At 45.0% G+C, this 47,341-nt stretch carries 40 protein-coding genes, 2 tRNA genes, 2 pseudogenes and 1 riboswitch; of the genes and pseudogenes, 36 read left to right on the forward strand and 8 right to left on the reverse strand.

The genetic code is table 11. From position 1 onward, the window contains the following. Position 1 precedes the first annotated feature (1 nt). Positions 2 to 74: transfer RNA gene (locus AB5Z12_RS13785), tRNA-Gly, on the forward strand. A 40-nt stretch (positions 75 to 114) separates the two neighbouring features. Here the strand turns inward: AB5Z12_RS13785 and AB5Z12_RS13790 are convergent. The 3 genes and pseudogenes from AB5Z12_RS13790 to AB5Z12_RS13800 form a co-directional block, all read right to left on the reverse strand. After that, a complete protein-coding gene (locus AB5Z12_RS13790; protein ID WP_368368678.1) occupies positions 115 to 333 on the reverse strand; it encodes a DUF378 domain-containing protein in 219 nt (72 codons plus the stop codon). A 224-nt stretch (positions 334 to 557) separates the two neighbouring features. Then, positions 558 to 1,667 (reverse strand): DUF5067 domain-containing protein, encoded by a 1,110-nt coding sequence (locus AB5Z12_RS13795; protein WP_226855531.1) that lies wholly within the window; start codon positions 1,665 to 1,667, stop codon positions 558 to 560. Continuing rightward, positions 1,649 to 1,807 (reverse strand): annotated as a pseudogene (locus tag AB5Z12_RS13800) (DUF6783 domain-containing protein). The gene AB5Z12_RS13795 and the pseudogene AB5Z12_RS13800 overlap by 19 nt, the downstream one beginning before the upstream one ends. Between AB5Z12_RS13800 and AB5Z12_RS13805 the strand changes: the two are divergent. The 12 genes from AB5Z12_RS13805 to AB5Z12_RS13860 all read left to right on the forward strand — a co-directional run bounded on the left by AB5Z12_RS13805 (position 1,757) and on the right by AB5Z12_RS13860 (position 15,508). Further along, positions 1,757 to 1,879, forward strand: coding sequence for a DUF6783 domain-containing protein (locus AB5Z12_RS13805; protein WP_308768502.1), 123 nt, complete (start codon positions 1,757 to 1,759; stop codon positions 1,877 to 1,879). The pseudogene AB5Z12_RS13800 and the gene AB5Z12_RS13805 overlap by 51 nt on opposite strands. Positions 1,880 to 2,213: 334 nt before the next feature. After that, positions 2,214 to 3,143 (forward strand): alpha/beta fold hydrolase, encoded by a 930-nt coding sequence (locus tag AB5Z12_RS13810; RefSeq protein WP_368368679.1) that lies wholly within the window; start codon positions 2,214 to 2,216, stop codon positions 3,141 to 3,143. 76 nt (positions 3,144 to 3,219) lie between these two features. Continuing rightward, positions 3,220 to 3,369, forward strand: coding sequence for a hypothetical protein (locus AB5Z12_RS13815; protein ID WP_173716424.1), 150 nt, complete (start codon positions 3,220 to 3,222; stop codon positions 3,367 to 3,369). Between the two features lie 380 nt (positions 3,370 to 3,749). After that, complete coding sequence (locus tag AB5Z12_RS13820; protein ID WP_118579219.1) at positions 3,750 to 4,694, forward strand: ABC transporter permease; 945 nt, start codon at positions 3,750 to 3,752, stop codon at positions 4,692 to 4,694. A gap of 2 nt (positions 4,695 to 4,696) precedes the next feature. After that, positions 4,697 to 6,055 (forward strand): ABC transporter permease, encoded by a 1,359-nt coding sequence (locus tag AB5Z12_RS13825; RefSeq protein WP_148462792.1) that lies wholly within the window; start codon positions 4,697 to 4,699, stop codon positions 6,053 to 6,055. Between the two features lie 15 nt (positions 6,056 to 6,070). Next, positions 6,071 to 7,078 carry an ABC transporter ATP-binding protein gene (locus AB5Z12_RS13830; RefSeq protein ID WP_118579216.1) on the forward strand — a complete coding sequence of 336 codons (1,008 nt, stop codon included), beginning with the start codon at positions 6,071 to 6,073 and terminating at the stop codon, positions 7,076 to 7,078. After that, positions 7,079 to 8,089 (forward strand): ABC transporter ATP-binding protein, encoded by a 1,011-nt coding sequence (locus AB5Z12_RS13835; protein ID WP_368368680.1) that lies wholly within the window; start codon positions 7,079 to 7,081, stop codon positions 8,087 to 8,089. A 103-nt stretch (positions 8,090 to 8,192) separates the two neighbouring features. Continuing rightward, the gene (locus AB5Z12_RS13840; protein ID WP_313720658.1) at positions 8,193 to 9,848 is read left to right on the forward strand and encodes a peptide ABC transporter substrate-binding protein; all 1,656 of its coding nucleotides are present in this window, start codon (positions 8,193 to 8,195) and stop codon (positions 9,846 to 9,848) included. Positions 9,849 to 10,058: 210 nt separating this feature from the next. Then, a complete protein-coding gene (gene malQ, locus AB5Z12_RS13845; RefSeq protein ID WP_368368681.1) occupies positions 10,059 to 11,585 on the forward strand; it encodes a 4-alpha-glucanotransferase in 1,527 nt (508 codons plus the stop codon). Between the two features lies 1 nt (position 11,586). After that, positions 11,587 to 13,320 carry an ABC transporter ATP-binding protein gene (locus tag AB5Z12_RS13850; protein WP_195699920.1) on the forward strand — a complete coding sequence of 578 codons (1,734 nt, stop codon included), beginning with the start codon at positions 11,587 to 11,589 and terminating at the stop codon, positions 13,318 to 13,320. Further along, positions 13,320 to 15,062 carry an ABC transporter ATP-binding protein gene (locus tag AB5Z12_RS13855; protein ID WP_187566229.1) on the forward strand — a complete coding sequence of 581 codons (1,743 nt, stop codon included), beginning with the start codon at positions 13,320 to 13,322 and terminating at the stop codon, positions 15,060 to 15,062. The genes AB5Z12_RS13850 and AB5Z12_RS13855 overlap by 1 nt, the downstream gene beginning before the upstream one ends. Positions 15,063 to 15,073: 11 nt before the next feature. Continuing rightward, positions 15,074 to 15,508 carry a hypothetical protein gene (locus tag AB5Z12_RS13860; protein WP_368368682.1) on the forward strand — a complete coding sequence of 145 codons (435 nt, stop codon included), beginning with the start codon at positions 15,074 to 15,076 and terminating at the stop codon, positions 15,506 to 15,508. A 238-nt stretch (positions 15,509 to 15,746) separates the two neighbouring features. On the opposite strand, the gene AB5Z12_RS13865 is transcribed toward AB5Z12_RS13860, so the two are convergent. Next, positions 15,747 to 16,262, reverse strand: coding sequence for a VanZ family protein (locus AB5Z12_RS13865; RefSeq protein ID WP_118579198.1), 516 nt, complete (start codon positions 16,260 to 16,262; stop codon positions 15,747 to 15,749). A 251-nt stretch (positions 16,263 to 16,513) separates the two neighbouring features. Between AB5Z12_RS13865 and thyA the strand changes: the two genes are divergently transcribed. After that, on the forward strand, positions 16,514 to 17,362 hold the full coding sequence (gene thyA, locus AB5Z12_RS13870) for a thymidylate synthase (RefSeq protein ID WP_368368683.1): 849 nt from the start codon (positions 16,514 to 16,516) through the stop codon (positions 17,360 to 17,362). Here thyA and AB5Z12_RS13875 read toward each other — a convergent pair. Next, on the reverse strand, positions 17,337 to 17,480 hold the full coding sequence (locus AB5Z12_RS13875) for a DUF6783 domain-containing protein (RefSeq protein WP_306797087.1): 144 nt from the start codon (positions 17,478 to 17,480) through the stop codon (positions 17,337 to 17,339). The genes thyA and AB5Z12_RS13875 overlap by 26 nt on opposite strands. On the opposite strand from AB5Z12_RS13875, the gene AB5Z12_RS13880 reads away from it, so the two are divergent. Beyond that, entirely contained in the window at positions 17,445 to 17,561 is a 117-nt protein-coding gene (locus AB5Z12_RS13880) for a DUF6783 domain-containing protein (RefSeq protein ID WP_368368686.1), read from the forward strand. The genes AB5Z12_RS13875 and AB5Z12_RS13880 overlap by 36 nt on opposite strands. Continuing rightward, on the forward strand, positions 17,539 to 18,030 hold the full coding sequence (locus AB5Z12_RS13885; protein ID WP_173718256.1) for a dihydrofolate reductase: 492 nt from the start codon (positions 17,539 to 17,541) through the stop codon (positions 18,028 to 18,030). The genes AB5Z12_RS13880 and AB5Z12_RS13885 overlap by 23 nt, the downstream gene beginning before the upstream one ends. Positions 18,031 to 18,288: 258 nt before the next feature. Here AB5Z12_RS13885 and AB5Z12_RS13890 read toward each other — a convergent pair whose 3' ends face one another. Then, complete coding sequence (locus AB5Z12_RS13890) at positions 18,289 to 19,314, reverse strand: branched-chain amino acid aminotransferase (RefSeq protein ID WP_148462786.1); 1,026 nt, start codon at positions 19,312 to 19,314, stop codon at positions 18,289 to 18,291. Positions 19,315 to 19,557: 243 nt separating this feature from the next. Between AB5Z12_RS13890 and AB5Z12_RS13895 the strand changes: the two genes are divergently transcribed. The 7 genes from AB5Z12_RS13895 to AB5Z12_RS13925 all read left to right on the forward strand — a co-directional run bounded on the left by AB5Z12_RS13895 (position 19,558) and on the right by AB5Z12_RS13925 (position 32,509). Then, positions 19,558 to 21,024, forward strand: a complete 1,467-nt coding sequence (locus AB5Z12_RS13895; RefSeq protein WP_368368684.1) for a 5-bromo-4-chloroindolyl phosphate hydrolysis family protein — start codon at positions 19,558 to 19,560, stop codon at positions 21,022 to 21,024. Positions 21,025 to 21,156: 132 nt separating this feature from the next. Next, a complete protein-coding gene (locus AB5Z12_RS13900) occupies positions 21,157 to 22,308 on the forward strand; it encodes a toxic anion resistance protein (protein ID WP_173773358.1) in 1,152 nt (383 codons plus the stop codon). A 215-nt stretch (positions 22,309 to 22,523) separates the two neighbouring features. Then, entirely contained in the window at positions 22,524 to 23,594 is a 1,071-nt protein-coding gene (gene ispG, locus AB5Z12_RS13905; RefSeq protein WP_270414249.1) for a flavodoxin-dependent (E)-4-hydroxy-3-methylbut-2-enyl-diphosphate synthase, read from the forward strand. A 21-nt stretch (positions 23,595 to 23,615) separates the two neighbouring features. Continuing rightward, the gene (locus AB5Z12_RS13910; RefSeq protein WP_368368685.1) at positions 23,616 to 28,127 is read left to right on the forward strand and encodes a PolC-type DNA polymerase III; all 4,512 of its coding nucleotides are present in this window, start codon (positions 23,616 to 23,618) and stop codon (positions 28,125 to 28,127) included. A gap of 21 nt (positions 28,128 to 28,148) precedes the next feature. After that, complete coding sequence (locus AB5Z12_RS13915) at positions 28,149 to 30,125, forward strand: fructose-1,6-bisphosphatase (RefSeq protein ID WP_334285856.1); 1,977 nt, start codon at positions 28,149 to 28,151, stop codon at positions 30,123 to 30,125. A gap of 15 nt (positions 30,126 to 30,140) precedes the next feature. Continuing rightward, positions 30,141 to 31,556, forward strand: a complete 1,416-nt coding sequence (locus AB5Z12_RS13920) for an amidophosphoribosyltransferase (RefSeq protein WP_148462780.1) — start codon at positions 30,141 to 30,143, stop codon at positions 31,554 to 31,556. Between the two features lie 17 nt (positions 31,557 to 31,573). Next, entirely contained in the window at positions 31,574 to 32,509 is a 936-nt protein-coding gene (locus AB5Z12_RS13925; protein ID WP_342980225.1) for a YARHG domain-containing protein, read from the forward strand. Positions 32,510 to 32,631: 122 nt separating this feature from the next. Here AB5Z12_RS13925 and AB5Z12_RS13930 read toward each other — a convergent pair whose 3' ends face one another. Then, on the reverse strand, positions 32,632 to 32,844 hold the full coding sequence (locus AB5Z12_RS13930; RefSeq protein WP_118579180.1) for a helix-turn-helix domain-containing protein: 213 nt from the start codon (positions 32,842 to 32,844) through the stop codon (positions 32,632 to 32,634). Between the two features lie 204 nt (positions 32,845 to 33,048). On the opposite strand from AB5Z12_RS13930, the gene AB5Z12_RS13935 reads away from it, so the two are divergent. From AB5Z12_RS13935 to AB5Z12_RS13995, 13 genes and pseudogenes are all read left to right on the forward strand, one after another. Next, on the forward strand, positions 33,049 to 34,644 hold the full coding sequence (locus AB5Z12_RS13935; protein WP_306467761.1) for a YifB family Mg chelatase-like AAA ATPase: 1,596 nt from the start codon (positions 33,049 to 33,051) through the stop codon (positions 34,642 to 34,644). A gap of 42 nt (positions 34,645 to 34,686) precedes the next feature. Next, positions 34,687 to 35,571, forward strand: a complete 885-nt coding sequence (gene dprA, locus AB5Z12_RS13940) for a DNA-processing protein DprA (RefSeq protein ID WP_118579174.1) — start codon at positions 34,687 to 34,689, stop codon at positions 35,569 to 35,571. Positions 35,572 to 35,613: 42 nt separating this feature from the next. Continuing rightward, complete coding sequence (topA, locus tag AB5Z12_RS13945) at positions 35,614 to 37,692, forward strand: type I DNA topoisomerase (protein WP_173716433.1); 2,079 nt, start codon at positions 35,614 to 35,616, stop codon at positions 37,690 to 37,692. A gap of 250 nt (positions 37,693 to 37,942) precedes the next feature. Next, on the forward strand, positions 37,943 to 38,053 hold the full coding sequence (locus tag AB5Z12_RS13950; protein WP_368366096.1) for a DUF6783 domain-containing protein: 111 nt from the start codon (positions 37,943 to 37,945) through the stop codon (positions 38,051 to 38,053). Further along, complete coding sequence (gene codY / locus AB5Z12_RS13955) at positions 38,034 to 38,819, forward strand: GTP-sensing pleiotropic transcriptional regulator CodY (RefSeq protein ID WP_173716434.1); 786 nt, start codon at positions 38,034 to 38,036, stop codon at positions 38,817 to 38,819. Before AB5Z12_RS13950 ends, codY begins: the two co-directional genes overlap by 20 nt. 70 nt (positions 38,820 to 38,889) lie before the next feature. Further along, positions 38,890 to 38,967: pseudogene (locus AB5Z12_RS13960) on the forward strand (DUF6783 domain-containing protein); the annotation flags it as partial. A 276-nt stretch (positions 38,968 to 39,243) separates the two neighbouring features. Then, complete coding sequence (gene groES / locus AB5Z12_RS13965; protein ID WP_118579169.1) at positions 39,244 to 39,528, forward strand: co-chaperone GroES; 285 nt, start codon at positions 39,244 to 39,246, stop codon at positions 39,526 to 39,528. A 44-nt stretch (positions 39,529 to 39,572) separates the two neighbouring features. Continuing rightward, positions 39,573 to 41,195 (forward strand): chaperonin GroEL, encoded by a 1,623-nt coding sequence (groL, locus tag AB5Z12_RS13970; protein ID WP_118579166.1) that lies wholly within the window; start codon positions 39,573 to 39,575, stop codon positions 41,193 to 41,195. 244 nt (positions 41,196 to 41,439) lie between these two features. After that, a complete protein-coding gene (locus tag AB5Z12_RS13975; RefSeq protein WP_173716435.1) occupies positions 41,440 to 41,946 on the forward strand; it encodes a DUF6106 family protein in 507 nt (168 codons plus the stop codon). Positions 41,947 to 42,027: 81 nt separating this feature from the next. Then, entirely contained in the window at positions 42,028 to 43,485 is a 1,458-nt protein-coding gene (guaB, locus tag AB5Z12_RS13980; protein WP_118579160.1) for an IMP dehydrogenase, read from the forward strand. Then, positions 43,485 to 44,258, forward strand: coding sequence for an N-acetylmuramoyl-L-alanine amidase family protein (locus AB5Z12_RS13985; RefSeq protein WP_173718260.1), 774 nt, complete (start codon positions 43,485 to 43,487; stop codon positions 44,256 to 44,258). The genes guaB and AB5Z12_RS13985 overlap by 1 nt, the downstream gene beginning before the upstream one ends. A 280-nt stretch (positions 44,259 to 44,538) precedes the next feature. Further along, a riboswitch (ZMP/ZTP riboswitch) is annotated at positions 44,539 to 44,621 on the forward strand. A 122-nt stretch (positions 44,622 to 44,743) separates the two neighbouring features. Next, positions 44,744 to 45,457 (forward strand): IMP cyclohydrolase, encoded by a 714-nt coding sequence (locus tag AB5Z12_RS13990; RefSeq protein ID WP_173718261.1) that lies wholly within the window; start codon positions 44,744 to 44,746, stop codon positions 45,455 to 45,457. Positions 45,458 to 45,563: 106 nt separating this feature from the next. After that, positions 45,564 to 46,748, forward strand: coding sequence for a phosphoribosylaminoimidazolecarboxamide formyltransferase (locus AB5Z12_RS13995; protein ID WP_173718262.1), 1,185 nt, complete (start codon positions 45,564 to 45,566; stop codon positions 46,746 to 46,748). Between the two features lie 349 nt (positions 46,749 to 47,097). Here AB5Z12_RS13995 and AB5Z12_RS14000 read toward each other — a convergent pair. Beyond that, positions 47,098 to 47,170, reverse strand: a tRNA-Gly gene (locus AB5Z12_RS14000). Positions 47,171 to 47,341: the final 171 nt, after the last annotated feature.

A 47,341-nucleotide genomic window follows, 5' to 3' on the forward strand; every position in this document is an offset into this window, starting at 1 on the left:
TGCGATAGTGGCGTAGTTGGTAACGCGCGACCTTGCCAAGGTCGAGACCGCGGGTTCGAGCCCCGTCTATCGCTCTTTAAAAGCCAGGAATTAAGTTTCCTGGCTTTTTTTAACTTATGACGCATTATTTTCATTGGAGCAGAGCGTTCCATAGAAACTGAGCAGATACAGACCCGAAAGTCCGACCAGTGCGTAGATGATTCTGGAAATCCAGCTCATACTGCCAAAGATGAGAGCTACCAGGTTAAAGTTGAAGAACCCGATCAGTCCCCAGTTGATAGCGCCGATTATTGTAAGAGTCAGACAGAAACAATTTAAAAATTTATTTTCCATAAGTCACCATCCTTTCGTAACTATAGTGTTTCTTTTTATCGTGGAAATTATACGAAAAAGCCTGTATAAAATGTGGTAAAAGATGGAATTTTAGCAGCAAAAAACAGGGGGACTGTCTGAAACTGCAAAGAGAGACATAAAAATACGCGAAAGCCTTAAACGGAACTTTCGCGTATAAAAGATTTCATTGTGATTCCCATATGGTGATGTGCTGGTTGCTTCTTTTACTGGAGATTTAATGTCTGTGCTGCTGTAATTCCAGTATCCAGACCAAATGCGTCTGAAGCATGCAAGGTAACCGGGCTCATATCATTAAGGGAAAAAGCCTGACATACATTTACTGTTTCTCCTGGCTGGATTTCTTTCATAAATGCATCAACAGCCTCATCACTGTTTGCCGGAATAGCTGCTTCAAGAGCCGCATCATTCTGATAAGCGGTAAGATTTACATCTACCATAGCACTGGAAGAACTTTCTCCGTTATTTGTGTAGTCATAGTAGACGAGAAGGCAGGGCTCACCGCCAAAGTCTGTGGAAACTACATTTCTGGTATAGTGGATAGAGAAACGCTGGTTGGAAAGATCAATGGTTCCATCAGATGTGGCAGGCGTCTGGACCACAGAATCAGCTGGACCATCGGTTCCCTCTGCTGTGGAGTCGGAATCCGCCAGAGCCTGGCTGATCTCATCCTCTACACTTTTGAAATTGGCGGACATGATCTTTACTGTTTCATCATCAAGAGCTGTAACCTTCCATTGGCCGTTTACTTTGATCATAGGATAAACAATGTCTGTTTCACTGAATTTGTCTTCCAGGCTGGAGGCTTTTTCCATTAAAATAGAAGCAAGCTTGTCCTGGGTTTCCTGTTCCGTAAGACTCTCGCCGGAAAAGGCGCTGGAAACAATCTGACGAAGGAATTCGGTTACAGTTTCACGGTAGATATCAGATCCGTCTACATAGCGGATCCGCGCAGTGACTTCAGCAGTGCCGTCTTGAAAACTGAAACGTGTCTTTGTGATCTTCCAGGTCATTTTGGCATTGATGGATTTGAAGAAGCTTTCGTAGGTGGCGTTTCGCACATCTGCATTGTCAAGAGCGGAAAGATCGGCGCTCTGGAGCATACTTTCCATTGTGTCGAAATCAAGGCTCTGGATGCCGGTAAGATATTTATCCAATTCTTTGGCTGGCTGGCTGCGTTCGTAGAAATAGTAGCCAATGGTTGCGCCGGCGACAAGGATAAGAATAAGCAGAAGCAGAATGCGTCCGGCCTTTCCTTTTCTTTTTTTCTTCGGAACAGGGTGTTCATCTGGCATATTTAGTTGTTTTTCTTCCATGTTTCCTCCTTGTTAGGTTTAGAGCCTGTTTGAAAGATCATTCCCGCAATCTGCACGCCCCACTTTGCGGTATATTTTGCCCTCTTTCAGTGGTTGTAGCCCGCTACGCCTCCCTCAATCGGATAAAATCTCCCACAAATCGTGACGCATATATTGCAGAAATCCTTTTTCAAACATGCTCTGGCGATGTTTATGCTATTATAATTTCATAAACTGACCGTCTGTAAAAATTTAACATATAAATCCGTGTGACATCTTTTTTATTATAGTATACTCTTGGGAGAGTGTCAAAGTATTTACCGAGTGTTACTGTTCACTCCGTTCACAGTAACGCGCTTCGCAATGCACAGAAAAACGAACCTTCTTGTGACAAGCACAAGAAGTAGCGTTTGCTGCGCAAACTTAATTCTCGGGTTTTCTGTGAACTTTGTTCACAAAAAACACCTCGCGGAACGTTACTAGTCAGGTCGCGAACAGTAACCAGTAACTTTACGGATACCGGGTATTTATGTTAAGATAATAAAAAAGAAGAAAGGCGGAAAAACTATGGGTGCAAAGTATGAAGCTTATATAGAATCAGAGGCGGATGGACTTGATATTTCCGTTCTGGCAGTGGTTCCGGATGAGACACCGTACAAAGGAATCCTGCAGCTTGTTCATGGGATGAGCGAATACAAGGAGCGCTATCTTCCCTTTATGGAATACATGGCTAAAAAAGGCTATGTATGCGTGCTCCACGATCACCGTGGCCATGGGAAAAGTGTGCGGGCGCTGGATGACCTGGGATATATGTATGGCGGCGGCGCGGATGCGATCCTCAAGGACATTGAGGTGGTGAACCGGGAAATGCACCAGCAGCTTCCGGATCTGCCATTGATCTTATTCGGGCATAGTATGGGTTCGCTGGCCGTGCGCGCTTTTGCAAGAGATCATGATGACTGCATGGACATGCTGATCGTTTGTGGTTCTCCAAGCAAAAATGGGGCAAGATCTCTTGGAGAAGCAATTGCCCATATGGAAAGTGCTGTGTTTGGACCAGCCCACAAGAGTAAAGTTATCGAAACCCTTTCCTTTGCCGGAAATGTGATGCGCTTCCGCAAGGACAAAAACTGTACTTCCTGGATCTGTGCCAATAAGGCAGCAGCTCAGGAATACTCCGATTCTGAACTTTGTGGCTTTACGTTTACAGATGATGGCTATCTGGCACTTTTTGAGCTGATGAAGCGTGCTTACGACGTAAAGCACTGGCACTGCACCAGACCGAAAATGCCCGTGCTTTTTGTCAGTGGTTCTGATGATCCCTGTATGATCAACGTGCGTCATTTTGCAAAAGCAGTGCAGGATATGCGGCGCGCCGGTTATGTAGACGTGAAAGGCAAGCTGTATCCGGGAATGCGCCACGAAATTCTGAATGAGACAGACCGGAAGCGGGTTTATCATGACATTGCCTTCTATATAAAGAAAAAGGGTTTTTGAGAAAACATGTCCATTATGCATAATATGCTCTATTTTGCACATACTCACAGAAATACAGTGTGAAATGGAGAACTATATGAGAAAAAAAGGCTGGATTCTGCTGCTGGTTCTTCTGGGTGTGGCTTTTCTTATGAGCTGCGGCAAAGATACGGAGCCGGATGAAGCAAAAGGGGAACTGGTAAGAATTGAGAGAGAAGGATGCCAAGCTGGTATCCTTCTTTTTTGAATTGGAAAATAGATTGGTCCTGTACAGATTACAGGAATGATTTTTAAAACAGGCTCAAAAGTTTTTTTTAAACATGCTGTAGAGTTATGATAAACAATCTGCGCTTGTGAAACAAACAAATGTCTTTGTATAAAATACACAAAAAATATACCATAATAGCACTGAAAAATAGTACAAGCTTAAAAAATTGCACCGTTACCGTTCTAAAGTTTAAAATGTTACTTGAATAAAGCGAATTGAAATGCTATAATTTTTTTCATATATTATAAAAATGAACTCTGGTCAGAAATCAGTCTGATATGGGTGTGGCGTTTTTGACGGCATCGCTCATAAAGGAAACCGAAATAAATGTTTTCGACCGGAAAAAATAAGGAGGAAAAATGGGAAAGTATTTTGCAAAAAGACTTGGAATGGCGATTCTGACTATCTTTCTGGTAGCCTGTCTTACCTTCCTGCTGATGAATGCTGTACCTGGAAGCCCATGGCTCAGTGAAAAAACACCTTCTGAGACCACACTGGCTGCGCTGAATGCCAAATATGGACTGGATAAGCCGGTCTATGTACAGTTGTTTATGTATCTGAAAAATATTCTTCACGGTGACTTCGGTGTATCACTTAAGATGCAGAAGAACCGTGCAGTTCTTGACATTATCGTGGATATGTTCCCGGTATCTGCCAAGGTAGGTGCACTTGCACTTGCATGGGCGATTCTGGTGGGTGTACCTCTTGGCTGTCTTGCCGCATTTAAGAGAGGCAAGCTGACAGACAGCATTCTTCGTGTGATCTGTACACTTGGAATCTCCATGCCAAGCTTCGTTGTGGCATCTGTTCTTCTGGTAACCCTGACTGGAAACAATGCACTGAATCTGTTTCCGTCTATTTTTGATCCGTCGCAGGGATGGCGCGCCTATGTACTGCCATGCTTTGCCCTGGGCTTTTACCCAATGTGCTATACAGCACGTCAGACACGTTCTGCCATGCTGGATTCCTTAAGCCAGGAGTACATTAAGACAGCCCGCGCCAAAGGTCTGAAGAACAAAAAGATTATTTTCAAGCATGCTCTTAGAAATGCACTGATTCCGGTTATTACATACTTAGGACCGCAGGTGGCCTTTACTCTTTGTGGTGGTTTTGTTGTAGAGAGTGTATTCTCAATTCCAGGACTTGGACGTTACTTCGTACAGTCCATCCAGAACCGTGATTATCCGGTTATTATGGGAACTACCATTTTCCTGGCAGCATTTATTATTCTGATGAACCTGGTTGTAGACCTCCTTTATAAGGTTGCTGACCCGAGAATCAGCCTTGCGAAAGGAGGAGAATAATCGTGGCAGAAGATAAGAAGATTAAGAAATGTCCGGTGAGTCTTCAGCCGGATATTGAGAACCTCCTTCAGGATTTAAGTCCGGATGATTTTGCATCTGCGTCCCGACAGGAGAAGGATGATTTTATTCAGGACCGCCAGAGTGTTTCCTACTGGAAAGATGCCTGGAGAAGATTAAAGAAAAATGTGGTGGCTATGGTTGCACTTGGTGTGATCGTATTCCTGTTTTTATTTGCCTTTGTGGGCCCGCTTCTGATCCCATATGGTTATGACGAGTTTAACAAAGGTGCTGAGAACCTTTATCCCTATCACTACACACTGGAGGACACCCAGCGTGTGAACGACGAGATCGCTTCCAGAACCCAGTCCGATGTAGTGGATGTAGATGAAATGATCGCCCAGGCGAAAGCAGAAGCTGAGAAGAAGGGCGAGAAATTTACAAAGAAAGATGAAGCAGTTATCCGTGCAAAAGCAAAAGTAGCTGCAAAACCTTCAGAAGACTCTTCTGAGGAGCAGAGTGTAGATGAGGATTCCGTCCGCAAGGAGCTTGGAATCAAGAAACATATTTTCGGTTATTCCCAGGCAGAGCTTGAGCGCAAGGCAAATGGGGAAAAAGTATTCCCACATGTATTTGGTACTGACATGTATGGCCGTGATATTCTGGTCCGTGTTATGTATGGTGCCCGTGTTTCCATGTCTGTCGGCGTATTCGCAGCTATCCTGGTACTGGTGATCGGCGCCCTTTATGGTGCTATTTCCGGTTACTGTGGCGGCAAGGTGGACGCAGTGATGCAGCGTATTGTTGAACTTATTTATGCAGTTCCGGAGATGCTGGTTGTCCTTTTGATCGCAACTGCACTGAAACCAATCCTTACTGACTATGTGAATTCATCAGGAACCAGTCCTATGAAATCCTTTGTCAATGTACTTGGACCGAACCTGATCTCCATGTTTATTGCATTTGGTCTGTTATACTGGGTTACCATGAGTCGTATTATCCGTGGCCAGGTACTTCAGCTGAAACAGCAGGAATATGTAACCGCAGCAAGAGCACTTGGTGCATCTGGCGGCAGAATCATCCGCCGTCATCTGCTTCCAAACTGTATCGGACAGATCGTTGTTACTACCTGCCTGCAGATACCGTCTGCAATTTTCCTGGAATCCTTCTTATCCTACCTTGGAGTTGGTGTTTCTGCACCTCTTCCAAGCCTTGGATCCATGGCAACAGACGCACTTAGCGGTATGTACACTTATACTTACAGACTGATCGTACCTTCCGTGATCCTGAGCATTATGATCCTTGCATTCAACCTGTTTGGCGATGGACTTCGCGATGCTCTTGATCCGAAGCTGAAGAAATAAGAGAGGAGGAGAACAATGTCTGAACAGAAAAATAAATTGCTGGAAGTAAAAGACCTGAAAGTCTCCTTCTTTACCCCGGCCGGCGAGGTAAAAGCCGTTGGCGGTATCTCCTATGACCTTGATTATGGCGAAGTTATGGGAGTTGTTGGAGAATCTGGTTCTGGAAAGAGCCAGGAGGCATATTCTATTATGGGGCTTCTTCAGTCCCCAGGTAAAGTTATCGGAGGCTCCATTACCTTCGAGGGAAAGGATGTCCTTTCTTTTTCCAAGGAAGAGATGACTGCGTTCCGCGGAAACAAAGTAGCTATGATTTTCCAGAATCCCATGACCTGTCTGAATCCGGTTTACACCATCGGAAATCAGCTTGTGGAAGCTCTTCGTGCCCATGATAAGAAAATCAGCAAAGAAGAAGCCCAGAAACGTGCCATGGAAATGATGGAACTGGTTGGAATCAATAATGTGGAGAAGCGTATGAAGCAGTATCCACACGAGTTTTCCGGCGGTATGCGACAGCGTGTCATGATCGCTATGGGACTGATCTGCCATCCGCAGCTTCTGATCGCAGATGAGCCGACCACAGCCCTTGATGTTACCATTCAGGCACAGATCCTTGACTTGATGAAGGATCTTCAGAAAAAGACCGGAATGGGAATCATTTTCATCACACACAACCTTGGTGTTGTGGCAGATATCTGTGACAAGGTATCCGTTATGTATGCAGGTAAAATTGTGGAGCAGGGACCTGTAGATGACATTTTCTACGAGCCTGCACATCCATATACAAAGGGTCTTCTTCGTTCCATGCCCCGTGTTGATGCCGAGAGCTATGAAAGACTGATCCCAATCGAGGGAACCCCGGTTGATATGCTGAATCCGCCGGAAGGATGTCCGTTTGCTCCACGTTGTGAGCATTGCATGAAGATCTGTCTGAAGAAAATGCCTCCTTACGTGGAAGTGGGCGAGAAACATCGTTCCGCCTGCTGGCTTCGGGTTCAGGAGCTTATGAACAAGGAGGAGAAATAAATGGCAGAAGAAAAGAAGCTTCTTGAAATTGAGAATTTACGAAAATATTTTCCGGTAAATGGCATAAAAGGTCCGGGGGTACAGGCTGTACAGGATGTTTCCCTTTATATCAAAAAAGGTGAAACACTCGGTCTTGTAGGAGAGTCCGGATGTGGAAAGACCACACTGGGAAGAACGATTCTTCGCCTTTATGAGCCAACCGGAGGAAAGATTATTTATGATGGCGAAACCATTTACGACAATCCTCTGGCTAAAGACGGCAAACCTCTTGGAAAAGCCAAAGCTGCCAAAATGCTTCCCTACAGAAGAAAAATGCAGATCATTTTCCAGGATCCGTCCGCTTCCCTGGATCCTCGAATGACAGTTGGTGAGATCATTGGAGAGGCCATTGATATCCACAAGCTTGCAGCGAGTAAGAAAGACCGCGCTGACATGATCAAAGAGCTGCTGGCGCAGGTTGGATTAAATACAGAGCATGCAAACCGTTATCCACATGAGTTTTCCGGCGGTCAGCAGCAGCGTGTTGGTATTGCCCGCGCCCTTGCAGTAAAACCGGAGTTCATCGTCTGTGACGAGCCGATTTCCGCATTGGATGTTTCTATCCAGTCACAGGTGGTAAACATGCTGGAGGACATGCAGGAGCAGATGGGTCTGACTTATCTGTTCATTGCCCATGATCTTTCCGTTGTCCGTCATATTTCCAACAGAATCGGTGTTATGTATCTTGGCTCTCTTGTTGAGTTGGGCGAGAGCTATGAGCTGAACAGACATCCGATCCATCCATATACACAGACCCTGCTTTCCGCAGTTCCGGTTCCGGATCCAAAGCTGAGCCGGACAAGAAAGCGTATTATTCTGGAAGGAGACGTGCCAAGTCCTATGAATCCGCCAAGCGGATGCCGTTTCCACACCAGATGTCCATATGCCACTGAAAAGTGCAGCCAGGTAACTCCTGTGTTCAGAGAGCATGAGCCGGGCCACTGGGCAGCCTGCCATTTGCTGGACAAATAAAGGAAGTTTAGGTATTTCGTTCTTCTTCACGGAAGAGCTGATGAATACAAGCGTCGATTCTCATCTCTCATGCGGCGCAAAAAAGCATAAAGGAGGAAATGTAATGAGAAGAAAATTTATGTCTATGGCACTGACTGCAGCTATGGTATTAAGCATGGCAGCAACTCCTGTATTCGCCGAGGATACAGCATCTGACGAAGGATTCAACCTGAATCTTTGTATCGCATCTGAACCACAGACAATTGACCCTGCACTGAACTCCGCAGTTGATGGAGCTATCATGTGCAACCATATGTTCGAAGGTCTGGCTAAATGGGTAAATGATGGTGAAGGAAATGCTGTCACAGCTCCTGGACAGGCTGAGTCCTGGGAAAAGACCGAGAACGAAGATGGCACAGTTACTTACACTGTTAAACTTCGTGACGGCATCAAATGGTCTGATGGACAGGCGGTAACAGCTGGTGACTTCGTTTATGCATGGCAGCGTCTAGCAAATCCTGAGACAGCAGCAGATTACTGCTACATGATCGACATGGTAAAAGGATATGACGCAGTTGCTGACGGAAGTGCGGATCCAAGCACTCTTGGAATTACAGCAGTTGATGATCAGACTCTTCAGATCGATCTTACCTATGACTGCCCGTATTTCGAAGAAATCATGGCATTCCCGGCAACCTTCCCGGTTCGTCAGGATATGGTAGAGAGCAGTGACAACTGGACATTTGATCCAAGCACATACATTGGCAATGGACCATACAAAATGACAGAGTGGTCTCACAATGCTTACATCTCCATGGAGAAAAACGAGAACTACTATGACTATGAGAATCTTGGACCGGATACTATCAAGTTTACACTTCTTGATGACAACAACGCAATGCTCAAAGGTTACAACAACGGAGAGCTTGATTTCATCGAGAACCTTCCTGTAGACGAGATCCCGACCTACCTTGCTTCTGGCGAGCTTGAGATCGGTGACTATCTTGGAACTTACTATGTATGCTTCAACACAGAGGACGAAGTTTTCTCTGACCCTAACATCCGTAAAGCGTTCTCACTTGTAATCGACCGTAACTACATCGTAGAGAACGTTTCCCAGGCTGGTGAGGTTCCGGCTGACGGATATGTACCGAACGGTGTAAATGATGCAGCTGGTGCTGGTAGTGATGACTTCCGTACAGTAGGCGGTTCTTACTACAGCATTTCCGATGAGGATTATGAGGCTAACTGCGAAGAGGCCCGTCAGCTTCTTGCAGACGCTGGTTATCCGAACGGCGAAGGCTTCCCGACTGTAGAGTATCTGTACAACACAGCTGATAACCACAAGAAGATCGGTGAGGCTCTTCAGAACATGTGGCAGACAGAGCTTGGTGTAACTGTTAACTTGAACAACCAGGATTGGAACGTATTCCTTCAGAACAGAAAAGATGGTAACTTCCAGATCGCCCGTAACGGCTGGATCGCAGACTACAACGATCCTTGCTCATTCCTGGATATGTGGTACACAGACGGCGGTAACAACGACGCTCAGTACTCTAACCCAGACTATGATGCAGCTATCGATGCAGCAAAAGCTACTTCTGATCCGGAAGAGCGTATGAAAGCATTCCACGAAGCTGAGGATATCCTCATTGGACAGGACAGCGTACTTGCTCCAATCTACTTCTATACACAGCCATATATGCTCAATCCAGACATTGACGGCATGTACTACACACCACTTGGATACTTCTTCTTCGGTTATACAAGTAAGAAATAATCAAGTCAAAAGAATATAAGTCTTTTGGTATTACTTAAATGTGATGCAGAAGAAAATGACAGGCATTCGGAATTTTTCCGGGTGCCTGTTTTTTTGAGCAGCAACGAAAGCAGGATAAAATTTGCGAAGCTGTTTTATTCTGTTGACCGATTATGCATGATAGCGGTATAATAAGCAGATAATGGTTATTGAACCAGACAGGAGGAACATATGATGAGAGCCAGCGGTATTTTATTGCCTATATCCAGTATCCCTTCCAACTATGGAATCGGATGTTTTTCTAAAGAAGCTTACGCTTTTGTAGATCAGCTTGCAGAAGCGGGTCAGAAATACTGGCAGATCCTGCCACTTGGACCTACCGGATACGGGGATTCCCCTTACCAGTCTTTTTCCACATTTGCAGGAAATCCTTATTTCATTGATTTGGAGGAATTGATCCAGAGAGACCTTCTCACAGCAGCAGAATGTGCAGAATGTGACTGGGGCGGCAGCAAAAGCTATGTGGACTATGAGAAGGTTTATCTTTCCAGATTTTCCCTTCTTCGGAAGGCTTACAGACGTTTTTACCAGATGGATGGGAAAGAAAAGGAGCTTCAGCTGATCCGTGAGGAGATGGAAGCCTTTGAGAAAGAGCAGGGCTTCTGGCTTGCAGATTATTGTCTTTATATGGCAATAAAGGACAGCCTGGAGGGAATTTCCTGGAATCAGTGGCCGGAGGACTTAAAGACACGTAAGCCGGAGGCGCTTGCTAAGGCAAGAGAGGAGCTGAAGGAGGATATCAGCTTCTATGCCTTTCAGCAGTTCTGGTTCTACCGCCAGTGGAACCGGCTGAAGAAATATGCAAATGACAGAGGTATTAAGATCATCGGTGATCTTCCTATTTATGTGGCTTTTGATGGCGCAGATGCATGGGCGAACCCGGATCTGTTCCAGTTTGATGAGGAGGCTACACCGGCAGCAGTGGCAGGATGTCCTCCAGACGCTTTTTCCGCAACTGGTCAGCTGTGGGGAAATCCACTTTATAATTGGGAATATCATAAGAAAACAGGTTATAACTGGTGGATCCTTCGTATGACTCACTGTATGAAGCTGTACGACAAGGTCCGGATCGATCATTTCCGCGGTTTTGACGAGTACTGGTCAGTTCCCTATGGAGATGAGACCGCTGAGAATGGAAAGTGGGAAAAAGGTCCTGGAATAGAACTGTTCAAGGTCCTGGAGGAGAAAATTAAGGATCTGGATGTGATCGCAGAGGATCTGGGATTCCTTACAGACAGCGTCAGGGAGCTTCTGGCAGAATCCGGATATCCGGGTATGAAGGTGCTTCAGTTTGCCTTTGATGAAAGCGGCGAGAGCGTATATCTTCCTTTCCGATATGACAAAAACTGCATTGTATACACTGGAACCCACGACAATGAGACTACGAAGGGCTGGCTTGGGAACCTTACCCAGTCAAACAGAGCCTACGTGAACCAGTACACAGCCTGTGAGGAGAAGGACACAGATGAATGTGTATGGGGGCTTATCCGGGCGGCACAGTCCTCAGTAGCAGAAGTGTGCGTAGTACCTTTGCAGGATTATCTCTGTCTTGGAAATGAAGCGAGAATGAATACGCCTTCTACTTTGGGAGACAACTGGAAATGGCGTCTTACAAGAGGTCAGCTTACGGATGAGATCATTCACAGAATTAACGCCATGACCAGATTATACGGACGAATCCAGGAGAATAAGAAGTAAGATGAAGAGACTGATCAGATTTTTGAAGGGCTATGAGAAAGAAAGTTTTCTGGCTCCTTTGTTCAAAATGCTGGAGGCCACCTTTGAGCTGATCGTGCCTCTGGTTGTTGCCAGAATCATGGATATCGGCATTAAGAATCAGGACAATGTCTATATCTGGCACCAGTGTGTGATCATGGTACTGCTTGGAGTGATCGGCCTTGCATGTTCTCTGACTGCACAGTATTTTTCTGCAAAGGCAGCCATGGGATTCAGCACTGCCCTTCGCAAGGAGCTTTTTTCCCATATCAGCAGACTTTCTTACAGAGAACTGGATATGCTTGGAACTCCTACCCTTGTGACAAGGATCACCAATGATGTGAATCAGGCACAGACTGGTGTGAACATGGTGCTGCGTCTGTTCCTTCGTTCCCCTTTTATTGTTGTGGGTGCAGTGATCATGTCCTTTACCATTGATGTGAAGATTGGCCTGATCTTCCTGATTGCGGTTCCGGTGATCTCCATTGTAATTTACGGAATTATGCGCACAACAGTGCCAATTTACAAAAAGGCTCAGTCATTCCTGGACAGGATTTCCCTGATCACCAGAGAGAATCATGTGGGTGCCAGAGTAGTAAGGGCTTTTGGAAGACAGCAGGAAGAATATAAAGAATTTTCAGAAGTAAACGACGATTACACCAAGGTGCAGGTAAGAGCGGGAAAAATTTCCGCACTTCTGAATCCTGCCACTACGGTTATCATGAACTTTGCCATTATCGGAATCCTCTGGTATGGAAGCAAGGAAGTGTCTGTGGGTATTCTTACACAGGGGGAAGTGGTTGCCCTTGTAAACTATATGAACCAGATCCTGATCGCACTGATCGCTCTTGCAAACCTGATCGTGGCAGTGACAAAGGCTATGGCTTCCGGTGTGCGTCTGAATGAGGTGCTGGATACACAGCCGTCTCTCACGGATCAGGGCAATAGTGTTCAGAAAGAAAATGCAGGCGCTGCAAGAGTTGTCTTTGAAGATGTGAGCTTTACCTATGCAGGCAGCAAGGAGCCGGCGCTTTCCCATATTTCCTTTACGGCAAAACCAGGTGAGACCATCGGCATCATTGGTGGTACCGGATGTGGTAAATCCACTCTGGTCAATCTGATCCCACGCTTCTATGACGTAACTTCCGGTAATGTGGTAATTGATGGAAATAATGTAAAAGAATATCCATTTTCACAGCTTCGTAAAAAGGTGGGGATGGTACCACAACAGGCAGTTCTGTTTAAGGGAACCATCCGTGACAATATGAAATGGGGCAAAGAGGACGCTTCCGAAGAAGAAATCCAACGGGCTCTTTCCATTGCGCAGGCAAGTGGTTTTGTAAAAAGTAAGCCGGAGGGCTTAAATACCATGGTAAGTCAGGGCGGCGCCAATCTTTCCGGCGGACAGCGCCAGCGTCTTACCATAGCAAGAGCACTGGTGGGAGATCCGGAGATCCTGATCATGGATGACAGTGCTTCTGCCCTTGACTTTGCCACAGATGCGGCTCTTCGTCATGCCATTCATGAGCAGACAAAGGGAATGACTGTGTTTATCGTTTCCCAGAGAGCAACCTCCATCAAGCAGGCAGATAAGATCCTGGTTCTGGATGATGGTGAGCTGGCTGGTGTGGGAACACACAAAGAGCTTATGGAATCCTGTGAGGTCTACAGAGAAATCTGCCTGTCACAGCTTTCCGAACAGGAGGTGAACCGCTGATGGGAAGGAATAAAGAGACTATGAAGAGGGTACTGAAATTTATCAGCCCTTACAAAGCAAAAATTATCATTATGCTTCTGACAGCGCTTGTCACTGTTGGATTTACCCTGTATACACCCATTCTGATTGGTAATGGTGTAGATAATATCGTAGGTCCGGGAAATGTAAATACAGCCGGACTTTTGAAGGTACTTGGAGCTCTGGCTGTGATCGTTGTGGGAAATGCAGTTTCCCAGTGGGTGATGAACCTTCTTACCAATCAGGTTACCTACAGCGTGGTGCAGGATGTGCGAAGCCAGGCGTTTGCCCATCTTCAGGAGGTGCCGGTATCTTATATAGATGCCAATCAGCCAGGAGATATTTTAAGCCGTATTGTTTCTGATGTCAGTCAGTTTTCAGATGGTCTCCTTATGGGCTTTACCCAGCTGTTTACCGGTGTGCTGACCATCTTTGGAACCATTGGATTTATGCTTTCCATCAGTGTGAAGATCACAGTGATCGTTATTTTGCTCACTCCGATTTCCCTGTTCGTGGCAAGCTTTATCGCAGGCAGAACCTTCCGCATGTTTCAGGAGCAGTCCGAGAAGAGAGCGGAGATGACTTCTATTGTGGAAGAGCTTGTTGGAAATCAGAAGATCGTGCAGGCTTTTTCCTATGAGGAGAGAGCTAATGAAAGGTTTGGAAAAGTAAATGAAGAGCTTCGCGTCTGCGGAATCAAAGCGATTTTCTTTTCCTCTATTACAAACCCGTCCACACGCTTTGTAAATGGTCTTGTTTACACAGCAGTTGGAATTTTTGGTGCATTTACAGTAATTAAGGGCGGTATGACTGTGGGACAGCTGACCAGCTTCCTGAACTATGCAAATCAGTATACCAAGCCGTTTAATGAGATTTCCGGCGTTATCACAGAGCTGGAGAATGCGCTGGCATGTGCAAAACGTCTCTTTGACTTTATTGATACACCGGCACAGGAGCCAGATGCGCCAGATGCTTGGGAGCTGGAGAAAGCAGACGGCCGTGTAAGCGTGGAGAGTGTTTCCTTTTCTTACAGAAAAGAAGTTCCGCTTCTTACTGATATTTCCATTGACGTAAAACCTGGACAGAGGATCGCCATCGTCGGACCTACCGGATGCGGTAAGACCACTATGATCAACCTTCTTATGAGATTCTATGATGTAGATAAGGGACAGATTAAGGTAAGCGGTTATCCGGTAAGAGAGCTGACAAGAGACAGCCTGAGACGAAACTTTGGTATGGTGCTTCAGGAGACCTGGCTGAAGGCAGGAACCATCCGCGAGAACATTGCCTATGGAAAGCCGGATGCGACTTTGGAAGAGGTTATGGAGGCAGCTAAGCATGCACATGCCCACAGTTTTATCAAGCGTATGCCAAACGGCTATGATACCGTGATTTCAGAGGGAGGCGGAAATATTTCCCAGGGACAGAAGCAGCTTCTTTGCATTGCAAGGGTTATGCTGATGCACCCGGCTATGTTGATCCTGGATGAGGCCACTTCTTCCATTGATACCCGTACTGAGGTGAAGGTGCAGAAGGCTTTTGCAGAGTTGATGGAAGGAAGAACCAGCTTTATTGTAGCACATCGTCTTTCCACTATTCAGGAGGCAGATCTGATCCTGGTCATGAAGGACGGAAATATTATCGAGCAGGGCAGACATGAGGAATTGCTGGCGAAGAAGGGCTTTTATGCGAACTTGTATGAGAGTCAGTTTGCTATTTCATAAGGGGGATGAATATGGAAAATAAGAATCTGGAAGAGACTGATGTAAATGAGAAGCAGGAAGTCGGAAATGGGAAGTCTGCTATGCCTATGAGAACCTGCCTGGTTATGATTCTGGCAGGGGTTTATGTGGCTTATCTGGGTGTTTCACTTTGCCAGAATGTAATAAATGGTGCTGAAGGCAGCAGTCCTGGCTTTATGGTTGCGGGAGTGATTTTTATTGTGCTTGGCGTTGCTTTCGTGATCAATGGAATCCGCGGCAGCATAAAGGCTGGCAAGATGCAGAAGGAGCCGAATGCAGAAAGTGAAGCACAAGTTTCTGAGATAGAAACTTCAGGGACAGTTGAATCTAAAATGGAAAGTACTTCATCTTTGAATAAGAAAATGTCTATCGCTGACCGCGCTAATCTGGTTAGCCAGTTAGGGGATGCGACAAAGGATGAAGAATAGAGAGTATTGTTTTTTGAAAAGAAATTGATATATTAGATAGTGTTAATATATGTATGAAAAATGAGTGGTGTAATTATTTCGAGAACGATGTACTAGTTTGCAGATCGGGCGATTACTTTTGCGTTTTATGATTATAACAGCACGAAATTACGAATACAATACTAAATATAAAAAAATAAACAGGCTTCTGAATGAGTGATAATCAATCAGAAGTCTGTTTTTTGTTGAAATACACGCTCTAGCGCCGTTTCCTGCGCCTGCGTTTCCCGCTTGGGTTATGTAGAGTGGACCAGCAGAATGCCTGCACCAACAGGATTCCCGCTGTGACTCCGATGCTGTCGATTCCCACATCACGTACAGAAGGTCCGCGGTCTGCCACAAAGGACTGGTGGTATTCATCAAAGCCTGCGAAGCCTACGCATATGGCGCCTGCCAGCAGGATCAGCCAGATACCTCTTACTCCGTAAACATAAAGTGGGAAAGAAATGGCAATGGCAAGCAGACAGTACTCTGTCATGTGAGCGGCTTTTCGCACATAAAATTCGATGGAGCTGGCAGAATAGGCGAGCTCGTCATAAGTTTTGTTTTCGTTGAGAACTTCATTCTTGGTTTCCACAATCTGGTAGCTGACTTCATAGCTTAGGGCTCCGGACACCTCCCCTGTCTGGGCTGAAAATGAATAGATCAGATACATCATCAGAATTGCAGGAAGAAAAGAAAGAGGTTTCAGTAAATGGATTAAAATTTTCTTCATGGGGTTTACTATAACACGGGAAAATAAGATTGTAAAGAAAAAGGTGATTTGAAAAGGCTTTGAAAAAACAATAAAACCAGAGCAAGCAGAAGGGAGACAGGAGGGCAAAGAACTTGTTATTTACAGGAATCTATGCTAAAATTGTTGAAGTATGAAAAGCAGCGAGATACTTGGTGTGGAGAGACTCTGGCAGCCAAGTATCGTGTTGCTATAAAGAACGCACAATGGAGACCAGGAGGAAAAAGACAGGTATGAGTTTAGCTGATCATATTTTTATAGATATGTGTAAAGACGTAATTGAGAACGGAACCAGTACAGAAGGGGAGAAGGTCCGGCCAGTGTGGGAGGATGGCACTTCTGCTTATACGATCAAACGTTTTGGTGTTGTGAACCGTTATGATCTGAGAAAGGAATTTCCAGCGCTGACCCTTCGCAAGACCGCATTAAAGAGCGCTATGGATGAGATCCTCTGGATCTGGCAGAAGAAATCAAGCAACATTCATGACCTTCACAGCCATATCTGGGATAGCTGGGCTGACGAGAATGGCTCCATTGGAAAAGCGTATGGTTATCAGCTGGGTGTGAAGCATCAGTACAAAGAAGGCATGATGGATCAGGTAGACCGTGTTCTTTATGATCTGAAGAATAATCCATACAGCCGTCGTATTATGACCAATATTTATGTGCATGAAGATCTTCATGAGATGAATCTTTACCCATGTGCTTACTCTATGACCTTCAATGTAACAAAGGAGCCTGGAAAGGACAAGCTGACTTTAAATGCCATTTTGAACCAGCGCTCCCAGGATATCCTGGCTGCAAATAACTGGAATGTATGCCAGTATTCCCTGTTGTTGATGATGATCGCACAGTGCTGTGACATGGAAGCCGGTGAGCTGGTACATGTGATCGCGGATTGTCATATTTATGACAGACATGTTCCGGTTATCAAGGAGCTGATTTCCAGGACACCTTATCCGGCACCGACTGTGAAACTGAATCCGAATGTGAAGAATTTCTATGATTTTACCACGGATGATCTGATCGTGGAGAATTATCAGACCTGGCCTCAGATTAAAAATATTCCGATTGCCATTTAAACATGGAGTAAATGAGAAAGGGTTCCAATGCCGCATGCGTTTCAGATATGGTGAGGCTGCTGTAGCGGGCTACGGCAACCGAATTTGGGCAAAATCTCCCGCAAAGCGGGGCGTGCAGATTGCGGGAATGATTTTTAGACACGCTCTAGGAGTTCGTATAAAGGAGATTATAAGAAATGAAAATAATAGTAGCTGCTGACAAAAACTGGGGAATTGGAAAAGACAATAAGCTTCTTGTAAGCATTCCGGCGGATATGAAAATGTTTCGTCAGGAGACCACTGGCAAGGTTTGTGTTATGGGAAGAAAGACCCTGGAGAGTTTCCCAGGAGGGCTTCCTCTTAAAAACCGCATAAACATCGTTCTTACCAGAAATGAGAATTACAAGGTGAAAGATGCCATAATCGTTCATTCTATTGAAGAGCTTATGGAAGAACTGAAAAAGTATCCGGCAGAAGATGTATACTGCATCGGCGGCGATACTATCTATAAGCAGCTTCTTCCTTATTGCGATGCTGCTCAAGTGACCAAGATCGATTTCGCCTATATTGCAGACAGTTATTTTCCGAATCTGGATGAAGATCCACAGTGGCATGTGGCAGCAGAGAGCGAAGAGCAGACATATTTTGATCTGGAATATAAGTTTGTGAGATATGAAAGAAATAAATAAGCGGGAAAATATAATGTGTTTTTCAAAAAAATCAGTTCTGCCATCACGACAGAACTGATTTTTTTTATGCAATAGGAAATTCCGTTGGAATCTCCTATTGCATAAAAAAAGCCCTACCGGGCAGGAATGCACTGCGGCGGAAAGGTAGATGTCGCTGAAGCGACCCGCCGCAGGCAGAGAATCCTGCAAGCAGGATTCTTTTTTATATGCTGTGTAGAGTGTGTTTGAAAAAATACGAAAAATGGGAAGCTTAAGGAATTATTCAATAACCTTCAGCCATCCCTCTGGAGCCTGGATGCGTCCCATCTGGATTCCGGTAAGGGTTTCATACAGCTTCTTGGTGATCGGTCCCATCTCGTTCATGCCGCTTGGGAAGCAAATCTCTTTGCCGTGGTCCACGATCTTTCCAACAGGAGAGATAACAGCAGCAGTACCGCAAAGACCGCACTCTGCGAAATCCTTCACTTCGTCGAAGTATACTTCTCTTTCCTCAGCCTCAAGTCCAAGGTACTCTTTCGCAACGTAGATCAGAGAACGACGTGTGATGGATGGAAGGATACTGTCAGACTTCGGAGTAACAACCTTGCCGTCTTTTGTTACGAATAAGAAGTTTGCTCCGCCTGTCTCCTCAACCTTGGTACGAGTTTTGGAATCAAGATACATGTTCTCATCGAATCCGTTCTTATGAGCGTCAACGATCGCATGAAGGCTCATTGCGTAGTTAAGACCAGCTTTGATATGACCGGTACCATTTGGTGCAGCACGGTCAAAGTCGCTGACACGGATTGTAATCGGCTTAGCGCCGCCTTTGAAGTATGGTCCGACAGGTGTGGTGAATACACGGAACTGATACTCGCTGGCAGGTTTTACACCGATAACAGCATCGCTTCCGAACATGTACGGACGTACATATAAAGTAGCACCAGAACCATATGGCGGAACATATGCTGCATTTGCTTTAATTGTCTGAACAACTGCGTCAACAAAACGGTCTTTCGGGAATACAGGCATTTCCAGTCTTGCGGCGGAATGCTCCATACGCTCACCGTTCAGGTCAGGACGGAAAGTAACGATATGTCCGTCTTCTGTAGTATATGCTTTCATACCCTCAAAAACAGTCTGTGCATACTGAAGGACACCTGCACACTCACTGATGGTAACCATATCATCTGTGGTAAGGCCTCCCTCATCCCACTTGCCGTCTTTATAATTGGATACATAACGGTAGTCTGTTTTTACATAACCAAAGCCCAGGTTGCCCCAGTCAATGTTCTTTTTTTCCATAACAATTTCCTCCTAGCGTGGTTTTTGGGGGGAGATTCTTATTGTGAATCCCCAATGTTTTTACTATTGTAAAACTTTTACGTGTGAAATTCAATGGGAAAAGCAGATTTTTTAAGTGATTTTCCTGTGAAAAAGGTTACAAAAAGTATAATGTGTTTATATTTTATGGTGTCTTGTTTTTTGAGAGGGATTTTTGTATAATGATAAAACAAGCGTTGTGAAATAAAATATCCGGAGGAAAAGATGGGATATAACGAATTTGATGAACTTGGAGATAAGATCCAGAGCATCATTGACAGTGCAGTAAATGAAAAAAATTACCAGAAACTGAGCCAGAGTATTAATCAGGCGCTGAATAAGGCTATTGATAATGGAAGTGATGCCCTTCGGGATGCGCTTAATAATACTGTGGGCAGTGGGAAATATACCAATTACCGCAGCGGCAGTTCTTATGATTACAGAGAGAAACGGTCCTGGGATTTTCAGAAGGATGGGAAGAAAAAACGGAGTACCGGGGATGGTCATGGAACTGGTTATCAAGGATATGCCGGTGCGAAAGGAAATGATTCGTGTAATGGAAACTTCCAGAGAAATGGTACAGGCAGGCAGGATACCAATCACCAGAATTCGGATCTGGCGTTGTATTTACCGACGAATGGAATCAAGGTCGGGGGAATTCTGAAGACAGTGTTTGGTGGGATTCTTACTGGAACATTTGGAATTGCTGCAATGGTAGTTGGGGGAATTGGAGCTGGCTTTAGCAGCAGTGTAATGCTTGGAATTTCGGCTGTTCTGGCGGCATTTACGGTCGGCGGAGGTATTCTTCTCGGCCAGGGCTGCAGCAGTCTTACCAGTTTAAGCCGCCGAAACAAGTATATCAAGGCTCTTGGCACTCACACCTACTGCAATTTCCAGCAGCTGGCACAGGCAGTCGGCAAGCCGGTGAAATTTGTAAAAAAAGATATCAAACGTATGATAAGCAAAGGCTGGTTCCTTCAGGGACATGTTGATAAACAGGAAACCTGCCTGATCACAAGTAATGAGACTTACGACCAATATGTAAGCACTCAGAAGCGGCTGGAAGAAAGAAATCATCAGCAGGATGAAGAGCGTGCACGCCAGGAGGCAGCGCTTCGTCAGCAGGCAGAGGAAAAAGAAAGGCAGAAATTTAACCAGCATGAACAGGCAGATGCCCGGGCGTGTGTGGAAGCAGAACGGGATGCTGCGGAAAGAATCAGACTTTCCCCGGAAGTCCGGCAGGTTCTGGACAAGGGAAATGACTTTCTTGATAAAATCCACCGCAGCAATGATGCCATTCCAGGAGAAGAGATTTCCAGAAAAATCTCCCGTATGGAGCTGATCATAGCGAAGATTTTTGAACGCGCCAAGGCTCATCCGGAGATTATTCCGGATTTGAACCGCCTTATGGATTATTATCTTCCTATGACCGTGAAGCTTTTGAATGCATATGAAGAAATGGACAGCCAGCCGGTTCAGGGAGAGAATATTACTTCTTCCAAGAAAGAAATCGAAGAGACTATTGATACGCTGAATGTGGCTTTTGAGAAGCTTCTGGATTCCATATTTGAAGACACGGCTATGGATGTATCCAGTGATATTTCTGTTCTGAACACAGTTTTGGCACAGGAAGGGCTGACTGAGGACGAGCTTACCCGTATGAGAAAAGAGGCTGAAAAAAACAGGCTCTAGCAGTGTGCGGAATGTTAAGTATATGAAAAGATAAGATTTGCAGCGGGGTTAGAGCGTGTTATAAAAATAACGAAAATGCCAAACTGAAGGCTGCTGATAAATATGGGCAGACCTATACACAAGGAGGATGCTATGGGAAACGAATTTACAGGTTTTGAAGATAACGCACCTACACTTACATTAGAACCGGATTTGGGAGAGCCAAAGGCAGAGATTGCAGCAGAGCCGGAAGCCGAAGCTGTGAAAAAGGAAATGGAACAGACCGTTCTCTCCCCGGAAGAACAGCAGATGGTAGACAGCTTTGCTAAGAAAATTGACATTGAGAATACTAACCAGATCCTCCAGTACGGTGCCGGAACCCAGAAGAAAATGGCTGATTTTTCCGATGCAGCTCTTGAAAATGTACGGACACAGGATCTGGGTGAGGTTGGAGAGCTGATCACCCAGGTGGTAGGCGAGCTTCGCGATTTTGATGCTGCTGAGGAGGAGAAAGGCTTTCTTGGCTTTTTCAAGAAACAGGGCAGCAAGATTGAAAATATGAAGAACCGCTATGCCAAGGCTGAGGTAAATGTGCAGAAGATCACTACCTCCCTTCAAGATCACCAGATGCGTCTCATGAAGGATTCCGCAGTTCTGGAAAAAATGTATGCCCAGAACCTGAACTATTATAAAGAACTGACCATGTACATCCTTGCAGGAAAACAGAAGCTGCAGGAAGTACGGGAGGGAAAATTAAAAGATCTGGAGGCAAAAGCAGCAGTCAGCGGACTTCCGGAGGATGCGCAGGAAGCCAAGGATCTGGACAGCAAGTGCAATCGTTTCGAGAAGAAGCTGCATGATCTGGAACTGACCAGAACCATTTCCCTGCAGACAGCACCGCAGATTCGTCTGGTGCAGAACAATGACACCCTTATGGTAGAAAAAATCCAGACAACCATTGTAAATACCATTCCACTTTGGAAGAGCCAGATGGTGCTGGCACTTGGAATCGCCCATTCCACAGAAGCAGCCCAGGCCCAGCGCCAGGTAACAGACCTGACAAATGAACTTTTGAAGAAAAATGCGGAGGCACTTCACCTTGCATCCACAGAGACTGCCAGGGAATCTGAGCGCGGAATCGTGGATATTGAGACTCTGAAGCAGACCAATCAGGAGCTGATCGCTACTTTAGATGATGTCATGAATATTCAGAAAGAGGGCCGCGCCAAGAGAGCCCAGGCAGAACTGGAAATGCGCAAGATGGAAGAAGACTTGAAGAATAAATTGTTGGAAATCCAGCATTAAATTGCAAAGAAAACAGGCTCTGGAGCCTGTTTGAAAATACTTGCAGAATGCTGTGAAAATAACTGTACAGCAGGGGTGTCAGAGACATCCCTTTTGTGCCTTTTTGCATAGAAAAGTTTGATAAGCGCCTGCGGTGTAAAAGTGAACTGCAAAGAATGCTATCAGTGAACAGTAATCAAAGAATATCATGTTCATAATATATGGAGGAATTTCGTATGTACAGAGACCATACCAAAGTAATTCAGATAGGAAATAAGAAAATTGGAGGCGGAAATCCCATCCTGATCCAGTCTATGACCAATACAAAAACAGAGGATGTGCAGGCAACCGTAGAGCAGATCCTTGCCCTGGAGGCTGCTGGCTGCGACATTATCCGCTGTGCAGTGCCGACCATGGAAGCGGCAAAGGCTCTGAAAGAGATCAAAAAACAAATTCACATTCCGCTGGTAGCAGATATTCATTTTGATTATCGTCTTGCGATTGCGGCCATGGAGAACGGTGCCGACAAGATCCGTATCAATCCCGGAAATATTGGAAGCACAGAGCGTATCAAGGCAGTTGTAGATGTGGCGAAGGAGCGGAATATTCCCATCCGTGTTGGGGTAAACAGCGGTTCCCTTGAGAAAGAACTGGTGGAGAAATATCACGGTGTTACCGCAGAAGGTCTGGTAGAAAGCGCCCTTGACAAGGTGCACATTATCGAAGAGCTTGGCTACGACAATCTGGTGATCAGCATCAAATCTTCTGATGTTATGATGTGCGCCAGGGCTCACGAACTGATTGCGGAACAGACCAGTTATCCTCTCCATGTGGGAATTACAGAGGCAGGAACCCTTTATTCCGGGAATATCAAATCTGCCATAGGGCTTGGCATTATTTTATACCAGGGAATCGGTGACACGATCCGCGTTTCCCTGACTGGCGCCCCTCTGGAAGAGGTAAAATCTGCCAGACGTATCCTGAAAACCCTTGGACTTCGCAAGGGCGGCGTGGAAGTAGTATCCTGTCCAACCTGCGGGCGCACCCAGATCGATCTGATCGGTCTTGCAAATAAAGTAGAAACTATGGTGCAGGATATCCCTCTTGACATTAAAGTAGCTGTTATGGGCTGTGTGGTAAATGGCCCGGGAGAAGCGAAAGAAGCCGATATCGGAATTGCAGGCGGCGTAGGTGTAGGTCTTCTGATCAAAGGCGGTGAGATTGTGAAGAAAGTGCCGGAAGACCAGCTGCTGGATACCTTGAGAGAAGAATTGATGAACTGGGATAGCAATAAGACACAGAAATGACAGAAGGTGTATATTCTATAAATGGAAAAAGAATTTTTTGACGTATTTCCAAACTTAAAATTAAAACAGGAATTAAGTGAACTTCTGGAAGAGGTGATCGTCACCAAGGTTGCCTGCAACTCTGCCAAAACCTGTGTCCGGGTTTACCTGAAAAGCGACCGCTGGATCCATAAAAAGCATATTTTCAGCCTGGAAGAGCAGATTCAGAGACAGTGCTTTCCTGGTCTTGAAGTGAGTGTGAAGGTAATCGAGAAGTTCCATCTGTCCAGACAGTACACGCCAAAGAATTTCCTGGATACCTACCGCTCCAGCATGGAACTGGAGCTTCGCAATTACAACATGCTGGAATACAATCTGTTCAAGCAGGCACAGATCACATTTCCAGAAGATGACTGCCTGAATATGGCACTTCCGGATTCTGTGATTTCCAGACAGAAAAGTGAGATACTTATTGAATATCTTCACAAAGTATTCTGCGAGCGTTGCGGAATGGACCTGAAAGTTTCTCTGGATTATGTGCAGACGGAGGAGAGCAGGTACCGCAAAAATGCAGCTATCCAGATCCGTCAGGAAGTAGCTAATGTGCTGAAGCATGCCAGACTTTCCACAGAAGAAGAGAGCGCAGCACCAGCTCCTGCAGCTGAGGAAAAAACAGGAAAAGAGGCCGCAGCCGGCAAGACATCCGCTGCCAGGTCGGAGAAGAAACCAGAGGCAGCCAGTGAAAAGAAGCCTTTCGAGAAAAAGCCATTCGAAAAGAAAGGCAAATGGGGCGATTTCCGTGGTGGCTTCCGCAAGGATCCAAATCCGGACGTTATTTATGGAAGGGATTTCGAGGACGAGCCTATTCCATTGGAAAATATTGTGCAGGAAATGGGAGAGGTTATCATCCGCTGTCAGGTTATGGATGTGGAAGCGAGAGAGATTCGAAATGAGAAGACCATACTGATTTTCCCAGTTACGGACTTCACAGATTCCATCACAGTAAAAATGTTCCTGCGCAATGAGCAGGTGCCGGAGATCAAAGAGCATGTGAAAAAAGGTGCCTTCCTGAAAATCAAAGGCGTTACTTCTATTGACCGTTTCGATGGTGAGCTTACCATAGGCTCCATCTCCGGAATTAAGAAAATCTCCGATTTCCGCAGCTCCAGAGTGGACACCAGCCCTCAGAAGCGTGTGGAACTTCACTGTCATACGAAAATGAGCGATATGGATGGTGTAACCGAGGCAAAAGCGCTGGTAAAACGTGCCTACGAGTGGGGGCATCCTGCCATTGCCATCACAGATCATGGTGTGGTGCAGGCTTTCCCGGAGGCAAACCATTGCTTTGATGCGTGGGGAGGCTGCGTGCCAAAGGATTCTGATTTTAAGGTGCTTTACGGTATGGAGGCCTATCTGGTAGACGACTTAAAGGGTATGGTCACCAACCCGAAAAAACAGTCCCTGGACGGCAGATTCGTGGTTTTCGACATTGAGACCACAGGATTTTCCCCCCTTACCTGTAAGATCATTGAAATTGGTGCTGTATTGGTGGAAAATGGAAAGATCACAGATCGTTTTTCCACATTTGTCAATCCTCAGGTTCCAATTCCATTTCGAATTGAGCAGCTGACCAGTATTAATGACAGCATGGTTATGAATGCCCGTCCAATTGAAGAAATTTTACCGGAATTCCTGAAATTTTGTGAAGGAGCTACAATGGTAGCCCACAACGCAGATTTCGATATGAGTTTTATTATAGAGAATTGTAACCGCATGGGCATCCCAAATGATTTCACCTATGTGGATACGGTAGGTATGGCACGATTCCTGCTGCCTGCGCTGAACCGTTTTAAGCTGGATACCGTTGCCAAGGCAGTTGGCGTTTCCCTAGATCATCACCATCGTGCAGTTGATGACGCAGAGTGTACGGCACGTATTTTCGAGAAATTCGTGGGAATGTGCAGGGAAAGAGATATTACGGATGTAGACAAGCTGAATGAGCAGGGAAAGGTTTCCCCGGACACCATTAAGAAACTGCCTACTTACCATGCCGTTATTTTCATGCGGAATGAGACCGGCCGTATCAATCTGTACAAGCTGGTAAGCCAGTCCCATATCAAGTACTTTAACCACAGACCTCGTGTGCCAAAGAGCGTGTTTGAGGCACATCGGGAGGGACTTCTTATTGGAAGTGCCTGCGAGGCTGGTGAGCTTTACCAGGCTCTTTTGCGCAATGCACCGGAGCAGGAAATCGCAAGGCTGGTAAGCTTTTATGATTATCTGGAAATCCAGCCCCTTGGGAACAATATGTTTATGGTGGAGGATGAAAAGAATGATACGGTTCATTCGAAAGAGGATCTGATTGAGATCAACAAAAAGATTGTAAAGCTTGGTGAACAGTTTAACAAGCTGGTTGTTGCTACCTGTGACGTTCATTTTATGGATCCCCAGGATGAAATCTATCGCCGTATTATCATGGCTGGAAGCGGCTTCAAGGATGCCGACAATCAGGCACCTCTTTATCTTCGCACTACTGAGGAAATGCTGGAGGAGTTTTCCTATCTGGGAAGCGAGAAGGCAGAGGAAGTGGTAATTACAAATACAGTGAAAATTGCGGATATGATAGAGAAAATGTCACCGATCCATCCGGATAAATATCCGCCGGTTATTGAGAATTCTGACCAGGACTTAAAGGATATGTGCTTCCAGAAAGCCCATGAAATGTACGGTGAAGTGCTTCCCAAGATCGTAGAAGACCGTCTGGACAAAGAGCTGAATTCCATTATTTCCAATGGATATGCGGTGATGTATATTATTGCCCAGAAGCTGGTGTGGAAGTCCAATGCAGATGGTTATCTGGTGGGCTCCCGAGGGTCTGTAGGTTCTTCCCTGGCGGCTACCATGTCTGGTATTACAGAGGTAAATCCTCTGCCTCCCCATTATCTGTGCCCCAATCCGGAGTGTAAGTACAGTGACTTTGATTCTCCGGAGATCAAGGCCTTTTCCGGTATGGCGGGATGCGATATGCCAGACAGGATCTGTCCAAAGTGCGGCACCAGGATGACCAAACAGGGCTTTGACATTCCCTTTGAGACCTTCCTTGGATTCAAAGGAGATAAGGAGCCTGATATTGACCTGAACTTCTCAGGAGAGTATCAGTCCAATGCCCATCATTATACAGAGGTTATATTCGGAAAAGGTCAGACCTTCAAGGCGGGAACCATCGGTACCCTTGCGGATAAAACCGCATTCGGATATGTAAAGAACTATTTTGAAGAGCGGGGGCAGCACAAGCGTTCCTGCGAGATCAACCGTATTGTACAGGGGTGTACCGGTATCCGGCGAAGCACCGGACAGCATCCTGGCGGAATTATTGTACTCCCAATGGGAGAGGAAATAGAGAAATTTACCCCGGTCCAGTACCCGGCGAACGATTCCAGCAGTGGATTTATCACCACCCATTTTGACTACCATTCCATTGATGGAAACCTGCTGAAGCTGGATATTCTGGGACACGATGATCCCACCATGATCCGTACCCTTGAGGATATGACAGACCTGAATGCAAGAGAGGTTCCTCTTGATGACAAGGCGGTTATGTCACTTTTTGCCAGTACAGAAGCTCTTGGAATTGATCCGAAGGATATCGGCGGCTGCAAGCTTGGCTGTCTGGGAATTCCAGAATTTGGTACTGATTTCGCCATGCAGATGCTTGTGGATACCAAGCCGAAATATTTTTCTGATCTGGTCCGTATTGCCGGACTTTCCCACGGTACGGATGTATGGCTGGGAAATGCGCAGACACTGATCGAAGAGGGAAAAGCTACTATTTCCACGGCAATCTGTACCCGAGATGATATTATGATCTACCTGATCGGTCAGGGTGTGGAAAGTGGTCTTGCCTTTACTATTATGGAGAGCGTCCGTAAAGGAAAAGGTCTCCGGGATGAGTGGATCACCACTATGAAAGAACACGGCGTTCCGGACTGGTACATCTGGTCCTGCAAAAAAATCAAATACATGTTCCCGAAAGCCCATGCGGCAGCTTACGTTATGATGGCATACAGAATCGCCTGGTTCAAGGTATTCCAGCCGCTGGCTTATTACGGTGCATATTTCAGTATCCGTGCCACAGCTTTTTCCTATGAACTGATGTGTATGGGAAAAGAAAAGCTGGAGTTTTATATGGCAGAGATACGCAAGAAAGGGGACGCTGCATCCAAAAAAGAGCAGGATACCCTGAAAGATATGCGTATTGTCCAGGAAATGTATGCAAGAGGTTATGATTTTATGCCCATTGATATTTACCGGGCGAAGGCACATCGTTTCCAGATCATAGAAGGAAAACTGATGCCGTCCATTGATTCTATAGAAGGTCTTGGAGATAAGGCGGCAGATGCTGTAGTGGATGCTGCTGTACAGGGAAGATTTCTTTCCAAGGATGATTTCCGTGACAGGACCAAGGTCAGCAAGACCGTAATTGATCTGATGGATAAACTTGGATTATTTGGAGATATTCCACAGTCCAATCAGATTTCATTGTTTGATTTCTAACGCTGGTTAAATAAGAGTAATATGAATTTAGGAGGTTCCATGAAAACAGAAGAACTGCGCTACCTACAACGTCTGGCGGAGCTCTACCCCACTATCGGGAAGGCTTCTACAGAGATCATCAACCTTCAGTCCATTCTCAATCTTCCAAAAGGCACCGAGCATTTTCTTTCCGATATCCACGGAGAGTACGAAGCTTTTTCCCATGTGCTTCGAAACGGTTCGGGAGCTGTGCGAAAGAAGATAGATGATGTATTTGGACATACCTTAAGCAACAGTGACAAGCGTTCCCTGGCAACTCTCGTGTATTACCCGAAGGAAAAAATTGCCTATGTGAAGAAAAAAGAGTCTGATATGCAGAACTGGTACAAGATCACCCTGTACCGTCTTATTGAAGTGTGCAAGACAACTGCCTCCAAATATACCAGATCCAAGGTTCGTAAGGCATTGCCTTCGGATTATGCATATGTGATCGAAGAGCTGATCACGGAGAAAGCAGAAGTTCTGGATAAAGAGGCTTATTACGATTCCATTGTGGATACCATTATAGATATCGGCAGGGCAGAGAACTTCATTATCGCTCTTGCTGAACTGATCCAGAGACTGGTTGTAGACCACCTTCATGTGCTTGGAGATATATATGACAGAGGTCCCGGTCCTCATTTTATTATGGACAGACTGATGGATTATCATTCTCTGGATATTCAGTGGGGAAACCATGATGTGGTATGGATGGGCGCCGCTGTAGGACAGGCTGCCTGTATGGCCACAGTGATCCGTAACAGTATCCGTTACGGCAATCTGGATATTCTGGAGGATGGTTATGGAATCAATATGATGCCTCTTGCTGCTTTTGCCATGGAGGTTTACGGGGATGATCCCTGCCAGGTATTTGAAGTACATGGCAATCCTTCCAATTACAATGCTCTTGAGAAAGAGCTGAGCAGGAAAATGCACAAAGCCATTTCCATTATCCAGTTTAAGCTGGAAGGGGTACTGGCGAAAGAACATCCGGATTTTCATATGGAGAATCGATGCGTTCTGGAGGGGATTGATCCGGAGAAGGGCACTGTGCAGCTGCCGGATGGAAGTGTGCATAATCTTCTGGACACCCATTTTCCAACCATTGACTGGGAACATCCTTATGAGCTGACAGATGGGGAAAAAGAAGTAGTGGAGCGCCTGAGCTCAGCATTTCGAAACTGCGAGAAGCTTCAGAACCACATGCAGCTGCTTCTGGATAAAGGCGGCCTTTATAAGACCTATAACGGGAACCTTCTTTTCCATGGAAGTATTCCGCTGAACGAAGATGGAACTCTGAAAGAGGTTGAGATTTACGGTGAGACTTGTAAAGGCAAGGCACTTTATGATAAACTGGAAGCCTACGTAAGAAAAGCTTTTTTTACCGTAGATGAGAAGGAGAAGAAAGCAAGCCAGGATATTCTGTGGTATATCTGGGCCGGGCCTAATTCTCCCCTTTATGGAAAAGATAAAATGACTACCTTCGAGCGTTATTTTATCGCAGATAAAGAGACACACAAAGAGAAAAAGAATGCCTACTATCACCTCTGGGAAAAAGAAGAGGTAGTAAATCGTATGCTGGAAGAATTCGGGCTGGATCCGGATGAGGGGCATATTATCAATGGTCACGTGCCTGTTCATCAGCTGGAGGGAGAGAATCCGGTGAAATGTGATGGCAAGGTGATCGTAATTGACGGTGGTTTTTGTGAGGCATACCGGAATGTGACCGGTATTGCCGGATATACTCTTGTTTACAGTTCCTATGGTCTGAGCCTGACTGCCCATGAGCCTTTTACTTCGGCGGAAGATGCAGTGGAAACAGAGAGGGACATTGTGTCCAACCGTGTGGCTGTCCGCTATAATCCAAGGCGTGCCCTTGTGGGAGATACGGATAACGGTAAGGCACTGAAAGAACGAATTCAGGAGCTGAAACAGCTTTTGGATGCCTACAGAAAAGGCGTTATAAAGGAGAAAAAATAAGGAGACTAAGGAAAAATGGGTGGAATTTTTGGTGTTGCGTCAAAGTCTGATTGTGTAATGGATCTTTTTTTTGGAATTGATTATCACTCCCATCTGGGTACAAGAAGGGGCGGAATGACCGTTTATAGCAGGAGCAGTGGATTTAACCGCGTGATCCATAATATTGAGAACTCACCGTTCCGTACCAAATTTGACAAAGATGTGGCAGAGATGGAAGGCAATCTTGGAATAGGCTGTATTTCTGACAATGAACCGCAGCCTCTTCTGGTGCGCTCCCATCTGGGAAATTTTGCAATTACAACAGTAGGCAAGATCAATAATATAGAAGCTTTGGTAGAGAAATGCTTCAAAGACGGGCATACCCATTTTCTGGAGATGAGCGGTGGCAGTGTGAATCCTACAGAGGTAACTGCAGCGCTGATCAATCAGAAGGACAGTATTGTTGAGGGAATCCGCTATGCCCAGGAAATGATCGAGGGCTCTATGACCCTTCTTCTCATGACAGGGGAGGGCATTTACGCAGCACGCGACCGTTATGGAAGAACTCCTCTTGTAATCGGCAAAAAGGAAGATGCATGTTGTGCTTCTTTTGAAAGTCATGCCTACATTAATCTTGGCTATGAAGACCTGAAAGAGCTGGGACCAGGAGAGATTGATTTTATCACTCCGGAGGGCGCTCAGGTTCTGCAGAAACCAGGAGACAAGATGCGAATCTGTTCTTTCCTCTGGGTATATTATGGATATCCAACCTCCACTTATGAGGGGGTAAATGTAGAGGAAATGCGTTACAAATGCGGCGATATTCTGGCAGGAAGAGATGCCGGAGAAGTGAATCCGGATCTGGTTGCAGGAGTACCGGATTCCGGTATTGCACATGCCATCGGCTATGCTAACCGCTCTGGTGTGCCGTTTGCCCGTCCGTTTATTAAATATACGCCCACATGGCCAAGATCTTTTATGCCGACCCAGCAGAGCCAGCGAAATCTTATCGCCAGAATGAAGCTGATCCCAGTACATAAACTGATCAAAGATAAAAGCCTCCTTATGATCGACGACTCTATCGTAAGAGGTACCCAGCTTCGTGAGACAACCGAATTCCTCTATAACAATGGTGCTAAGGAGGTTCATATCAGACCTGCCTGCCCGCCGCTTTTATATGGATGTAAGTACCTGAATTTCTCACGCTCCAAGTCAGAGATGGATCTGATCACAAGAAGGATCATTGCGAAACGTGAAGGGGACAATGTATCAGACAGGATTTTGCAGGATTATGCAAATCCGGATTCTACAAACTACAAAGAAATGCTGGAAGAAATCCGCAAGGAACTGAATTTTACATCCCTGAAATATCATCGTCTGGATGATCTGAAGAAGTCAATTGATATTGAACCGTGCAAGCTTTGCACTTATTGCTGGAACGGACAGGAATAAACAGGAGGTGACTGCCTGTGAAAAAGCACAACAAAGATGTACTAAAAGCAACGCTGTTTGCTCTGATCGCCATATTTATCATGATTGGAGCAGCGGGGCTTCTGTTTGCCGAACATAAGAAAAAGATTCAGAAGGAGCAGCAGAAGAAGGCTGCCATTGAGGCTCTGGAAAGGGTGCCCACAGTGACACCGACTCCAGCGGCTACAGCTACGCCCACACCGGAGCCTACAGCCACAGTGACACCGACTCCAGTGATTACCAGGGCACCGGCGTTCATGGCTAATGATTATATGGGAACCTGGTACAGCAAGGATGGACTGGTGACACTGTCGATAGACGACCTTACCCTGAAGTCTGTTACTTTTACTTTTTCTCAGGCTGGTGACAATGCCGGCACAAAGGTTTCGGAAGCTTCGGACACTGCAAAAGTGGCTGGAAATGCAGCAAAGCTTTCCTTTACAGATTCCTGGGGAAACCAGGTGCGTGGAAATATGACCTTTGATCAGGGCAAACTTTATCTGCGTCTTAATACAGCTTCCCCTGCAGAGGGTGCCGGGGTGACACCAAAGGTAGATGGGGTTCTTACAAGGGAGAAAGCCGCTTCTGTGACACAGGCACCTTCAGTGACTCCGGCTGATAATACAGATAAAACGGATCTCTCTTCCAGGGATTACATATTCCCGGACAGTAACAGCCGATACCTTACAGATGAGGATTTGTCAGGCTATTCATCTGATCAGCTGGAACTGGCGAAAAATGAGATTTATGCCCGACATGGCAGGAAATTTGTGACACAGAGAATTGCGGATTATTTTAACAGTAAATCCTGGTATAAGGGAACTGTGGAGCCGGAGACCTTTGATGCAGATACTTCTGTATTTAATGAATATGAAGTCGCAAATATTCAGAAAATTGCAGATACGGAAGGGAAGCTTCGAAGTGAAGGAAAGTAACTGATATATGAAAAAAACTTTACGGAATGTTACGCGTGAATGGTAATAACTTTATTTATGGTATACAAAATGAGGGGGAAATCGCATCCCCCTCATTTTGTACCTGCTGAGTACCTTTACAATTACGGCATTTTTTTATTATCAGTACGGCCAACCAGATAGTCAATGCTGGTTTCATAATAATTTGCAAGGCGGATCAGCATTTCGATTGGAATGTTCCTGGAGCCAGTTTCGTAGTGGGAGTAGGAACGCTGGCTGATGTGAAGGATATCACTGATCTGCTTCTGGGACAGATCAGCGTCTGTCCGAAGGTCTTGAATTCTCTGAAATTTCATAGGTTCACCTCTTTTTCTTCTGTAGAGTCTGCAGGGACCAAATGTAACGAACAACGAAAAACGTCTGGCCCCGAATCCTTTCAGAAAGTATAAATCAGAACGAAATGCACTATTGCAATTCAGAGCAAAATGGGCTATAATGAATTTTGTATATCTTTTAATCATATCTTTTTTACTTTTATTCTTTTTTATTCCAGAGACACATTGAAATGGCAGAGCAGGTTCGCATATGGGGAAGAACTGTATCTGCAGAAAGGGATAAGATTGTTTGCAAGTGTTTTATCAGCGGCGATTTCAGGAATGGAAGTCTGCCCGGTTCAGGTGGAAGCTGATGTAAGCAGCGGTCTGCCTTGTTTTACTATGGTTGGATTTCCAAGCACCCAGGTGAAAGAAGCACAGGACAGAGTGCGCACAGCGTTAAAAAATAATGGGATCAGTCTGCCGCCTAAGAAGGTGACTGTGAATCTGGCACCTGCTGATCTGCGAAAAGAGGGGGCCGGCTTTGACCTGCCTGTGGCAGCAGCGGTGCTGGCAGCATCGGGATTTATAGAACCACAGCTTCTTCGGAATGTAATGGTGGTTGGTGAACTCAGTCTGAATGGGGAGGTAAGAAGTGTATCCGGAGTGCTGCCAAGAGTGATCCGGGCAAGGGAACTGGGATGCCGGTACTGTATCATTCCGTTTGAAAACCTGGCAGAAGGAGCTCTGGTGAAGGATATGAAAGTGGTCGGAGTTCAAAATATAAAAGAAGTTTTGAAGCTTGTCTCAGATCCGGATGCATTTGGAAAAGAAAATCAGTTTTCAGAGGTAAATTCAGAAGAGAACCAGGTAGAAGAGAGTCTGGTGGATTTCGGGGAAATCTGTGGTCAGGAGAGTGCCAGAAGAGCTGCTGAGATTGCAGTCAGCGGATTTCACAACATCCTGTTTATCGGCCCTCCGGGCACTGGGAAGACCATGCTTGCCAAAAGAATACCTACGATTATGCCCTCTCTTACTTTTGAGGAAAGCCTGGAGCTTACAAAAATCTACAGCATTGCCGGACTTTTAAGTCCAAAGAGACCATTAATTAAGGCAAGACCCTTTCGAAGTCCGCATCATACCAGTTCGTCTGCAGCTCTGGCTGGAGGCGGAAGGATCCCGGGTCCCGGTGAAGTGACCCTGGCTCACAGAGGCGTTCTGTTTCTGGATGAAATGCCGGAATTTGCAAGAGGCAGCCTGGAAGTGCTGCGACAGCCCCTGGAGGACAAGCAGATCCAGCTGTCAAGGGCAAGTGGAACGTACGTGTTTCCGGCGGGATTTATTCTGGTAGCAGCCATGAACCCCTGTCCCTGCGGCTATTATCCGGATATGAACAAATGCAGGTGCACACCTGGCGAGGTGAGTCATTATCTTCATAAGCTGAGCCAGCCCCTTCTGGAGCGGATCGATCTATGTGCGGATGTGCCGCCTGTTAATTTTTCCCAGATCTCAGAAGAAAAACCGGGAGAAAGTTCTGCCCTTATCCGGAAAAGAGTGGAAAAAGCCAGAAAAATACAGCAGAAACGCTACCAGAATGAGAAAATCTGTTTTAACGGTGAACTGTCCGGGAAGCAGATCCGGAAATACTGTGTGCTGACAGAAAATGCTCTTCAGGTGGCAAAAAATGCTTTTGAGCTTATGGAACTTAGTGCAAGATCCTATCACCGGATTTTGAAGGTTTCACGCACGATTGCGGATATGGAAGGGGAGGAACTGATACACACAAGACATGTTGCAGAAGCCCTTACTTACAAAGCATTTGATAAGAAGTACAGAAGCTGAATGAATTTATTCATAAAACCGCACACAGGGAGGTATTTTAGTATGGAAGCAATGCAGAAAATCAAATGTTTAACTATAGAGGATTCCAATTTTCCAGATCGTTTGAGAAAACTTTCCGGAATGCCCAAAAAACTGTACTACATCGGAAACCTGCCAGATCCGAAGAAGCCTGCTGCAGCAGTGGTAGGTGCTCGCATGTGCAGTCCTTATGGCAGATGTCAGGCATTTAAATATGCAAGAACCATGGCAAGCTACGGTGTGCAGATCATCAGTGGAATGGCAAGAGGGATTGATGCAGAGGGGCATAAAGGTGCACTGGATACGGACACTCCTACTTTTGCAGTACTGGGAAGCGGAGTGGACGTGTGTTATCCCAATTCTAACAGATGGCTTTATCAGCGGATTCTGGAAAAAGGCGGTGGGATCATCAGCGAGCTTCCCCCGGGCTCTCCGCCTGTGAACTGGGCGTTCCCGGCAAGAAACCGGATCATCAGCGGACTTTCCGATGCTGTTCTTGTGGTAGAAGCCAAGGAACAGAGTGGTTCTTTGATCACTGCAAACTTTGCCCTGGAACATGGACACAGTGTTTATGCCCTTCCGGGAGCTGTGACAGAGGAACTGAGCAGAGGCTGCAACAAACTGATCTTCGATGGTGCAGGAATCGCTTACAGCCCGGAAATCATGCTTATGGAATGGGGAATCGAGGCAAAAAACAGACCTCAAAATGTGGAAAAAAAGAAGTTGGGGCTTGCACCGGATTTGGATTTGGTGTATAGTGGTCTCGATTTACGACCTGAAAATCTGGATAATTTAATACGGAAAACCGGTTTTTCAGCATCAAAAGTCTGTGCTCTTCTGACAGAACTTCAGCTAATGGGGCTTGTGGGAGAGACAGGCAGACAATACTACAGAATATCAGGGGGATAATTTGTAGTGTATGTAGACTGAATACAAAGTAGGAGAGGTAGTATGGCTAAATATCTGGTGATAGTTGAGTCACCTGCAAAAGTAAAGACAATAAAGAAATTTCTTGGGGCAAATTATGAGGTAGAGGCATCTAATGGACATGTCCGTGATTTTCCCAAGAGTCAGTTTGGAATAGATGTGGAGAATGATTTCGAGCCGAAATATATAACCATCCGCGGTAAGGGGGAATTGCTTGCCAAACTTCGCAAGGCAGCCAAAAAAGCTGATAAGATTTATCTTGCCACTGACCCTGACCGTGAAGGAGAAGCAATTTCCTGGCACTTGATGCAGGCTCTGAAAGAAGATCCGGATAAAATGCACCGAATCACTTTCAACGAGATCACAAAGACTGCTGTAAAGGATTCCCTGAAGCATGCACGAGGTCTGAATATGAATCTTGTAGATGCACAGCAGGCGAGAAGAATGCTGGACCGTATGGTGGGTTATACCATCAGTCCGCTTCTCTGGGCGAAAGTAAAGAGAGGCTTAAGTGCTGGCCGTGTGCAGTCTGTTGCACTTCGCATCATTTGTGACAGGGAGGAGGAGATTAATTCTTTTATCCCGGAAGAATACTGGAGCCTGAATGGTGAATTCCTTGTGGATGGCGAGAAAAAGCCTCTGGAGGCTAAATTCTACGGAACAGACAAGAAGATGGATATCCACAATAAAGCTGAGATGGATGAGATTCTTAAGGTTCTTGAGAACGAAGAATTTGAGATCTCTGAGGTGAAAAAAGGCGAGAGAATCAAGAATGCTCCGCTTCCTTTTACTACCAGTACCCTGCAGCAGGAGGCATCCAAAACACTGAATTTTTCCACCCAGAAGACTATGCGTCTGGCACAGCAGCTTTATGAGGGTGTTGACATCAAGGGCAACGGTACTGTAGGTGTGATCACATACCTTCGTACTGATTCTGTACGTATTTCTGACGAGGCAGATGCGGCAGCAAGAAGCTACATCAGCAGCCAGTATGGAGAAGAATATGTGTCAGAAACTGCCAAGACAGTGAAGAAGGGACAGAAGATCCAGGATGCTCATGAGGCTATCCGCCCAACTGATATCAGCCGTACACCTGTACAGATAAAAGAATCCCTTACACGAGATCAGTTCCGATTGTATCAGCTGATCTGGAAGCGGTTTGCGGCCAGCCGTATGGCTCCTGCAAAGTATGAGACTACCTCTGTAAAAGTGGCTGGTGGAGATTATACGTTCACTGTGTCCGCTTCCAAGGTGGCATTTGACGGCTTCCTTTCGGTATATATGCAGGAAGAGGATATGAAGAAGGGAAATGTGTTAAGCCAGAGCCTGAGTAAAGGCATGAAGCTGAAGCTGAAAGAGTTAAAGCCGGAACAGCATTTTACCCAGCCGCCGGCACATTATACAGAGGCTTCCCTGGTAAAGACCATGGAGGAACTTGGAATCGGCCGTCCGAGTACTTATGCACCGACCATCACCACCATTATCAGCCGCCGTTATGTTTCAAAGGAGCAGCGTAACCTTTATGTGACAGAGTTGGGCGAGGTGGTAAACAGTATTATGAAACAGGCGTTCCCAAGCATTGTGGACGTGAATTTCACGGCTACCATGGAGGGACTTCTGGACTGTGTGGAGAATGGTACTGTACAGTGGAAGACAGTAGTCCGGAACTTCTATCCGGATCTGAAACATGATGTGGATGCTGCCCAGGAAGAGCTGGAGAAAGTAGACATCCATGATGAAGAGACCGATGTGATCTGTGATAACTGTGGTCGTCATATGGTGATTAAATATGGTCCTCACGGACGTTTCCTTGCATGCCCGGGATTTCCGGAATGCCGCAATACCAAGCCTTACTATGAAAAGATTGGTGTAGCCTGCCCGAAGTGTGGTAAGGAAGTGGTGCTTAAGAAGACGAAGAAAGGCCGTAAGTATTACGGCTGTGAAGATAATCCGGAATGTGACTTTATGTCATGGCAGAAGCCGTCGGATAAGAAATGTCCGGTGTGCGGAAGCTACATGGTGGAAAAAGGAAATAAACTGGTGTGCAGCCAGGAGACCTGTGGCTATGTAGAAGCCAGGCCGAAGGATGAAAAAGAAAATTAAGGTTGCTGTGAAGGGTGCGAGCAGTAACAAATTAAGGAATTTCCGGGGAAAATCCCCTGCAAGGCAGCTGTATTATGTTTTGCAGGGGATTTTTTAAATAAAAGCTCTATTACTTCCATTGTTTGATGAATAGTTTCAAAAACGTGATATTTTCAGAAAAGCTAAACAAAATTGAAAAATAGTAAAAAATAGCTTGTAAATAGTTTGAAAAACGTGTAGTATTAGAATAACAGTTAAAGCCAGAGCATGTCTGAAAAGGCTTTCTGCAAAGTGGAGCGTACAGATTGCGGGAATGATTTTTTTAACAGGCTCTCATGTAACAAAAGCGAAGGGAGGACAAAATGAGCGTTCAGTTACTTGATAAAACAAGAAAAATCAATAAACTTCTCCATAACAGCAGTTCCAGCAAGGTGGTTTTTAATGATATCTGCCAGGTTCTGATGGATACTTTAAGTTCTAATATCCTGGTTCTCAGCAAGAAAGGCAAGGTGCTTGGTGTAAGTTTTTGCCCGGGAGTTGAGGAAATCCGGGAACTGATAGCTGATGAGGTGGGCGGTCATGTTGACCCTCTGCTGAATGAGCGCTTTTTAGGAGTATTATCCACCAAAGAGAACGTGAATCTCCAGACACTTGGCTTTGAGCATGTTTCCAGCAGCTATCAGGGAATCATCAATCCTATTGATATTGCAGGAGAACGTCTTGGAACGGTGTTTATGTACCGCAAGGATCGTCCATACGATATTGAGGATATTATTGTCAGTGAATACGGCACCACAGTTGTAGGTCTTGAGATGATGCGAGCTGTACATGAAGAGAATGCTGAGGAAGACCGAAAGAAACAGGTTGTGAAATCTGCTTTTAACACACTTTCTTTCTCTGAACTGGAAGCTATCATCCATATTTTTGATGAGCTTGACGGAGATGAGGGAATTCTTGTTGCCAGCAAGATTGCAGACAGAGTAGGTATTACCAGATCAGTAATCGTAAATGCACTCCGCAAGTTCGAGAGCGCGGGCGTTATTGAGTCCCGGTCATCCGGTATGAAGGGAACCTATATCAAGGTTCTCAATGAAGTGATCTTTGATGAATTAGAAGAGATTAAGGCCCAGAGAAATAAAAAGGCCTGAGTGAATTCAATAAATAATAAACAAGTGTACAGAAGAACTGTTTTCTTTCGAACGTGTTTGAAAAAGGCTTTCTGCAAATTGTGAAATGCAGATTGCGGGAATGATTTTTCAAACACGCTCTGGAGGGCAGTTCTTTTTTTGTGTGTAACAGGAAAATTCATTGGAATTCACTATTACACCAAAAAGTTTTAACGGTCAGGCTTCAAAAGCGGCGAAACAAAAAAATCAGAAAATTTTTAAAGTGAGAAAACAAGAGAAAAAAAGAGCATAAAAGAGAATAAAACAGAATATACTTGAAAATGTAACTATGAAAAGAGTTGCACAAATAACGATAATTCAATAATATAATGAACAGTGATTAGCACTCAGCAATAATGAGTGCTAGTAAGAAAAAGGAAAACAATTCTAAAGGAGGACATAGATCATGAAATTAGTTCCATTAGGCGACAGAGTTGTATTAAAACAGTTAGAAGCAGAAGAGACAACAAAATCCGGTATCGTTCTTCCGGGACAGGCACAGGAGAAACCACAGCAGGCAGAGGTAATCGCTGTAGGACCTGGCGGAGTCGTTGACGGGAAAGAAGTGAAAATGGAAGTTACTGTAGGCGACAAGGTTATCTATTCCAAATATTCAGGAACAGAGGTTAAGCTTGACGGTGAAGAGTATATCATCGTAAAACAGAGCGATATTCTTGCAATTGTGAAATAAGACATAACCTTATAAATAACTTGAAATCAGGAGGATGATTCATTATGGCAAAAGAGATTAAATATGGCGCAGAAGCCAGAACAGCATTAGAGGCTGGTGTAAATAAACTTGCTGATACCGTAAGAGTAACACTTGGTCCGAAAGGAAGAAACGTAGTACTTGATAAACAGTTCGGTGCTCCGCTTATCACAAACGATGGTGTTACAATCGCAAAAGAGATCGAGCTTGAGGATGCTTTCGAGAACATGGGAGCTCAGCTGATCAAGGAAGTTGCATCCAAGACAAACGATGTAGCTGGTGATGGTACTACAACTGCTACTGTACTTGCCCAGGCAATGGTTCATGAAGGAATGAAGAATCTGGCAGCAGGTGCTAACCCGATCGTTATGAGACGCGGTATGAAGAAAGCTACAGATGCTGCTGTAGAAGCAATTAAGAACATGAGCCAGAAAGTAAGCGGAAAGAAACAGATCGCAAACGTTGCATCTATTTCCGCCGGAGATAAAGAAGTCGGAGAGCTTGTTGCAAATGCAATGGAAAAAGTTTCCAACGACGGTGTTATTACTGTAGAAGAGTCCAAGACCATGCACACAGAGCTTGACCTTGTAGAAGGTATGCAGTTTGACCGTGGATATATTTCCGCATACATGTCCACTGATATGGAGAAGATGGAAGCAAACCTTGAGGATCCATATATTCTGATCACAGACAAGAAAATCTCCAACATTCAGGAAGTTCTTCCGCTGCTGGAGCAGATCGTACAGGCTGGAGCAAAACTTCTTATCATCGCTGAAGATGTTGAGGGTGAGGCTCTTACCACTCTGATCGTAAACAAATTAAGAGGAACCTTCCAGGTAGTAGCTGTAAAAGCTCCTGGCTATGGTGACAGAAGAAAAGAAATGCTTCAGGATATCGCAATTCTGACAGGTGGTACTGTAATTTCTGACGAGGTAGGTCTTGAACTGAAAGATGCTACAATGGCTCAGTTAGGACGTGCAAAATCTGTTAAAGTTGCAAAAGAGAATACTGTTATTGTCGATGGTATGGGAGATAAAGAAGCAATTGCCAATCGTGTTGCCCAGATCCGTGCTCAGATTGAGGAGACAAAATCTGATTTCGACAGAGAGAAGCTTCAGGAAAGACTTGCAAAACTTGCAGGCGGTGTAGCAGTGGTTCGTGTTGGTGCAGCTACTGAGACTGAGATGAAAGAAGCAAAACTTCGTATGGAAGATGCTCTTGCAGCTACCAGAGCAGCTGTTGAAGAAGGAATCATTGCAGGAGGCGGTTCTGCATATATCCACGCTTCCAAAGAGGTTGCAAAACTTGCGGCAGATCTTGAGGGAGATGAGAAGACTGGTGCAAACATCATCCTGAAAGCACTGGAAGCTCCGCTGTTCCGTATTGCTGCTAATGCAGGTCTTGAAGGTGCAGTTATCATCAACAAAGTAAGAGAGTCTGAGCCAGGTGTTGGTTTTGATGCTCTGAACGAGAAATATGTAAACATGGTAGACGAGGGAATCCTTGATCCTGCAAAGGTTACAAGAAGTGCTCTTCAGAACGCAACAAGTGTTGCTTCTACTCTGCTTACAACTGAGTCTGTTGTTGCAAATATCAAAGAAGATACTCCGGCAATGCCAGCTGGCGGTCAGGGTATGGGAATGATGTAATTTCCGGCAGCGGAAAACAGAACGGAAAATCCATGAAAGGATTTTTGAAGGTATAATTCAGAACTCATAAGGGTCGGTGTCAAAGACGCTGGCCCTTTTGCATTCAATAAAAGTCATTTTTTACTGTTACTGTGTATTGGCAATATTCCGTGTTTTATCAGGAACAATGTTCACAGGAAAACTTTTGTGTGTTATACTTAGAACAACATGCCGGCTGGCAAAAAAAACAAAGGAGAATTGTAATATGAGCGATTTGTATTCCGAGCTGCTTGTAAAAAAAGAGCGGACCGCAAAGGACAGGCTGGTAAAAGGCAGTATCATTGCACTGATCGTGCTTCTGGTACTCGCAGGACTGTTTATTATGCCCCCGCTTCTGATCGCGGCAATTGTACTGGGAGTCTGTGCCTATCTTTTTATTTTTCCAGGAACTGATCTGGAATTTGAGTACTTGTTTGTAAACGGAGAACTTGACATTGACAAGATCATGGCAAAGTCCAAGCGAAAAAGAGTAAAAAGCCTGAATATTACAGAATGTGATATTATGGCACCCCTTAATTCACACAGAATGGACTATTACAACAGCAACCAGAAGCTGAAGGTACAGGATTTTTCCTCCGGAAATCCGGAACATAAGCGTTTTGCAATTGTCTGCCGCGATGGCGCAGAAACCTGCAAAGTAATTATCGAGCCAGATGAAATATTGGCAAAAACCATGAGAAACACTGCTCCGAGCAAAGTATTTTTAGATTAATTTACTAGATTGACACACTTTTAGTTTTTTGCTACACTAATCTACAAACCAAAGACACAATAAGACAAGGGAGGAAAAGCAATGGGTACTATCATTGGTGAAGGCATTACTTTCGACGACGTCCTTTTAGTTCCGGCGTACTCCAAAGTAATCCCGAATCAAGTTGACGTTTCAACTTACCTTACAAAGAAGATTAAACTGAACATTCCCATGATGAGTGCAGGAATGGACACCGTTACTGAGTACAATATGGCGATTGCCATGGCACGTCAGGGAGGTATCGGTATCATTCACAAGAACATGTCTATCGAGGCGCAGGCAGAAGAGGTGGACAAGGTTAAGCGTTCTGAGAATGGTGTTATCACAGATCCGTTTTTCTTATCTCCGGAACATACATTGAAGGATGCCAATGACTTAATGGCGAAATTCCGTATTTCCGGTGTCCCGATCACAGAAGGCAAGAAGCTGGTAGGTATTATTACCAACCGTGATCTGAAGTTTGAGACAGATTTCAGCAAGAAGATCAAAGAGTCCATGACATCTGAGGGACTGATCACAGCCAAAGAAGGTATTACACTGGAAGAGGCGAAAGAGATCCTTGCGAAATCCCGTAAAGAGAAATTACCCATTGTAGATGATGATTTTAACTTAAAAGGACTTATCACCATCAAGGATATTGAGAAACAGATTAAATATCCTTTGGCTGCCAAAGATGAACAGGGACGTCTTCTCTGTGGAGCTGCTGTTGGTATTACCGCCAACGTGCTTGCCCGTGTAGATGCACTTGTGAAGGCAAATGTTGATGTCATCGTTGTTGATTCTGCTCATGGTCATTCTGAGAATATCCTCCGTGCTGTACGAGAAATCAAGGCTGCATATCCGGAGCTTCAGGTTATCGCAGGAAACGTTGCCACAGGAGCCGCTACCAAGGCTCTGATTGATGCTGGTGTAGATGCAGTTAAGGTCGGAATCGGACCTGGCTCTATCTGTACCACCCGTGTAGTTGCAGGTATTGGTGTACCGCAGATCACAGCAGTCATGGATTGCTATGAGGTTGCCAAGAGATATGGTATTCCGATTATTGCAGACGGTGGTATCAAGTATTCAGGCGATGTTACCAAGGCAATCGCAGCTGGTGCAAACGTTTGTATGATGGGAAGCATGTTCGCCGGATGCGATGAGAGCCCGGGAACTTTCGAGTTATATCAGGGAAGAAAATATAAAGTATACCGTGGAATGGGATCCATTGCAGCTATGGAGAATGGCAGCAAGGACCGTTACTTCCAGGAGAATGCCAAGAAGCTTGTTCCGGAAGGTGTGGAAGGACGTGTTGCATACAAGGGACACCTTGAGGACACTGTATTCCAGCTGATCGGAGGACTTCGCTCCGGTATGGGATACTGTGGAGCTGAGAATATTGAAGCACTGAAACAGAATGGTAAATTCGTGAAGATTTCTGCTGCTTCCCTGAAAGAGTCTCACCCACATGACATTCACATTACAAAAGAAGCACCGAACTACAGTGTGGATGACAAATAATGAAAAGAAAATCTGCAAGGCCGTCTTTTTCAAGGCGGCCTTCTTTTAACAAAAGAGAAAAAAAAGATAAGGGCGGCAGGATCCGTCAGAGAAATCAGCGTCTGGCATTTCTGGTGCTTTTTTTGCTTCTGGTTGTGACAGGAGTGGTTATTCTGATGGTAAGGAATGGACAGAAGCAGGAGAAAAGTGCAGAGACATCCCAGGAAATGAATGATCATACGAATTATGGACCGGAAGAATGGATGTCCCAGGGTGCTCCCTACATAGATGTACAATTATTGACACCAAATGAGTATTCCAGGCCTCAGCTGCCCCTGAATGGAGCTGATTACATAGCAATCCATTATACAGCCAATCCTGGTGCTACAGCGCAGAATAACAGGGATTATTTTGAGAATCTTTCCATTTCTCATGAGGCGAAAGTAAGCAGCCATTTTGTAGTAGGACTGGAGGGTGAAGTGATCCAGTGTATTCCTACCTCAGAGATGTCTTACGCGACTAACTCAAGGAATGTGGACAGTATTTCTATTGAGTGCTGTCATAAAGATGATACAGGCGTTTTTGAACAGGAAACTTATGATTCTGTGGTAAAGCTGGCTGCATGGCTGTGCGCCCGATTTGGGCTGACCTCAGAGCAGGTGATCCGGCATTATGATGTGACAGGAAAGGAATGTCCCAAGTATTATGTGGATCATCCGGATGCCTGGGAGCAGATGAAGGCGGATATCAGTGCACAGATCACAATAGATCAGGGCTTGATGGGGATTTCCTGAGAAGAAAGTACGGACTATATCCATAAATTTGCTTATGCAGGCATTGCGACCAGTAACTACAAAAAGTTACTGTTCACTTGTAACGTTCCGCGAGGTGTTTTTTGTGAACAAAGTTCACAGAAAACCCGAGAATCTCAGCGCGAAATCATGCGAATGCATGATTTCTGTGCATCGCGAAGCGTGTTACTGGTCACGGAGTGATTAGTAACCACAAAAAAATTGTACATAAAAGAAAAAGATTTCCCATCTTGAAATAACGAAAAAAATATTGTAGTATAAAAAAGAACTGCATGACTGGCGGATCGTGGGAATACCCACAGGGAGTGCGGTGATATCATTGTGTCGACCGCCTGGGCAGCCTGGAAGAGGGGCTTCCCAGGCGTTTTTTTATACACGCAGCCAGTATAAGCTTATGCCAGAGCGTGTTTGAAAATCTGGCGGCTGCGGTAATATACTCATGTAAATTTCGAAAGGAGAACATCTGCATGGAAATGATAGCATTGGACAAAGAACTGAAGGAAAATTCTTACCCGGGACGAGGAATCATCATTGGCCGCAGCGCTGATGGAACGAAGGCAGTTACCGCTTACTTTATTATGGGAAGAAGTGAGAACAGCCGCAATCGTGTATTTGTGGAGGATGGAGAGGGAATCCGCACACAGGCATTTGACCCTTCCAAACTGGTAGATCCAAGCCTGATCATTTATGCACCTGTCCGCGTACTTGGAAATAAAACAATTGTGACAAACGGTGACCAGACAGACACTATTTACGAAGGAATGGATCATCAGCTCACTTTTGAGCAGTCTTTACGTTCCAGAGAGTTTGAGCCAGATGCACCAAACTATACACCACGTATTTCCGGAATTATGCATGTAGAGAACGGCACTTACAGTTATGCAATGTCCATTTTGAAAAGCAATAATGGAGATCCTTCTTCCTGCAACCGTTACACTTTTGCATATCAGAATGCAAAGGCCGGTGAGGGACATTTTATCCATACTTATAAATGTGATGGAAACCCGCTGCCAAGCTTTGAGGGCGAGCCGAAGCTTGTTCAGATTCCGGATAACATGGATGCGTTTGCAGATATGTTGTGGGAGAGCCTGAATGAAGACAATAAGGTTTCACTTTTTGTGAGATACATTGATATCGAGACTGGTAAATATGAATCAAAAATTATCAACAAGAATCACTGAAAATAAAGCATTCCGTTTTTGGTAAATTATATTCGCAAAACGGAATGCCTTACGGAATAGTACCTACTGAATCGTTACCTTAAAAGATAAAATGGAGGAGATAACCATGAAAGAGTTAGAATTAAAATACGGCTGTAACCCAAATCAGAAACCATCTAAAATATACATGGAAGATGGAAGTGAACTGCCAATTAAAGTACTTTCCGGAAAACCTGGATATATTAACTTTCTGGATGCCTTTAACGGCTGGCAGCTGGTGCGTGATCTGAAAAAGGCAACCGGACTTCCTGCAGCTACTTCTTTTAAACATGTTTCCCCGGCAGGTGCTTCCATTGGTCTTCCGCTTACAGAGACGCTTGCAAAAATCTACTGGGTAGAGGATATGGACTGGCAGAATTTTTCACCGCTTGCATGTGCATATGCCCGTGCAAGAGGCGCAGACAGAATGTCTTCCTTCGGTGATTTTATTTCCCTTTCTGATGTATGTGACAAAGATACAGCACTTCTGATCAAGAGAGAAGTTTCCGACGGTGTAATCGCTCCTGGTTATACAGAGGAGGCACTTGAGGTTCTGAAACAGAAGAAAAAAGGCAACTACAATGTAATTCAGATCGATTCGGAATATGTACCGGCTCCATTAGAGCATAAGCAGGTGTTCGGCGTTACTTTTGAGCAGGGAAGACAGGAGCTTGCAATTGATGATGAGCTGATTTCCAACATCGTAACTGAGAATAAAGAATTATCTGAGGAAGCAAAGCGTGATATGAAAGTTTCCCTGATTATTCTGAAATATACCCAGTCCAATTCCGTATGCTATGTAAAAGACGGACAGGCAATCGGCGTTGGTGCAGGACAGCAGTCAAGAGTTCACTGTACACGTCTTGCAGGACAGAAAGCAGACAACTGGTTCCTTCGTCAAAGCCCGAAAGTATTGAATCTTCCATTTAAGGAAAGCATTTCAAGAGCTGAGCGCGACAATGCTATCGACGTTTACATTGGTGATGAGTATATGGATGTTCTGGCGGATGGAAACTGGGAAAAGACATTCACAGAGAAACCTGCAGTTTTCACAAAGGAAGAGAAGAGAGCATGGCTGGATCAGATGACAGATGTAACATTAGGATCTGATGCGTTCTTTCCATTCAGCGACAATATTGAGCGAGCTTACAAAAGTGGCGTGAAATATATTGCACAGCCAGGCGGTTCTGTGAGAGATGCAGACGTAATCGATACCTGCAATAAATATAATATAGCAATGGCATTTACCGGAATTAGATTATTCCATCACTAAATCGTAGTTGAAAAATCATTCCTGCAATTGAGACGCACATCTTGCGGAAAGTTTTTTTTACATGTTTTAAGAAAAAATATTGGATTCTGGACAGAATAATAAAATGAAGTAATAAAAGGTCTTGTACAAAGTGCAAAGAACTGAAAATTCTTATTGAAAGATGAGTCAATAGAGAATCTTCAGATAGAAAAGCAAATTGTACAAGGCTTTTTTGTTTAAAATAAGATGTCCGTTATAAATTATTTCCGAAAGAATAAGCGGGATTTTCTTATGAAGTATACAAAAGACAGTGACCGCTTTGTAAGGCGGATTCAGACACAAAAAAGCTCCGACTAAATCGGAGCTTCAGAGCGATAGACGGGGCTCGAACCCGCGGTCTCGACCTTGGCAAGGTCGCGCGTTACCAACTACGCCACTATCGCATTTATTGCTGTCAACTGTTTTCCTCAGCGACAAAACATATAATACAGTATAAAATCTATTTTGTCAAATGTTTTTTTGAAAAAAATGAAATAATTATGAACCATTTATGATAATGTCCTAATATACCATAAAGGAAAATGTCCCAATGTAGTATAATGCTTCCATCAACA

Origin of the sequence: Ruminococcus sp. RTP21358st1_G6_RTP21358_211008 (assembly GCF_040908885.1) — a bacterium.
GTDB lineage: Bacteria > Bacillota > Clostridia > Lachnospirales > Lachnospiraceae > Blautia_A > Blautia_A faecis.

Coding starts and splice junctions, on each gene's coding strand:
- AB5Z12_RS13790 (WP_368368678.1), bottom strand. CDS start 333: ATGGAAAATAAATTTTTAAATTGTTTCTGTCTGACTCTTACAATAATC.
- AB5Z12_RS13795 (WP_226855531.1), bottom strand. CDS start 1,667: ATGGAAGAAAAACAACTAAATATGCCAGATGAACACCCTGTTCCGAAG.
- AB5Z12_RS13810 (WP_368368679.1), top strand. CDS start 2,214: ATGGGTGCAAAGTATGAAGCTTATATAGAATCAGAGGCGGATGGACTT.
- AB5Z12_RS13815 (WP_173716424.1), top strand. CDS start 3,220: ATGAGAAAAAAAGGCTGGATTCTGCTGCTGGTTCTTCTGGGTGTGGCT.
- AB5Z12_RS13820 (WP_118579219.1), top strand. CDS start 3,750: ATGGGAAAGTATTTTGCAAAAAGACTTGGAATGGCGATTCTGACTATC.
- AB5Z12_RS13830 (WP_118579216.1), top strand. CDS start 6,071: ATGTCTGAACAGAAAAATAAATTGCTGGAAGTAAAAGACCTGAAAGTC.
- AB5Z12_RS13835 (WP_368368680.1), top strand. CDS start 7,079: ATGGCAGAAGAAAAGAAGCTTCTTGAAATTGAGAATTTACGAAAATAT.
- AB5Z12_RS13840 (WP_313720658.1), top strand. CDS start 8,193: ATGAGAAGAAAATTTATGTCTATGGCACTGACTGCAGCTATGGTATTA.
- malQ (WP_368368681.1), top strand. CDS start 10,059: ATGATGAGAGCCAGCGGTATTTTATTGCCTATATCCAGTATCCCTTCC.
- AB5Z12_RS13850 (WP_195699920.1), top strand. CDS start 11,587: ATGAAGAGACTGATCAGATTTTTGAAGGGCTATGAGAAAGAAAGTTTT.
- AB5Z12_RS13855 (WP_187566229.1), top strand. CDS start 13,320: ATGGGAAGGAATAAAGAGACTATGAAGAGGGTACTGAAATTTATCAGC.
- AB5Z12_RS13860 (WP_368368682.1), top strand. CDS start 15,074: ATGGAAAATAAGAATCTGGAAGAGACTGATGTAAATGAGAAGCAGGAA.
- AB5Z12_RS13865 (WP_118579198.1), bottom strand. CDS start 16,262: ATGAAGAAAATTTTAATCCATTTACTGAAACCTCTTTCTTTTCTTCCT.
- thyA (WP_368368683.1), top strand. CDS start 16,514: ATGAGTTTAGCTGATCATATTTTTATAGATATGTGTAAAGACGTAATT.
- AB5Z12_RS13885 (WP_173718256.1), top strand. CDS start 17,539: ATGAAAATAATAGTAGCTGCTGACAAAAACTGGGGAATTGGAAAAGAC.
- AB5Z12_RS13890 (WP_148462786.1), bottom strand. CDS start 19,314: ATGGAAAAAAAGAACATTGACTGGGGCAACCTGGGCTTTGGTTATGTA.
- AB5Z12_RS13895 (WP_368368684.1), top strand. CDS start 19,558: ATGGGATATAACGAATTTGATGAACTTGGAGATAAGATCCAGAGCATC.
- AB5Z12_RS13900 (WP_173773358.1), top strand. CDS start 21,157: ATGGGAAACGAATTTACAGGTTTTGAAGATAACGCACCTACACTTACA.
- ispG (WP_270414249.1), top strand. CDS start 22,524: ATGTACAGAGACCATACCAAAGTAATTCAGATAGGAAATAAGAAAATT.
- AB5Z12_RS13910 (WP_368368685.1), top strand. CDS start 23,616: ATGGAAAAAGAATTTTTTGACGTATTTCCAAACTTAAAATTAAAACAG.
- AB5Z12_RS13915 (WP_334285856.1), top strand. CDS start 28,149: ATGAATTTAGGAGGTTCCATGAAAACAGAAGAACTGCGCTACCTACAA.
- AB5Z12_RS13920 (WP_148462780.1), top strand. CDS start 30,141: ATGGGTGGAATTTTTGGTGTTGCGTCAAAGTCTGATTGTGTAATGGAT.
- AB5Z12_RS13930 (WP_118579180.1), bottom strand. CDS start 32,844: ATGAAATTTCAGAGAATTCAAGACCTTCGGACAGACGCTGATCTGTCC.
- dprA (WP_118579174.1), top strand. CDS start 34,687: ATGGAAGCAATGCAGAAAATCAAATGTTTAACTATAGAGGATTCCAAT.
- topA (WP_173716433.1), top strand. CDS start 35,614: ATGGCTAAATATCTGGTGATAGTTGAGTCACCTGCAAAAGTAAAGACA.
- codY (WP_173716434.1), top strand. CDS start 38,034: ATGAGCGTTCAGTTACTTGATAAAACAAGAAAAATCAATAAACTTCTC.
- groES (WP_118579169.1), top strand. CDS start 39,244: ATGAAATTAGTTCCATTAGGCGACAGAGTTGTATTAAAACAGTTAGAA.
- groL (WP_118579166.1), top strand. CDS start 39,573: ATGGCAAAAGAGATTAAATATGGCGCAGAAGCCAGAACAGCATTAGAG.
- AB5Z12_RS13975 (WP_173716435.1), top strand. CDS start 41,440: ATGAGCGATTTGTATTCCGAGCTGCTTGTAAAAAAAGAGCGGACCGCA.
- guaB (WP_118579160.1), top strand. CDS start 42,028: ATGGGTACTATCATTGGTGAAGGCATTACTTTCGACGACGTCCTTTTA.
- AB5Z12_RS13985 (WP_173718260.1), top strand. CDS start 43,485: ATGAAAAGAAAATCTGCAAGGCCGTCTTTTTCAAGGCGGCCTTCTTTT.
- AB5Z12_RS13990 (WP_173718261.1), top strand. CDS start 44,744: ATGGAAATGATAGCATTGGACAAAGAACTGAAGGAAAATTCTTACCCG.
- AB5Z12_RS13995 (WP_173718262.1), top strand. CDS start 45,564: ATGAAAGAGTTAGAATTAAAATACGGCTGTAACCCAAATCAGAAACCA.